General features: G+C 62.6%; 63 protein-coding genes and 3 pseudogenes (1 of these 66 cut by a window edge). 39 read left to right on the forward strand and 27 right to left on the reverse strand.

Going from position 1 to position 52,612, the window contains the following annotated elements; genetic code table 11:
• Positions 1-208 precede the first annotated feature (208 nt).
• The gene (locus NKK47_RS26075; protein ID WP_352450977.1) at positions 209-850 is read right to left on the reverse strand and encodes a peroxiredoxin-like family protein; all 642 of its coding nucleotides are present in this window, start codon (positions 848-850) and stop codon (positions 209-211) included.
• 414 nt (positions 851-1,264) lie between these two features.
• Between NKK47_RS26075 and NKK47_RS26080 the strand changes: the two genes are divergently transcribed.
• Complete coding sequence (locus NKK47_RS26080) at positions 1,265-1,867, forward strand: cupin domain-containing protein (protein WP_352578779.1); 603 nt, start codon at positions 1,265-1,267, stop codon at positions 1,865-1,867.
• Positions 1,868-1,939: 72 nt separating this feature from the next.
• On the opposite strand, the gene NKK47_RS26085 is transcribed toward NKK47_RS26080, so the two are convergent.
• On the reverse strand, positions 1,940-2,848 hold the full coding sequence (locus NKK47_RS26085) for a hydrogen peroxide-inducible genes activator (protein ID WP_352457578.1): 909 nt from the start codon (positions 2,846-2,848) through the stop codon (positions 1,940-1,942).
• 147 nt (positions 2,849-2,995) lie between these two features.
• Between NKK47_RS26085 and katG the strand changes: the two genes are divergently transcribed.
• Entirely contained in the window at positions 2,996-5,194 is a 2,199-nt protein-coding gene (gene katG / locus NKK47_RS26090; RefSeq protein ID WP_352571593.1) for a catalase/peroxidase HPI, read from the forward strand.
• A 79-nt stretch (positions 5,195-5,273) separates the two neighbouring features.
• On the opposite strand, the gene NKK47_RS26095 is transcribed toward katG, so the two are convergent.
• On the reverse strand, positions 5,274-5,951 hold the full coding sequence (locus NKK47_RS26095; protein ID WP_023677138.1) for an MIP/aquaporin family protein: 678 nt from the start codon (positions 5,949-5,951) through the stop codon (positions 5,274-5,276).
• A gap of 344 nt (positions 5,952-6,295) precedes the next feature.
• On the opposite strand from NKK47_RS26095, the gene NKK47_RS26100 reads away from it, so the two are divergent.
• The 3 genes from NKK47_RS26100 to NKK47_RS26110 all read left to right on the forward strand — a co-directional run bounded on the left by NKK47_RS26100 (position 6,296) and on the right by NKK47_RS26110 (position 8,871).
• Positions 6,296-7,585 carry an RsmB/NOP family class I SAM-dependent RNA methyltransferase gene (locus NKK47_RS26100; RefSeq protein WP_352578780.1) on the forward strand — a complete coding sequence of 430 codons (1,290 nt, stop codon included), beginning with the start codon at positions 6,296-6,298 and terminating at the stop codon, positions 7,583-7,585.
• A gap of 125 nt (positions 7,586-7,710) precedes the next feature.
• Positions 7,711-8,169 (forward strand): PaaI family thioesterase, encoded by a 459-nt coding sequence (locus NKK47_RS26105; RefSeq protein WP_126103611.1) that lies wholly within the window; start codon positions 7,711-7,713, stop codon positions 8,167-8,169.
• Positions 8,170-8,196: 27 nt separating this feature from the next.
• Positions 8,197-8,871: a 5'-methylthioadenosine/S-adenosylhomocysteine nucleosidase gene (locus tag NKK47_RS26110; protein ID WP_352578781.1), complete on the forward strand. Its 675-nt coding sequence runs from the start codon at positions 8,197-8,199 to the stop codon at positions 8,869-8,871.
• Here the strand turns inward: NKK47_RS26110 and NKK47_RS26115 are convergent.
• Positions 8,843-9,169 (reverse strand): hypothetical protein, encoded by a 327-nt coding sequence (locus tag NKK47_RS26115; RefSeq protein ID WP_352457583.1) that lies wholly within the window; start codon positions 9,167-9,169, stop codon positions 8,843-8,845. The genes NKK47_RS26110 and NKK47_RS26115 overlap by 29 nt on opposite strands.
• Before the next feature lie 70 nt (positions 9,170-9,239).
• Between NKK47_RS26115 and NKK47_RS26120 the strand changes: the two genes are divergently transcribed.
• On the forward strand, positions 9,240-9,773 hold the full coding sequence (locus NKK47_RS26120; protein WP_352578782.1) for a MarR family winged helix-turn-helix transcriptional regulator: 534 nt from the start codon (positions 9,240-9,242) through the stop codon (positions 9,771-9,773).
• A 55-nt stretch (positions 9,774-9,828) separates the two neighbouring features.
• Positions 9,829-11,391: a glutamine-hydrolyzing GMP synthase gene (gene guaA, locus NKK47_RS26125; RefSeq protein WP_352578783.1), complete on the forward strand. Its 1,563-nt coding sequence runs from the start codon at positions 9,829-9,831 to the stop codon at positions 11,389-11,391.
• 428 nt (positions 11,392-11,819) lie between these two features.
• On the opposite strand, the pseudogene NKK47_RS26130 reads toward guaA, so the two are convergent.
• Positions 11,820-12,046, reverse strand: a pseudogene (locus NKK47_RS26130) (hypothetical protein); the annotation flags it as partial.
• Entirely contained in the window at positions 12,042-12,689 is a 648-nt protein-coding gene (locus NKK47_RS26135; protein ID WP_352578784.1) for a TetR/AcrR family transcriptional regulator, read from the reverse strand. The pseudogene NKK47_RS26130 and the gene NKK47_RS26135, both read right to left, overlap by 5 nt.
• A 287-nt stretch (positions 12,690-12,976) precedes the next feature.
• Here NKK47_RS26135 and NKK47_RS26140 point away from each other — a divergent pair, with 287 nt between their 5' ends.
• Entirely contained in the window at positions 12,977-13,870 is an 894-nt protein-coding gene (locus tag NKK47_RS26140) for an NAD(P)/FAD-dependent oxidoreductase (RefSeq protein WP_352578814.1), read from the forward strand.
• Positions 13,871-14,003: 133 nt separating this feature from the next.
• Positions 14,004-14,867, forward strand: a complete 864-nt coding sequence (locus NKK47_RS26145; protein WP_352578785.1) for a class I SAM-dependent methyltransferase — start codon at positions 14,004-14,006, stop codon at positions 14,865-14,867.
• A gap of 906 nt (positions 14,868-15,773) precedes the next feature.
• On the opposite strand, the pseudogene NKK47_RS26150 reads toward NKK47_RS26145, so the two are convergent.
• From NKK47_RS26150 to NKK47_RS26170, 5 genes and pseudogenes are all read right to left on the reverse strand, one after another.
• Positions 15,774-15,886, reverse strand: a pseudogene (locus NKK47_RS26150) (alpha/beta fold hydrolase); the annotation flags it as partial.
• A 3-nt stretch (positions 15,887-15,889) separates the two neighbouring features.
• The gene (locus NKK47_RS26155; RefSeq protein ID WP_352578786.1) at positions 15,890-16,702 is read right to left on the reverse strand and encodes an SDR family NAD(P)-dependent oxidoreductase; all 813 of its coding nucleotides are present in this window, start codon (positions 16,700-16,702) and stop codon (positions 15,890-15,892) included.
• Between the two features lie 34 nt (positions 16,703-16,736).
• On the reverse strand, positions 16,737-17,243 hold the full coding sequence (locus tag NKK47_RS26160; RefSeq protein ID WP_352450990.1) for an SRPBCC domain-containing protein: 507 nt from the start codon (positions 17,241-17,243) through the stop codon (positions 16,737-16,739).
• 3 nt (positions 17,244-17,246) lie between these two features.
• Positions 17,247-17,846, reverse strand: coding sequence for an NADPH-dependent F420 reductase (locus NKK47_RS26165; RefSeq protein WP_352578787.1), 600 nt, complete (start codon positions 17,844-17,846; stop codon positions 17,247-17,249).
• Positions 17,847-17,996: 150 nt separating this feature from the next.
• Positions 17,997-18,731 carry an SDR family NAD(P)-dependent oxidoreductase gene (locus tag NKK47_RS26170; RefSeq protein WP_023676197.1) on the reverse strand — a complete coding sequence of 245 codons (735 nt, stop codon included), beginning with the start codon at positions 18,729-18,731 and terminating at the stop codon, positions 17,997-17,999.
• Positions 18,732-18,999: 268 nt separating this feature from the next.
• Here NKK47_RS26170 and NKK47_RS26175 point away from each other — a divergent pair, with 268 nt between their 5' ends.
• The 3 genes and pseudogenes from NKK47_RS26175 to NKK47_RS26185 all read left to right on the forward strand — a co-directional run.
• Positions 19,000-19,896: a LysR family transcriptional regulator gene (locus tag NKK47_RS26175; protein ID WP_352578788.1), complete on the forward strand. Its 897-nt coding sequence runs from the start codon at positions 19,000-19,002 to the stop codon at positions 19,894-19,896.
• Positions 19,897-20,104: 208 nt separating this feature from the next.
• Entirely contained in the window at positions 20,105-20,692 is a 588-nt protein-coding gene (locus tag NKK47_RS26180) for an NAD(P)H-dependent oxidoreductase (RefSeq protein WP_352451024.1), read from the forward strand.
• Between the two features lie 108 nt (positions 20,693-20,800).
• Positions 20,801-20,968, forward strand: a pseudogene (locus tag NKK47_RS26185) (GMP synthase (glutamine-hydrolyzing)); the annotation flags it as partial.
• Between the two features lie 45 nt (positions 20,969-21,013).
• Here NKK47_RS26185 and NKK47_RS26190 read toward each other — a convergent pair.
• The 3 genes from NKK47_RS26190 to NKK47_RS26200 form a co-directional block, all read right to left on the reverse strand.
• Positions 21,014-21,481 carry a dihydrofolate reductase family protein gene (locus tag NKK47_RS26190; RefSeq protein ID WP_502905047.1) on the reverse strand — a complete coding sequence of 156 codons (468 nt, stop codon included), beginning with the start codon at positions 21,479-21,481 and terminating at the stop codon, positions 21,014-21,016.
• A gap of 176 nt (positions 21,482-21,657) precedes the next feature.
• Positions 21,658-22,293, reverse strand: coding sequence for a dihydrofolate reductase family protein (locus NKK47_RS26195; RefSeq protein ID WP_352578789.1), 636 nt, complete (start codon positions 22,291-22,293; stop codon positions 21,658-21,660).
• A gap of 313 nt (positions 22,294-22,606) precedes the next feature.
• On the reverse strand, positions 22,607-24,673 hold the full coding sequence (locus NKK47_RS26200; protein ID WP_352578790.1) for a N,N-dimethylformamidase beta subunit family domain-containing protein: 2,067 nt from the start codon (positions 24,671-24,673) through the stop codon (positions 22,607-22,609).
• 198 nt (positions 24,674-24,871) lie between these two features.
• Here NKK47_RS26200 and NKK47_RS26205 point away from each other — a divergent pair, with 198 nt between their 5' ends.
• From NKK47_RS26205 to NKK47_RS26245, 9 genes are all read left to right on the forward strand, one after another.
• Positions 24,872-25,645 (forward strand): SDR family NAD(P)-dependent oxidoreductase, encoded by a 774-nt coding sequence (locus NKK47_RS26205; RefSeq protein ID WP_352578791.1) that lies wholly within the window; start codon positions 24,872-24,874, stop codon positions 25,643-25,645.
• Between the two features lie 80 nt (positions 25,646-25,725).
• Positions 25,726-27,048 carry a histidinol dehydrogenase gene (hisD, locus tag NKK47_RS26210; protein WP_352569218.1) on the forward strand — a complete coding sequence of 441 codons (1,323 nt, stop codon included), beginning with the start codon at positions 25,726-25,728 and terminating at the stop codon, positions 27,046-27,048.
• Positions 27,049-27,063: 15 nt separating this feature from the next.
• Positions 27,064-28,086, forward strand: coding sequence for a zinc-dependent alcohol dehydrogenase (locus NKK47_RS26215; RefSeq protein ID WP_352578792.1), 1,023 nt, complete (start codon positions 27,064-27,066; stop codon positions 28,084-28,086).
• Between the two features lie 31 nt (positions 28,087-28,117).
• Complete coding sequence (gene hutC, locus NKK47_RS26220) at positions 28,118-28,849, forward strand: histidine utilization transcriptional repressor HutC (RefSeq protein ID WP_023676188.1); 732 nt, start codon at positions 28,118-28,120, stop codon at positions 28,847-28,849.
• Positions 28,850-29,070: 221 nt separating this feature from the next.
• On the forward strand, positions 29,071-30,075 hold the full coding sequence (locus tag NKK47_RS26225) for an ABC transporter substrate-binding protein (RefSeq protein ID WP_502905048.1): 1,005 nt from the start codon (positions 29,071-29,073) through the stop codon (positions 30,073-30,075).
• 97 nt (positions 30,076-30,172) lie between these two features.
• Positions 30,173-30,970, forward strand: coding sequence for an ABC transporter permease (locus NKK47_RS26230; protein WP_352578815.1), 798 nt, complete (start codon positions 30,173-30,175; stop codon positions 30,968-30,970).
• 10 nt (positions 30,971-30,980) lie between these two features.
• Positions 30,981-31,763 (forward strand): ABC transporter ATP-binding protein, encoded by a 783-nt coding sequence (locus NKK47_RS26235; protein ID WP_352578794.1) that lies wholly within the window; start codon positions 30,981-30,983, stop codon positions 31,761-31,763.
• A 203-nt stretch (positions 31,764-31,966) separates the two neighbouring features.
• Complete coding sequence (locus tag NKK47_RS26240) at positions 31,967-32,368, forward strand: YciI family protein (RefSeq protein ID WP_352578795.1); 402 nt, start codon at positions 31,967-31,969, stop codon at positions 32,366-32,368.
• Positions 32,369-32,454: 86 nt separating this feature from the next.
• Positions 32,455-33,711: an RNA polymerase sigma factor gene (locus tag NKK47_RS26245; protein ID WP_352578796.1), complete on the forward strand. Its 1,257-nt coding sequence runs from the start codon at positions 32,455-32,457 to the stop codon at positions 33,709-33,711.
• A gap of 87 nt (positions 33,712-33,798) precedes the next feature.
• Here the strand turns inward: NKK47_RS26245 and NKK47_RS26250 are convergent, their stop codons facing one another.
• The 4 genes from NKK47_RS26250 to NKK47_RS26265 all read right to left on the reverse strand — a co-directional run bounded on the left by NKK47_RS26250 (position 33,799) and on the right by NKK47_RS26265 (position 35,201).
• Positions 33,799-34,206 (reverse strand): PIN domain-containing protein, encoded by a 408-nt coding sequence (locus NKK47_RS26250; RefSeq protein ID WP_352578797.1) that lies wholly within the window; start codon positions 34,204-34,206, stop codon positions 33,799-33,801.
• Positions 34,196-34,426, reverse strand: a complete 231-nt coding sequence (locus tag NKK47_RS26255) for an AbrB/MazE/SpoVT family DNA-binding domain-containing protein (RefSeq protein WP_023676182.1) — start codon at positions 34,424-34,426, stop codon at positions 34,196-34,198. Before NKK47_RS26255 ends, NKK47_RS26250 begins: the two co-directional genes overlap by 11 nt.
• A 107-nt stretch (positions 34,427-34,533) precedes the next feature.
• A complete protein-coding gene (locus NKK47_RS26260; protein WP_352578798.1) occupies positions 34,534-34,962 on the reverse strand; it encodes a type II toxin-antitoxin system VapC family toxin in 429 nt (142 codons plus the stop codon).
• The gene (locus NKK47_RS26265; protein WP_352468031.1) at positions 34,959-35,201 is read right to left on the reverse strand and encodes a type II toxin-antitoxin system Phd/YefM family antitoxin; all 243 of its coding nucleotides are present in this window, start codon (positions 35,199-35,201) and stop codon (positions 34,959-34,961) included. The genes NKK47_RS26260 and NKK47_RS26265 overlap by 4 nt, the downstream gene beginning before the upstream one ends.
• Before the next feature lie 194 nt (positions 35,202-35,395).
• Between NKK47_RS26265 and NKK47_RS26270 the strand changes: the two genes are divergently transcribed.
• From NKK47_RS26270 to NKK47_RS26295, 6 genes are all read left to right on the forward strand, one after another.
• Complete coding sequence (locus tag NKK47_RS26270) at positions 35,396-35,719, forward strand: ArsR/SmtB family transcription factor (RefSeq protein WP_023716560.1); 324 nt, start codon at positions 35,396-35,398, stop codon at positions 35,717-35,719.
• Positions 35,716-36,126 (forward strand): SRPBCC family protein, encoded by a 411-nt coding sequence (locus tag NKK47_RS26275; protein ID WP_352578799.1) that lies wholly within the window; start codon positions 35,716-35,718, stop codon positions 36,124-36,126. The genes NKK47_RS26270 and NKK47_RS26275 overlap by 4 nt, the downstream gene beginning before the upstream one ends.
• A gap of 71 nt (positions 36,127-36,197) precedes the next feature.
• Positions 36,198-36,590, forward strand: a complete 393-nt coding sequence (locus NKK47_RS26280; protein WP_352451012.1) for a VOC family protein — start codon at positions 36,198-36,200, stop codon at positions 36,588-36,590.
• Positions 36,591-36,672: 82 nt separating this feature from the next.
• Entirely contained in the window at positions 36,673-36,903 is a 231-nt protein-coding gene (locus NKK47_RS26285; RefSeq protein WP_352578800.1) for a hypothetical protein, read from the forward strand.
• A 4-nt stretch (positions 36,904-36,907) separates the two neighbouring features.
• Positions 36,908-37,378: a DUF1801 domain-containing protein gene (locus NKK47_RS26290; RefSeq protein ID WP_352578801.1), complete on the forward strand. Its 471-nt coding sequence runs from the start codon at positions 36,908-36,910 to the stop codon at positions 37,376-37,378.
• 91 nt (positions 37,379-37,469) lie between these two features.
• The gene (locus NKK47_RS26295; RefSeq protein ID WP_292654454.1) at positions 37,470-37,868 is read left to right on the forward strand and encodes a DUF1801 domain-containing protein; all 399 of its coding nucleotides are present in this window, start codon (positions 37,470-37,472) and stop codon (positions 37,866-37,868) included.
• On the opposite strand, the gene NKK47_RS26300 is transcribed toward NKK47_RS26295, so the two are convergent.
• Positions 37,869-38,777, reverse strand: a complete 909-nt coding sequence (locus NKK47_RS26300) for a dihydrodipicolinate synthase family protein (RefSeq protein ID WP_352578802.1) — start codon at positions 38,775-38,777, stop codon at positions 37,869-37,871. It lies immediately after the preceding gene.
• A 240-nt stretch (positions 38,778-39,017) separates the two neighbouring features.
• Between NKK47_RS26300 and NKK47_RS26305 the strand changes: the two genes are divergently transcribed.
• The 6 genes from NKK47_RS26305 (at position 39,018) to NKK47_RS26330 (ending at position 44,747) form a co-directional block, all read left to right on the forward strand.
• The gene (locus NKK47_RS26305; protein ID WP_352578803.1) at positions 39,018-40,115 is read left to right on the forward strand and encodes a Gfo/Idh/MocA family protein; all 1,098 of its coding nucleotides are present in this window, start codon (positions 39,018-39,020) and stop codon (positions 40,113-40,115) included.
• Between the two features lie 11 nt (positions 40,116-40,126).
• Complete coding sequence (locus NKK47_RS26310) at positions 40,127-40,786, forward strand: ThuA domain-containing protein (RefSeq protein WP_352578804.1); 660 nt, start codon at positions 40,127-40,129, stop codon at positions 40,784-40,786.
• Positions 40,787-40,923: 137 nt separating this feature from the next.
• Positions 40,924-42,123 carry a mannonate dehydratase gene (uxuA, locus tag NKK47_RS26315; RefSeq protein ID WP_352578805.1) on the forward strand — a complete coding sequence of 400 codons (1,200 nt, stop codon included), beginning with the start codon at positions 40,924-40,926 and terminating at the stop codon, positions 42,121-42,123.
• Positions 42,120-43,034 carry a PfkB family carbohydrate kinase gene (locus NKK47_RS26320; RefSeq protein WP_352468022.1) on the forward strand — a complete coding sequence of 305 codons (915 nt, stop codon included), beginning with the start codon at positions 42,120-42,122 and terminating at the stop codon, positions 43,032-43,034. Before uxuA ends, NKK47_RS26320 begins: the two co-directional genes overlap by 4 nt.
• A gap of 98 nt (positions 43,035-43,132) precedes the next feature.
• Positions 43,133-43,915, forward strand: coding sequence for an SDR family NAD(P)-dependent oxidoreductase (locus NKK47_RS26325; RefSeq protein WP_352578806.1), 783 nt, complete (start codon positions 43,133-43,135; stop codon positions 43,913-43,915).
• A gap of 70 nt (positions 43,916-43,985) precedes the next feature.
• Entirely contained in the window at positions 43,986-44,747 is a 762-nt protein-coding gene (locus NKK47_RS26330) for a GntR family transcriptional regulator (RefSeq protein WP_352578807.1), read from the forward strand.
• Here the strand turns inward: NKK47_RS26330 and NKK47_RS26335 are convergent.
• The 3 genes from NKK47_RS26335 to NKK47_RS26345 are packed head-to-tail and all read right to left on the reverse strand — an operon-like array spanning position 44,733 to position 45,279.
• On the reverse strand, positions 44,733-44,921 hold the full coding sequence (locus tag NKK47_RS26335; protein WP_352578808.1) for a hypothetical protein: 189 nt from the start codon (positions 44,919-44,921) through the stop codon (positions 44,733-44,735). The genes NKK47_RS26330 and NKK47_RS26335 overlap by 15 nt on opposite strands.
• Before the next feature lie 8 nt (positions 44,922-44,929).
• Positions 44,930-45,058, reverse strand: a complete 129-nt coding sequence (locus tag NKK47_RS26340) for a hypothetical protein (RefSeq protein WP_280952094.1) — start codon at positions 45,056-45,058, stop codon at positions 44,930-44,932.
• 5 nt (positions 45,059-45,063) lie between these two features.
• A complete protein-coding gene (locus NKK47_RS26345; protein ID WP_023676165.1) occupies positions 45,064-45,279 on the reverse strand; it encodes a DUF2934 domain-containing protein in 216 nt (71 codons plus the stop codon).
• A gap of 219 nt (positions 45,280-45,498) precedes the next feature.
• Here NKK47_RS26345 and NKK47_RS26350 point away from each other — a divergent pair, with 219 nt between their 5' ends.
• From NKK47_RS26350 to NKK47_RS26375, 6 genes are read left to right on the forward strand one after another with little or no spacing between them, the layout of a single operon-like run.
• On the forward strand, positions 45,499-45,897 hold the full coding sequence (locus tag NKK47_RS26350; RefSeq protein ID WP_352578809.1) for a hypothetical protein: 399 nt from the start codon (positions 45,499-45,501) through the stop codon (positions 45,895-45,897).
• Positions 45,894-47,114 (forward strand): NRAMP family divalent metal transporter, encoded by a 1,221-nt coding sequence (locus NKK47_RS26355; protein ID WP_352578810.1) that lies wholly within the window; start codon positions 45,894-45,896, stop codon positions 47,112-47,114. Before NKK47_RS26350 ends, NKK47_RS26355 begins: the two co-directional genes overlap by 4 nt.
• The gene (locus NKK47_RS26360) at positions 47,114-47,476 is read left to right on the forward strand and encodes a hypothetical protein (RefSeq protein WP_023676162.1); all 363 of its coding nucleotides are present in this window, start codon (positions 47,114-47,116) and stop codon (positions 47,474-47,476) included. Before NKK47_RS26355 ends, NKK47_RS26360 begins: the two co-directional genes overlap by 1 nt.
• Complete coding sequence (locus NKK47_RS26365) at positions 47,473-47,814, forward strand: hypothetical protein (RefSeq protein ID WP_352578811.1); 342 nt, start codon at positions 47,473-47,475, stop codon at positions 47,812-47,814. The genes NKK47_RS26360 and NKK47_RS26365 overlap by 4 nt, the downstream gene beginning before the upstream one ends.
• A 34-nt stretch (positions 47,815-47,848) precedes the next feature.
• The gene (locus tag NKK47_RS26370) at positions 47,849-49,135 is read left to right on the forward strand and encodes an SDR family oxidoreductase (protein WP_352578812.1); all 1,287 of its coding nucleotides are present in this window, start codon (positions 47,849-47,851) and stop codon (positions 49,133-49,135) included.
• Positions 49,135-49,608 (forward strand): DUF2269 family protein, encoded by a 474-nt coding sequence (locus tag NKK47_RS26375; RefSeq protein ID WP_352578813.1) that lies wholly within the window; start codon positions 49,135-49,137, stop codon positions 49,606-49,608. Before NKK47_RS26370 ends, NKK47_RS26375 begins: the two co-directional genes overlap by 1 nt.
• Positions 49,609-49,647: 39 nt before the next feature.
• Here NKK47_RS26375 and NKK47_RS26380 read toward each other — a convergent pair whose 3' ends face one another.
• The 5 genes in view from NKK47_RS26380 to ctaD are tightly spaced (at most 1 nt apart) and all read right to left on the reverse strand, a layout consistent with a single transcriptional unit that may run on beyond the window.
• Positions 49,648-50,217, reverse strand: coding sequence for a c-type cytochrome (locus NKK47_RS26380; RefSeq protein WP_023676158.1), 570 nt, complete (start codon positions 50,215-50,217; stop codon positions 49,648-49,650).
• Complete coding sequence (locus NKK47_RS26385; protein WP_023676157.1) at positions 50,198-51,082, reverse strand: cytochrome c oxidase assembly protein; 885 nt, start codon at positions 51,080-51,082, stop codon at positions 50,198-50,200. Before NKK47_RS26385 ends, NKK47_RS26380 begins: the two co-directional genes overlap by 20 nt.
• The gene (locus NKK47_RS26390; RefSeq protein WP_352569438.1) at positions 51,079-51,420 is read right to left on the reverse strand and encodes a hypothetical protein; all 342 of its coding nucleotides are present in this window, start codon (positions 51,418-51,420) and stop codon (positions 51,079-51,081) included. The genes NKK47_RS26385 and NKK47_RS26390 overlap by 4 nt, the downstream gene beginning before the upstream one ends.
• A gap of 1 nt (position 51,421) precedes the next feature.
• A complete protein-coding gene (locus NKK47_RS26395; RefSeq protein WP_352457412.1) occupies positions 51,422-52,027 on the reverse strand; it encodes a cytochrome c oxidase subunit 3 in 606 nt (201 codons plus the stop codon).
• On the reverse strand, positions 52,024-52,612 hold the end of the coding sequence (gene ctaD / locus NKK47_RS26400) for a cytochrome c oxidase subunit I (RefSeq protein WP_352569231.1). The gene runs 1,388 nt beyond the window's last position; 589 of the gene's 1,977 nt are visible here — the last part of the coding sequence; its start codon lies beyond the right edge, outside the window; its stop codon occupies positions 52,024-52,026. Before ctaD ends, NKK47_RS26395 begins: the two co-directional genes overlap by 4 nt.

Here is a 52,612-nt window from a genome sequence, read left to right on the forward strand (position 1 = left end):
TGGTCGGATCGCAGGCTTTACCTGCTCAAGGCCTATGAATACGCGTCATCTCAGAACCAGGCGACCCTCCCGCGAAGCGGGTCGTGCATTGGGCGCGAAGCGGTCATCCACGATCTTCAGGTTTTGACCCAGAACGGCCTTTCCCCGGTAGTGAGCGGGAAGGGCGCGGTCGTCGAGCGAGTTGTCAGCCGCCTATTTCCGCAGCCCATTAATGTGCAACTTGGGAAGCCGCTGACATCAATTCCTCCGGATTCGGCGCCTTGGGGGTATTGAGGCCAGCCTCCAGAACTTCAGTGAAGCTCCAGCGTACAATGCCCCCTCGGTCGATGAGAAACTGACCAACCAGCAGCTCCTTAGCGGAAGCCATCATCTGCTGATCGGCTTCCGTAATCTCATACCCCTCCTTCTTGTTGAGCAACTCGTTTATGGCGATGGGGTCCATAGGCTCGGGCAACTCACCCGGGAGATCGATACGGATCCCCATGACCTTGTCCATCCCGATCTCGCGCAAGCCGAAAGCACGGTGCGAGGCCCGCTCCGGGTCGGACGCGGCGAGAAGATCGGGTGTCGGATGGTAACGGAAATAGAGCCGTGCCCGCTCTACCGGCGTATTGACGACCGCCAGGCATTCGACGCCTTTCTCAGCCAGAGCCGGCTTGAGTTGCGCCATTGCCGCGACATTGCGCCGGCAGAACGCACAGTGCAGGCCTCGAAACAAGCCGATCAACAATGGGCTACGACCTCGAAAATCAGTGAGCGCGATTTTGCCTTCGCGGGAGATCGCATCGAGAATAATATTCGGCGCCCGGTCGCCCGGCTGCAGCGGGCGTTCGACATTACTCGCGGACATGGACAACCTCCTCGCCCGGGTAAGCACACCCAGTCATCAGGAGTTGAGTCCGTGCTGGGCGACGCCAGGGCAAAAATTGCTTTCGACCTTTGCCATATTGCCGAGGTCGAGATTACGCGCGTTGCAGGTGCATCATAACACGAAAAAGCCTCTGCGGGTCGCCCGTTTCGCGAGCCGTCGCGAGCGCTGTGGTAAACAGTGTATCGTCTCATCCGTGCCATGGGACGACACAGCGGCGGGACCGACTGGATCTTCACATGCTTGCGGTGTTCAAGCCTTGAAACTTGGGCGGCTTCGATGTGCCCGGACGTCAAATGCCGACCGCACAGATCGCAGATCTCTGCCCTCAGCGGAACCGAGCGCCGTGCAGCCGGTTAAGTCGGCATGAAGCCACCACCAACGCAAGGCCGCACCATGAGCATTCTGCAAACCACGAAGAAAGCCGTCGAGCAGGTCACCGGCGTCGCCAGGCCGGGCAGGCGAGAGGTCGCCGATCTAGTCAGGCCGAGTAAACCGAATACGTTTCGGTTTGGGGATGATGGCCTGGTGCCCAACCATCCGTTCTGGCCGCTTGTCGTCTATCGCGGCGCCGTGACGCTGCCCGAGGACTTCGATCCGGCGGCGGTCATGGAGGCGCTTTTCGGAGCAAATGGCTGGGGCGATAGCTGGCGCAACGGCATCTATGATTACGTCCACTACCATTCGCGGATCCACGAGGTGCTGGGCGTCGCGCGCGGCACGGCCAAGGTCCGGTTTGGCGGCAACAAGGGACGAACGCTGTCGCTGAAAGCCGGCGACGTCGCGGTGCTTCCGGCCGGCACCGGGCACCAACGCATTTCCGCGTCCGACGATTTTCTGGTCGTCGGCGCCTATCCTCCATCCGGCACCTATGACCTGTGTACGACCGCCGCCGACCATGCCAAGGCGGTCGTCACGATCCCCAGGGTCGGCCGTCCGCGCAAGGACCCTGTCTATGGAAGCAAAGGCCCGTTGCTCGCAGCCTGGGAAAAGGATTGAAGTCGTTCCTCTCGAAGGCGCTTGCGGGTTCGCTTCGGGGCTAAAACCGGATCCTTGACCAACCTCAGCCGCTCACGCCGCCAGCACTGCCGCGTCCAGCCCGCGGATGATCTTGGCCAGTTCGACGCATTCGTCGTGGCGAACCTTGTTGCGCCGCCAGGCGAGGCAGATCGTACGCTGCGGCATCGGTTCCTGGAACGGCACGATCTTCAAATCGGGGATAGTGCTGGCTGGCCCCGCCGCCATCTCGGGGATGAGCGTGACGCCGAGCCCATGTGCCACCATCTGTAAGAGCGTCGTCAGGCTGGTCGCGCCATAGCTTGCCATCGCCACCGGCCGCACGCTGCCGCAGACTGCGAGCGCCTGTTCGCGCAGGCAGTGGCCTTCCTCGAGCAGCATCAGCCGCTCCAGCGCCGGGCTCTCCGGCGGCACCGGCGGCGAGGCGAAGGCGGGATCGCCGGCCGGCACGGCCAGGAAGAACCGGTCGGAGAAAAGTTCCTCGGTAACCAGGCCCGGGTAATCGAGGGGCAGCGCCGCGACGAAGGCGTCGAGCTTTCCCGAACTGGTGTCCTCGACCAGCGAGGCGGTCACGGCTTCGCGCAGTTCCAGCTGCAAGGCCGGGAAATGCTGTTTCAGCTCCGGCAGCACATGCGGCAGGAGATAGGGCGCCACCGTCGGGATGATGCCGAGCCGGAAGCGGCCTTCCAGCGCCGGGCGGCCGCGCCGGGCCGTCGCCTCGACGTCGCGGACGTCGGCAAGAATGCGCTCGATGCGCGGCAGCAGGACCTGCGCCTCGTCGGTCATCCGCACCACCTTGCCGCCGCGCTCGAACAGACGGCAATTCAGCCGCAGCTCCATCTCGGCGATCTGCGAAGACAGCGCCGGCTGGCTGACGCCGGCGAGTTTTGCGGCACGGCCGAAATGCAGCGTCTGCGCCAGCGCCTCGAAATAATGCATCTGCCGGACGGTCAAACCGATCATAAGGAAAACCTATCAGAATAAACAGCAAAGGCAATTTGTCTTTATCGGCTGGGCGGGCTAGTCTGGAACCATTCCAAGATGGCGCGGCCGCTGGCCCTGCCCGGAAAATCAACAAAATCCCGGAAAATCAACAAATCGGAGGCAAAGATGGACGCGAAAACCGACGACAACAGCGCCGGCAAATGCCCGGTCCCACATGGATCGGCCAGCAGGACCAACCGCGACTGGTGGCCAAACCAGCTCGACCTTGGCGTCCTCCACCAGCAGTCCAGCCTCTCGGACCCGATGGACGAGGACTTCGACTACGCCAAGGAATTCAAGAGCCTCGATCTCGATGCGGTGATCAGGGATCTGCACCAGGTGATGACCGATTCGCAGGATTGGTGGCCGGCCGATTTCGGCCATTACGGCCCGCTCTTCATCCGCATGGCCTGGCACAGCGCCGGTACCTATCGCATCGGCGACGGCCGTGGCGGCGCCGGCGCCGGCCAGCAGCGTTTCGCGCCGCTCAACAGCTGGCCGGACAATGCCAATCTCGACAAGGCGCGCCGGCTGCTGTGGCCGGTCAAGCAGAAATACGGCAGGAAAATCTCCTGGGCCGACCTGTTGATCCTCACCGGCAACGTCGCGCTGGAATCGATGGGCTTCAAGACCTTCGGCTTCGCCGGCGGCCGCGCCGATGTCTGGGAGCCGGAGCAGGACGTCGACTGGGGATCGGAAACCAAATGGCTCGCCGACGAGCGCTATTCCGGCGACCGCGAACTTCACGGCCATCTCGGCGCCGTGCAGATGGGGCTGATCTACGTCAATCCGGAAGGGCCGAACGGCACGCCCGATCCATTGGCCGCGGCGCGCGACATTCGCGAGACCTTCGCTCGCATGGCCATGAACGACGAGGAAACCGTGGCGCTCATCGCCGGCGGTCACACCTTCGGCAAGACGCACGGCGCCGGTGATGCATCGCTGGTCGGGGCGGAGCCGGAAGGCGCCGGCATCGAGGCGCAGGGCCTCGGCTGGTCGAGCAAGCATGCCACCGGCATTGCCGGCGACGCCATCACCTCGGGCCTCGAGGTGACCTGGACCACGACGCCGACCAAATGGAGCAACAACTTCTTCGACAATCTGTTCAACTACGAATGGGAGCTGACCAAGAGCCCGGCCGGCGCCCATCAGTGGACGCCGAAGGGCGGCGCCGGTGCAGGCACCGTGCCGGACGCGCACGATCCCTCGAAGCGCCGCGCGCCGGCGATGCTGACCACCGACCTCGCGCTACGCGTCGACCCGGCCTACGAGAAGATCTCGCGGCGGTTCCATCAGAATCCTGATCAGTTCGCCGATGCCTTTGCCCGCGCCTGGTTCAAGCTGACCCATCGCGACATGGGTCCGGCCGTCCGCTATCTCGGGCCGCTCGTGCCGAAGGAAGAGCTGATCTGGCAGGACCCGATACCGGCAATCGACCACGAGCTGGTCAGCGAACAGGACATCGCCTCGCTGAAGGCGAAGATCCTGGCCTCCGGCCTGTCCGTTTCCGAACTGGTCTCGACCGCCTGGGCCTCGGCCTCGACTTTCCGCGGCTCCGACAAGCGCGGCGGCGCCAACGGCGCCCGCATCCGCCTGGCGCCGCAGAAGGATTGGGAGGTCAACCAGCCGGCGCAGCTGGCCAAGGTGCTCGAGACACTCGAAGGCATCCAGAAGGGCTTCAATAACTCGCAGTCCGGCGGCAAGAAGATCTCGCTTGCCGACCTGATCGTTCTCGGCGGCGTCGCCGCGGTCGAGAAGGCGGCCAAGGACGGCGGCCATGACGTGGGGGTGCCGTTCACGCCGGGCCGCATGGACGCTTCACAGGAACAGACCGACGTCCAGTCCTTCGCCGCGCTCGAGCCGAAAGTCGATGGCTTCCGCAATTATGTCAGGGGTAAGCCGCCGATGTCGGTCGAAGCGATGCTGGTCGACCGGGCGCAGCTGCTGACCTTGACGGCGCCGGAGATGACGGTGCTCGTCGGCGGGTTGCGGGTGCTCGGCGCCAACAGCGGTCAGTCGAAGCACGGGGTGTTCACCGACAGGCCGGGCACGTTGACCAACGATTTCTTCGTCAATCTGCTCTCCATGAACACGGTCTGGGATCCGGCCGCCGGGTCCGATGAAGTCTACGAAGCACGCGACCGCAAGACCAGGGCGGTCAAGTGGACCGGCACCCGCGCCGACCTGATCTTCGGCTCGCACGCGCAATTGCGTGCGCTTGCCGAGGTCTACGGATCGGCCGACGCCGGGCAGAAGTTCGTCAGGGATTTCGCCGCCGCCTGGACCAAGGTGATGAACGCCGACCGTTTTGACCTCGCGGCCTGATCCGGGCATACGAATTTCTCGACGCAACAAAAAGGGCGCGGGTCTCGACCCGCGCCTTTTTCGTTGGGCTTCCGAAAAGTCAGTCTTTCTCGAAGATACCGGCCTTGGCGACCACGCCGGCAATGGCGCCGCCGATCAGCGGCGCGACGATGAACAGCCAGAGCTGGCCGATCGCCGCAGTTCCCGAAAACAGCGCCGGTCCGATCGAACGGGCCGGGTTGAGCGATGTGCCGGTCACCGGAATGATGGCGAAGTGTAGTCCGGCCAGCGTCAGGCCGATGACCAGGCCGGCGAAGGCCGTGGTGTGCTTGGCGTTGGTGACGCCGAGGATCACCGTGACGAAGGTGAAGGTGCCGATCAGCTCCCACAGGAAGGCCGAGCTGACGCCCCATTTCGTCACATCCCAGCCATTGGCGCCGAAGCCGCCGGTGTGGCCGCCCACCTGTCCGGAGACGATGATCCACAGTGCCAGCGACGCGATGATGGCGCCGATGACCTGCGCGATCCAATAGGGAATGACATCCCTGGCCGGCATCCGCCCGGCGAGGAACACACCGAGCGTCACCGCCGGATTGAGATGCGCGCCCGAAATCGGGCCGATCGCGTAAGCGGCCGCTATCAGGCCGATGCCGAACGCCAGACCGATACCTTCCTGGCCGAGCGGCAGCGCGCCGCCGAAGCCGCCCGTCACCACCGAAGCCGTGCCGATGAACACCAATAGAAACGTGCCTAGAACTTCCGCCAGATAAGTTTTCATTGCCCTCTCCTCGTATCGACCCGCGGCTCCGCTTTTTCTGCGACGCGAATCACCGCGCAAAGAGTATTCGCAACCGGAAAACTTGCAAAGCAGAGCAGTTGCGCAAGCCGCTATGCTTGTGAGCACCAGACACGCACATTAGAAACATGTAATATATTGATCGAATTGTTTCGTACCGCATGCCGGCGCCCGCTTGGTGGCGGCGGCTCGCGATGCACCAACCCACATTCGTTACCCCTTGCATGGATCGTCTCGCCGTCGGCGAAACAGAACTGTTTCAATCAGGGCACGAAAAGCTCTAAGAGCAGGGCCGGAATTAATTTGCTGAGTAATGGAAGACGACAATGAGACTGGGCGGGCGGCTGGCGGCAGCCATCGAAGTGCTTGACGACATTGGCCGGCGTCACCGGCCGGTGGCCGATGCGCTGAAGGACTGGGGCCTGTCGCACCGCTTCGCCGGTGGCGGCGACCGCGCCGCGATCGGCAACATCGTCTATGACGCGCTGCGCCGCAAGCGCTCGGCCGGCTGGCTGTTGGGCGAGGACACGCCGCGCGCCATCGGCTTCGGCGCGCTGCTGCTCGAATGGGGCCAGACGGCGCAGTCGCTGAACGAGGCGCTCGAGGGCGACAAGTTCGCGCCGCCGCTGCTTACCGCCGACGAACTGACAACGCTTGCGGCTCGCCGGCTTGCCGATGCGCCGCCGGCTGTCAGGGCAGACATCCCCGACTGGTGCATGCCGCTGTTCGAACGGGCGTTCGGCACGGCCTGGGTGGAAGAGGGTGCCGCTCTTGGCACTCGCCCGCCGCTCGACCTCAGGGTCAACACGCTGAAGGCCGATCGCGGCAAGGTGCTGGCGGAACTGGCGGAGACCGGCGCCAAGCCTGCCCGTATCGCGCCGCACGGCATCCGCATCCCGCCGATCGAAGGCGACGGCAGGCACCCGAACGTGCAGGCCGAGCCGGCCTTCCAGAAAGGCTGGTTCGAGGTTCAGGACGAGGGTTCCCAGATTGCGGCCGAACTGGCCGGCGCCGAGCCTGGAATGCAGGTGCTCGACTTTTGCGCCGGCGCCGGCGGCAAGACGCTGGCGCTGTCCGCGGCGATGGACAATCGCGGCCAGATCTTCGCCCATGATGCGGAGAAGGCAAGACTGGCGCCGATCTTCGACCGCATCCGCCGCTCGGAAAACCGCAATGTGCAGATCGTCACCAAGCCGGCCGAGCTCGCGCCGCTCGGCAAGCATATGGATATCGTCCTGATCGATGCGCCCTGCACCGGCAGCGGCACCTGGCGGCGCCGGCCGGATGCCAAATGGCGGCTGACGCAGAGGCAGCTCGACGCCCGCAAGGGCGAGCAGGAGACGATCCTCGATGCCGCCAGAGACTTCGTCAAACCCGGCGGCCTGCTGGTCTACATCACCTGTTCGGTGTTCGACGAGGAAAATGGCGACCAGGTTTCGGCCTTCCGGGATCGCCATCCCGGCTTTGTCCCGCTCGATCACCGCCAGCTTTGGGACAGCCGTTTTGCGGGCCACGAAGCGGCAGTGCGCATAGGCGCTGCGGGCGGCATTTCGCTGTCGCCAATGCTGAGCGGCACCGACGGCTTTTGCTTCTGCGCGCTGCGGCGGGCCGGCTGAATCGTTGCCATCGATACAGGGCTAAGCCGAATGCTGCAGTGCAGCATTTGCGATTGCCTGCCGCCCACCCCTCTGCGATAAATGCCTTTGCAATAAGATTTGTCGAGAAACGAAGGGCGACGGCCATGGCAGCAAAGATCGTTCCTGCTCCCGATTATGAGGACCGCGTCAGGACGTCCTTTGCTCGCCAGAACGCGATGATGACCATTGGCGCCGAGCTGACGCTGGTGACGCCCGGCATCATCGAGATCGAAATGCCCTATTCGGCGGCTCTGACGCAGCAGCATGGCTTTCTCCATGCCGGCGTCATTTCGACGGCTCTCGACTCGGCCTGCGGTTATGCGGCATTCTCGCTGATGCCGGAAAATTCCGGCGTGCTGACCATCGAGTTCAAGGTCAATCTGCTGGCGCCCGGCAGGGGCGAGCGCTTCCTGTTCCGCGGCTCGGTGACCAAGCCTGGCCGCACCATCATCGTCGCCGACGGTCAGGCCTATGCGTTCGCCGTCGATGGCGAGGCCAAGCTGATCGCCACGATGACCGGAACGATGATGACGGTGGTCGGCCGCGACGGCATCGAGGGCTGAGGAGCGGGCAGGGGAGGATGGACGATCATGGCCGGCAAGACACCTGGTGAGCTCACCCTGATCTCCGGCAGATCCGTTCTCTTCGTCATGGCTGCCGAAGCCGAATACGGTCCACACCTGCAGCGGCTGTTCACGCCGCTGCTGACCGGCGTCGGGCCGGTCGAGGCCGGCGTCGGGCTTGGCGCCGAACTGTCGCGGCTGCACGCCGGGAAGGCGCTGCCGGATCTCGTCGTGTCGCTCGGGTCGGCGGGCAGCCGGACGCTGGAGCAGACGGAAATCTATCAGGCCGTTTCAGTCGCCTACCGCGACATGGATGCCTCGCCCCTGGGGTTCGAGAAGGGCGCCACGCCGTTCCTCGACCTGCCTGTCAGCGCGCCGCTGCCGTTCAGAGTTCCTGGCATCAGGCAAGCGACGCTGTCGACCGGTGCGGCAATCGTCACCGGCGCCGCCTACGACGCGATCGCCGCCGATATGGTCGATATGGAGACCTTCGCCTGCCTGCGCGCCTGCCAGCTGTTCGACGTGCCGCTTATCGGCCTGCGCGGCATTTCCGACGGCGCGGCCGATCTGAGACACGTTGGCGACTGGACCGAATATCTGCACGTCATCGACGAGAAGCTGGCCGCGGCGGTGCAACTGCTGGAACAGGCGATCGCCTCAGGCGCAATCGACTTCAAGCTTGTTGGGGCGGCAGGTTCTTAGCGTTGCCGAACAGCACGCCGATCATCCTGAAGCGAACGGCGTTGTCGCGATTGATGTAAGTGACTGACCCGGGCTCGTGATCGAGGGTCCAGCGTCCGGTCGCGCCGGTGTCCCAGTCGGCGACATAACCGTCATCGAGCATCCGCCAGCGCCCGCTTCGCGCCTCGCCATCGTCGAGCAGCATGTGCGCGGCACCCTCGCTTTCAAAATAGACGTAAGCCTCCTTGCCGTTTCGTTCCAACACGTGGGTCATGCCCGGAATGAGCATTGCAAGGGTTTCCTTCTGAAGTGCTGCCATGATTTCCTCCTGAATTGAAGTGCCGATTGCCTTGACCGGCATCGCCACTTAGAGTGAACTAGTAGTCAAGATGCTTGACTATGTATCGGGCGAGAAGAATTTGGTCAAGGGACTTGACGAAAAACCTGAAACGCTGCCGGATCACATAGGTTGGCGGCTGTGGCAGGCGAGCCGCGCCTGGCAGACCGAGTTCGCCGCTGCGATGCGCGCTGCCGGGCATCACTGGTTCACCGAAGCGCGTGCCGGCCTGCTTGGACACATCCCGCGCGGCGGCATGCGCCAGTCGGCGCTGATCGAGCGCTCGGCGATCTCAAAGCAGGCGATTCAGCAATTGCTCGATGGCCTGGAGACGGAAGGTGTGTTGCAGCGTCTGCCCGATCCGCAAGACGGTCGCGGCAAGCTTGTGCGCTACACCCGCAAGGGCCTGGACGCCCTGCGCGATGGCGACCGCATCAAGCTGCAGATCGAACGGAGCTATGTTGCCCGCCTTGGTCACGAGCGTTTCGCGGCGCTGATGGGCGCATTGCGGTCACTCGATACAACGCAAACTGATGCATTGGACAAAGCCTCTGGCGTTGAGGACGACACACCGGAATCGAAGTGAAAGCGCGACCTCACAACCCATTGCGCCGACTCGTTTCTTTCTCTAAACGCTCGCCATGAAAACAGCCAATCATCCCGACACCGTCCTGATTGTCGATTTCGGCAGCCAGTTCACCCAGCTGATCGCCCGCCGCATCCGCGAGGCCGGCGTCTTTTCCGAGATCGTGCCCTTCCAGTCGGCCGAGGCGGCGTTCAAGCGCATCGATCCGAAGGCGGTGATCCTGTCCGGCGGCCCGGCCTCGACCGGCGACATCGGCAGCCCGCGCGCGCCGCAGATCGTCTTCGATGCCGGCGTGCCGGTGCTCGGCATCTGCTATGGCCAGATGGCGATGTGCGTGCAGATGGGCGGCGTCGCCGAAAGCTCCGACCACCGCGAATTCGGCCGCGCCTTCGTCGAGATCGCCGAGGACAGCCCGTTGTTCGAGGGCCTGTGGGCGCCCGGCCAGCGCCATCAGGTGTGGATGAGCCATGGCGATCGCGTCATCTCCCTGCCGAAGGGGTTCGAGGTGCTCGGAAAATCGGAGGGCTCGCCCTTCGCCATCTTCGGCAATGTCGAGCGCAAAATGTACGGCCTCATGTTCCACCCCGAAGTGGTGCATACGCCGGACGGCGCCAGGCTGCTCCGCAACTTCGTCCACAACATCGCCGGCATCGAAGGCGACTGGACGATGCGCGCCTACCGCGAGCACGCGGTCGAGACGATCCGCAAACAGGTCGGCAAGGGCAAGGTGATCTGCGCGCTGTCGGGCGGCGTCGATTCCTCGGTCGCGGCCTTGCTGATCCATGAGGCGGTCGGCGACCAGCTCACCTGCATCCTTGTCGACCACGGTCTGATGCGCAAGGACGAGGCATCAGGCGTGGTGGAGATGTTTCGCCAGCATTACAATCTGCCGCTGATCCTGGTCGACGCTGCGGACCGTTTCATCGGCGCGCTCGAGGGCGAGTCGGACCCCGAGAAGAAGCGCAAGACTATCGGGCGGCTGTTCATCGAAGTGTTCGAGGAGGAGGCCGAGAAGCTCGGCGGCGCCGATTTCCTGGCACAAGGCACCCTCTATCCCGACGTCATCGAAAGCGTCTCTTTCAGCGGCGGCCCGTCGGTGACCATCAAGTCGCATCACAATGTCGGCGGCTTGCCCGAACGCATGAACATGCAGCTGGTCGAGCCGCTGCGCGAATTGTTCAAGGACGAGGTGAGGGCGCTCGGCAAGGAGCTCGGCCTGCCCGACAGCTTCATTGGCCGGCATCCGTTCCCCGGTCCCGGTCTCGCCATCCGCTGTCCGGGCGGCATCACCCGCGAAAAGCTGGAGATCCTGCGCGAGGCCGACGCCATCTATCTCGACGAGATCCGCAAGGCCGGACTCTACGACGCCATCTGGCAGGCCTTCGCCGTGCTGCTGCCGGTGCAGACCGTCGGCGTGATGGGCGACGGCCGCACCTACGAGTTCGTCTGCGCGCTGCGCGCCGTCACCTCGGTCGACGGCATGACGGCCGACTTCTACCATTACGACATGGCATTCCTGGGAGCAGCCGCCACCCGCATCATCAACGAGGTACGCGGCATCAACCGCGTGGTCTACGACGTGACGAGCAAGCCGCCAGGCACCATCGAGTGGGAGTGAGGGAAACGGCGATGATAGGCGGCTCTAGCGTAGTATTTCGCAGAAAATACAATGATTTGCGGGCAGGGCAGACTGCTAGCCAGGGTACATTATCAATGGAATTGACAAATCTATCAAGTCATTGAAATCGTTAAGTTTATCGGAGCGCCTGGCGCGGCTCGCAGCTTGTAGCAGATCACTCTGACGGTACTTTTGACGGTGTTTTTCGTATCCGACAGAGCATTCTAAAAAGTACCGTCATTCGTTTTTAGGGTTTGACGGTACTTTTCTGTGTGTCAACGCTTTGAAATATATAACGAAAATGCCCCGTAGCATGACATTTCCGCGCTGACGGTACTTTAGTTATCGACATACATAGTTTCAGCTTTGGCTGCGGTACCGATCGATGTTCCGGACCCGATCGCATATCGTCGGATGGCACCGTCGCATCACCTATCAAATGTTGTCCCGACTGCTGCCGGATCTGCGATGGAGAGAAGCGTCGACCGCATCCAGGCGGGAGCTTGGACCGCGGTAGATGCGAGCGTCTTTTTATCGTTGGGAGAAAGATGAGGTGCCGCGATCTGTGCAAGCTCGGCCGCGCGCGCCGGCCCAATATGACGAAGCGCCTGGACCACGGTCCCGGCCAGCTGCCCGGAGCAATCAAATGCTTATCCGCCCGCCTGGTCGTTGCCACCGTGCGCGGCGATGAACATGGCGACGGCCGACCGGCAATAGGATTCGATTTCGTTGTCGTCCTCTGCTCTCGCCTGATCGAAGCGTGCGATAATCAGGAGATCGGATCCTTTGAAAAGCGCGGCAAACAAGCGGGCAGACCGGAGAGGATCGGGCACATTCAGAACCGCCTTCGCGTGCAACTGGCGCAACAGGGCCTCGATTTGGGCGATGACATGGGCGGGGCCAGCTTCGTAATGGAGCTTGCTTAACGACTTTTGATTCGTCTTGTCGGCCATGACCATGGCTTCGACACTGCGGACGTCCGGGCTCAACAGCGTGCGAAGCAGGGATGATCCCACCGTCATGAGCTGATCTTCGGCCGAACCGTCGACGCCTTCAAAAAGGGCCTGTGGTGCAAACTGATGGCAGCGGGCCGCGATGGCCGCGCTGAACAGCGCCTCCTTGTTCTCGAAGTGCCGATAGATGCTGAGCTTGGATATCTTCGCCCGCTGGGCGACCTTGTCCAATGTCGTCGCTTGAAAACCCAATTCCACAAAGAGTTCGCACGCGGCGTCGACTATCGTTTGGCCAAGCGCCTCGTTGGCGGGCCGGCCGCGCCGGCCCTGGCTGTTTTCGGTCACGACAATTCCAGTACTTGACAGTATTATAATTCTTGCATTACGATACCATGCAGTATCTGAAATGTGCAAGCCAACGGGTAGGTTTCAACCTGTCCTCCAAATCAAGTTTCCCCGGGCCGCCCGGCGATATCGAATGCGGCATTGTCCGGCCGGTCAACACAGTGATGGGCGACATTCTCGTCGATGCCGAAGCCCTGCTCGCTGACCGTCTCGAGCGCGTATCGGTGGACGATATTTCGCGCCAGGCCCAGCCCAACCCCTCCATCCACAACACGGAGCTTATCACCATGGATGACGTCATCATCATCGGCGGCAGCTTTGCCGGTCTAGCCGGCGCCCTGCAGCTCGGCCGTGCCCGCCGCAAGGTCACCGTTCTCGATACCGGCCTGCCGCGCAACCGCTTCGCCGGCCACTCGCATGGTCTGCTCGGCCACGATCACAAGCCACCGCTGGACATCCTGGCCGAGGCGCGGCAGCAGCTGGCGCGTTATCCCACGATCAGGCTGGTCAATGCCCGGGCCGACAGCGTCTCCGGCGCCGTCGACGATTTCTCCGTCCTCACTGGCGATGGCGAAAGCCTTGGGGCGCGCCGCCTGATCCTGAGCTATGGCGTCGCCGACCAGATGCCTGATGTTCCGGGCTTTGCCGAAGGCTGGGGCACGTCCATCGTGCCCTGCCCCTATTGCGACGGTTTTGAAGTCGCCGGCCAGCATTGGGGCCTCGTCTGGTCCGGCCCGCAGTCGCACCAGTCTGTCAGGCTGTTCCACGATTGGACCGACAGGTTGACGCTCTTCGCCGATGGTCACGACATTCCGCCCGATATCCGGGCCGATCTCGCGCGTCGTAACATACCTGTCGTCGATGGCCGGATCACCGAGATCGCCCATCACGGGGGCCATCTCGCCACCGTCAATCTCGATACCGGCCCCAATGTCGCGGTCGACATCCTGTTCGCGCATCCGCGCAACAAGCCGTCCGCAATCCTGCATGAATCGCTGGGCCTCGCCACGGTCGATACGCCCCTCGGCATCGCCCTCAAGGTCGACGAGCGCCGCGAAACCAGCATGCCCGGCATCTACGCCGCCGGCGACCTTGCCAACCCCCTCATGCCCTCGGTCACCACGGCATCATCGCACGGCGCGATGGCGGGCATCTTCGCCCAGCAGTCGATGCTGGTTTGAGAGCACAGATTCCCTTCTCCGGTTGCCGCGGGCTATCAAATTCAGAAGGTTGCGGGCCGGTGTCACGGAACGCGGGCCCCCTCTCGCCTGAGGGGAGAGCCTAGCAAAGAAAGAATCAGAACAAGGATATGGCATGGCAGAGAAAAATGTTTATCAGGTAGCCGACTGGAATGGCCAAAGCGGGGAGCGCTGGGTCGCTTACCAGGCCCGGCTCGATGCCATGATGGCGGTGTTCGGCCAGGCCGCGATCGAAGCCGCCGCGCCCGCCACGGGCGAACGCGTGCTGGACGTCGGCTGCGGCGCGGGGGCGTCTAGTCTGGATCTGGCCGCCCGCGTCGGCGCGGGGGGCCATGTGCTAGGCGTGGACATATCCGAACCGCTGATCGGCAGAGCGCGCGCGCTAGCGCCGCAGGATACGCCGGCCCTGTTCCAGGTGGCCGACGCCAGCAGCACCGCGTTGCCCGAGGGCGCGTTCGACATCCTGTTCTCGCGCTTCGGAGTGATGTTCTTTGACGATCCTACGGCGGCGTTCGCTCATATGCGCCGTGCGCTCAAGCCGGGCGCGCGGGTCGCTTTCGTCTGCTGGCGCGGCATGGCCGAGAACGATTGGGTGCGCTTGCCGATGGGCGCGATCAAGGGCATCGTCCCGCCGACGGCGCCGCCCGATCCCGAAGCGCCCGGCCCGTTCTCGTTTGGCGACCAGGGGCGGGTGGCGCGTATTTTAACGGCGGCTGGCTTCACCGATGTCGCTATCGCGCCATTCGATGCCTCCATCCCGTTCGGCGAGGGGGGGACGCGGGACGCGGCGATCGACGACGCGGTGGAGATGACACTCGAGGTCGGCCCGCTGTCGCGCGCTCTCGCTGATCAGCCCGACGACATCCGCGCCCGCGCCTCGGCCGCGGTTCGTGCCGCCTTCGCGGGCCTCCCCGGCGAGCGGTCGGTGATGATCGACGGCGCGGCGTGGATCGTCATCGCACGCAATCCGGCAAGCTGACAGGGATTAACAGGGGAGACGCCCCCGCTCGGTGGAGCGGGGCGTCTTTGGCCGGTCAGATTGATGTCCCTTCTGGCTTGGAAGCCGCCATTAGCGAGCTAGAGGCTTTGATGGCGGGGTACAGCGTTTGCACGACACTCGAAAACGTTGGTGCACGTGCTTACGGAGCACGTAGCGGGTACGACGTCCGCACGCGATGTATTCGAGGCTGCACAGAACGCCGCCAAGGCGTAAGTCCGGGACGGATCAAGGCATGAGAGGAACTGCGTGTCGTTCAGGCTCTTGCGAGCCGTGACGGTCTTTTTGCCGACGGGATCGTGAAGGCACAGCTAAAGAATGTCGAAAATCGACCAATCGATGCCGATAGTCGCTGAAACCGAGCAGATTTTGAATCGCCGAAATTCTCCTTTGAATTCAAGAGCGCAAATTTCTGACGGATCGGGGAGACGGTTCTTCATTGCGTGCAGAAAGAATTTGTGCAGGGAATTCAATGCGTTACGATCACTTAAAACAATCGAGTGGGAATGATGGGGCGTACGGTAGAGTAGGTTGGAGTACTGTCGGATATATTCGGAAATTGTTGGTCAACGATAGGAAGCGATAGTTCGCGGGCGATTCTGCAAGAACAAGCAGCCGTTTTGCAGGTCGGCGATAGACCTTCGATTATGTGTAGAGAGGCTCAAAGGGATCGATACACCGCGCCGTCCACAGCACATGCTTTGGATTGGGATTGGAGCGCCGATCCAATTCCTCGGACAATAGACATCATGTTCCGTGGATTTGTATCATGGTCTAAGCCCCGGGGCGGGACCAACGAGACGAGCGCACGGCCGCCGAGCACAGCGGGGACGGCGCCGTAGCTGAATACGTTCTCGTGCCTCGCATAGTTTCAGAGTGCTCCCGCAATGCGTGGATCGTGCGCATGCCGTGCGGCAGATCCCTGTAGACTTAAGCGTGCCATGCTTCAGCAGCTTGGCCGACAGCGGACCCGAGTTGGCGAACGGAACAATTTGGTCGTCCTGCTACGCGACGAAGCGGACCACGCCACCATCCACCCGCAAAGCCGCGCCGGTGGTCGCCGAAGCCTGCTCCGAGCATGTGTAGATGATCATGTTGGCCACCTCATCGGTGGTCGCGAAGCGGTGGATGAGGCTCGTCGGACGCATCGCCTGCAGGAATCCCTGCTCGGCTTCGTGCTGCGTGATTCCATTTGCGTCAGCCTGTTTCGCCATGAAGTTGCCCAGGATCTCAGAGCGGGTAGGTCCCGGCAGGACGGCGTTGACGGTGACGCCCGTGCCCGCGACCGCCTCGGCAAGCCCGCGTGAGACCGCGAGTTGAGCGGTCTTGGTCATGCCATAGTCGAGCATTTCCTTAGGGATGTTGACTGCGGATTCGCTACTTATGAACACGACGCGGCCCCAGCCTTTCGCCACCATCCGCGGCAGGTAATGACGGCTCGCGCGCACGCCACTCATTACGTTCAACTGGAAGAGGTCAAGCCAGTCCTCATCGGGGATATTTGCGATATCCTCGACGCCGTTGTAGCTCCGGATGTGTGCTGTACCGACGTTGTTCACAAGGATATCGGCGTCCGGCGCATGCGCGATCAAGGCCTTTGCCCCCTCCGCTGTCGCAAGATCAGCGGCGATACCCGAGATGTCGCTGCCGGGGAAGGCCTGCCGCAGCTGCCGCACCGCCTCATCGACCCGAGCGTTTCCACGGCCGTTGACGACGACCGATGCACCGGCACGCGCCAACCCCTCCGCCGTCGCGCGGCCGATACCGGCGGTGGATCCGGTAACGATGGCCTTGCGGCCTTTGAGTTCGATATTCATCTCATTCATCTCCAAAATTAAATAGGAAGCGCAATCAATCCACTGTCGTCTTCGCTGTTTCCGCCTCCGCTGCGTGGGCGAGGCTTTCGACCCAGTCTTGGTGATACCGGTAGAGTGCGCCGGGATGTTTGCGCCCGAGCTCATCGAGGAAGAAGGGGCCCTGCTGCGTTTCCTCGGTCAGCACATGGCAGCCATGGTCTGTAGGCGTGATGACCCAGCCATGGTATGCGCTTGAGCCGGTCTCGTCGCCATCAACTGTCGTCGCCCATGCGAGCCTGCGAAGGGGCTCGCATTCCGTCACGACCAGACTCATCGGAAATCCAACCGTCACACGGCTGTATCGCGTTCCGAGCGCCAGTTCCGGCTCCCCCGTCAGAATCTTGACCTGATCCTCGGCGGGAAAGTAGCTCGACCAATTCTCGGCTTCGACGAGCAGCTTCCAGACCGCTTCAGGCGGCGCCTTCACGTCAATGTCGTTGAGTGCGTAGATGGCCGACGTTTTCGGATCATATCGCTCGGGCCAGGTCACATGGTCGTACATCGATTACTGCTCCTTCTTGAACAAATCCTGGAAGATGAGCTGGCCCCAAGTGCGGCCGCGTGGCTGCACCAGCGCGCCACCCTCGTTGAGCTTTCCCAGCTTGACGGGTGCGAACCCGAGTTGTTTGGCCAAGGCCGCCACGGGAGCGGTCGCGTCCTCGTCGTCGCTCGACAGAAAGACGACACGGTGCCCGCCCTCGACGATCGGATCGGCAGCCAGGGTGGCCGCAACCAGATGATTGAACCCTTTGACGAGCTTGGCGCCGGTGAACGCCTTCGCGACGAAGGCGGAGGACGGGAGGCCGTCCAGCTCTTCAGGGACTGGAAACGCGTTCATCGCGTCGATGACCGTCTTGCCTTTCCAACTCGGCAGGGCTTTCGCAACCTCGCGATGCTCCCCGAACGGGACCGCCAAGATAATTGTGTCGGCCTCGAGTGCATCCCGCAGCGACTTGGCGACGACCGTGGGTCCAATCGCCCGAGCCTGCGGCGCCAACGCCTCGGGCGGCCGGCGGCTCGCGACGGCCACGTCGATGTTTTTACGGGCGAAGGCGTGGGCGAGGGCCTGGCCTATCTTACCGAATCCTACAATTGCGTAGCTCATAATGCTTCTCCGATCCGTGTTGGTATTGATTCCCCGGCCTTCAACGGCGCTGGGTTATTCGTTCCGCTGTGTGGCGACCTTTGCGTGGTCGTTCCACCATGGACACGCTAGTTCCCGCCGGTCAGCCGCTTCCCGCGATCCGGCGCGATTTCAGATGGCCGAGAAGCCGCCATCGACGGACAACTCCACCCCATTCACGAAGCTCGAATCGTCGGAAGCAAGAAACAGCGCGGCCGTCGCAATTTCCTCAGGACGCCCCATCTTTCCCCGCGGGATCAGGGATTCGAACATCTGCTTCGCCTCCTCGGTGAGAACTTGGTCCTGCATCGGTGTGGCGATCGGCCCCGGGTGCAGCACGTTCACCCGGATATTCCTGCCCTTGAGTTCGTTGAGCCACCCGCGTGCGAATGCGTGCAGCGCCGCCTTGCTCGCCGCATACACGCTGTAACCAGGAAAACCTTTCACCGAAGCAACTGACCCGGTCATGAAGATCGATCCGCCATCGTTGAACAGCGGCAACGCCTTCTGAACCGTAAACAGCGTGCCGCGCGTATTCAGGCCGAAGGCCGCATCGAAGTGCTGCTCGGTAATCTCGCCCAGTGGGACGGCTTCGCCTGTGCCGGCGCTCGCGTACAGGACGTCGATCCTGCCCTTTTCCCGCTTGACTGTATCGAACAGGCGGTCGAGGTCGTCGAGATTGGCCGCGTCGCCGCGCACGCCGGTCACGTTCCGGCCGATCAGCTTGACGGCCTCGTCCAGCGCCTCCTGTCTCCGGCCCGTGATAAAAACATAGGCGCCTTCTTCAACGAACCGCTTGGCGCTCGCCAGCGCCATGCCGCTCGATCCACCCGTGATGACTGCAACCTTACCCTCAAGCTTTCCCATGACTTCTCCTTTCGTGGTGTCGGGACAGCATCTGCCTCCGAGAACCTCGAAATGGGTCCGCCGGCGTCAGTTGTTGAGTGCGGAAGCGCGCACATCGGTGGTGCGAAATCGATCCGGCTGGACGACTGACGCCAGCCGCGACGATCGGCGTCCGCCGTTCGGAATTGAGCCGCGCTCGTCGACATAGGCTATGATGACCGCCCGTACTGCTGTTCGATGTGTTAGATACGGGCTTTGGAAGGCGCACCGCGCGGTGCCGGATTGCACCATGATCGACTGGGATGACGTTCGCTATTTTCTTGCCGTCGCGCGCGGAGGCTCGGTGCGGGCCGCCGCCGAGCGCCTCGGTGTGAACCACTCGACCGTGCTGCGACGTGTCGCCCAACTCGAGGAACGCCTCGGGGTGCACATGTTCGAAAAGCTGCCTTCGGGCTACCGCCTGACGGCTGCGGGCGAGGAGGTCCTCGAGTTCGCGGACCAGATGGAGGTGTCGTCGCACCTGCTGGAGACGCGCGTCTTCGGGCGCGACCAGAGCGTGCGCGGGCTTCTGCGGGTGACGCTGGCACCGCCCCTCGCGACACACCTGCTCATGCCGGACTTCGCCGATTTCGCGCGTCTGCATCCGGACATCGAGATGGAAATCTTGTCGTCCGGCGAGCTGGCAAATCTGACCAACCGAGAGGCCGACGTCGCGATCCGCGTCGTCTACGACCGCAAAACCCTGCCGCTCAATCTTCATGGCCTGAAGGGACCGGAGGTGTTCGGCGGCGTCTATATGTCCTGTGATCGACTAGCCGCGTGGCGTGCGGGCGCGCCTGATCCCATCCGGTGGATCGTCATAAGCATTCATGGAATTCCGGAATGGGCCAGCGAGGGTGAGGTTCGCACCACGGGGGTTCCCTTCAGGACCACGGACGCCGAGGCGCAGATCGTTGCTGTACGGCAAGGGCTCGGGATCACGACACTGCCCTGCTTAGTCGGCGATGCCGACCCGCTACTGGTGAGGGTGCCGGGCACCGACCTGCACATGTACGGAACGCTCTGGCTTCTCACACAGGGGGAGACACGCAAGACGAAGCGCGTACGGCTCTTCACGGAGTTCGTATCCCACAGGCTCGCCGCGTACGCGCCGCTTCTCGCGGGGCTGTCCATATCGCGCGACTGACGCCTGGCAGGTCGCCGATGGCGCTGTCTCGAGCGTACCGCTGTAGAAGGGCCATTCTCGGCGTCGAAAAACAATTGCTCTTTGAAGACTGTGGCGCGTACAGCTATTTCGAAATCCATGATTGGTATGAGAAGCTTTGCCCGAGCACCGCGCCGCACGAATGATGACGCGCAGCGCAACCAAATTGGGGAGGATTCAAAATATTGGTATGCGATGTTTGATTGTCACGGCTCATCCACTCAATCCAAGCCTTTGCCAAACGCTTTCGAACGCAGCTATCGACACCCTGATGGATGCGAAGCACCAGTGCCGACATGTTGATCTGTATCGATCTGGCTTCTTCCCGGCTCTTACACCGGCGGAGCGCGCGAGCTACTATTCCGGATTCGAGACTACAGAGGTAGCTAAAGAGATTGAGGATCTTCTCTGGGCCGAGACTATCGTCTTGATTTTTCCCACGTGGTGGTTCGGACCTCCAGCTATATTGAAGGGCTGGTTCGACAGGGTATGGGTGCCTGGTATTGCATACGATCACGCAGCCGATCTTGGTGCCATACAACCGCGACTTCGCCAGTTAAGGAAGGTGGTTGCAATAACCACTTTGGGCTCACCTTGGTGGGTCGATTGGCTGATCCTCAGGCGGCCAGTGCGGCGTGTTCTCAAGACAGCTATTCTGAATACCTGTGCTCCTCAAGCCTCGCTTACGTTCCTTTCATTTTACAAGGTTGAAAGTCTGCCTAGGCAAGGTGTCGATGCTGCGATAAATCGCATTAGATCAATGCTACAGCATCTATAGCTAAGCCCCGTCACAATGCTCCTTTTCTTTGAAGGGCGCAGGTAGAGCAATGCCCGTGGGGACAGCGCGGCTCGTGACCGCTGCCCTTATCGGTATGTACGCGCATACGCGCCGAAAGCGTCACCATCGGTAGATGGCAGCACCGCGGATATCTACCGTCACGACATGGCATTCCTGGGCGCCGCCGCCACCGGCATCATCAACGAGGTACGCGGCATCAACCGCGTCGTCTATGACGTGACGAGCAAACCGCCAGGCACAATCGAGTGGGAATGAACTCAATTCGGTCCGACGGACGTTAGGGTGTCGGATGGGTTGTGATCAGGCGGGAACGTACGTCACTCTGATCGCGTCCTCGCCAACCCGGTCGCTGGCCACGAGACGCAGCGGCGGCCGCGGGCCGGCGAAGAATGGCTTGCCGCGACCAAGCACGATGGGACGCAAGTAGAGCCGGTACTCATCGATAAGGCCAAGCTCGGTCAGACTACCCGCAAGCTCCGGTCCGGCCACTTCGATCTCGCCCTCGTGTTCGGCTTTAAGCGCCCTAACGAACCCTTTGAGATCGTCGTCCACCAGCGTGGCGTTCGGCCCGACCGACTTCAGGGTGCGAGAGACGACCCATTTCGGCTGCGCCCGCCAGGCCGCCGCAAAGTCGCGCCCGACCTGGTCCTGTCCCGGCTGATCCTCGTCCCAATAGCGCATTACCTCGTACATGCGCCGGCCGTAGAGGCTGCCGGCGATCCCGCGCACATGGGCGTTGAAGTGGCGATGGAGCGCCTCGCCCGGCATCGGCAGCCCGGGCCCTCGGCGCCAGCGACATAGCCGTCGAGCGACTGCATCATTCCGAACACAAGCTTCGCCATGCACAGGCTCCTATCGATCGACGACGATCCGAAGGGATCGCATTCATTTATACCTCGCCCTTACTTCGTCGGTTCGTTGGCTGCACCCATTCTCTGACGTGTTCACATTGGCCGATAAATCTGCGCCACTGCGCCCCCCGGAAAGGCTTTCGAGCTCACCAGCTTGAGAGACATCGGCGCGGCGAGTTCGGAGAACAGCGGCAGGCCTTTGCCCAGCGCCACGGGGGCCACCATCAGGGCGAGCTGGTCGACCAGTCCTTGGGCGACGAGACTGCGGGCGAAGCTCACTCCGCCGTGGGCGATGATCGGCTTGCCCTCTTGGGCTTTCAACTTCGCGACTTCCTCCGCCAAGTCACCGCTCGCCACATAGGCCTCCGCCCAACTTTCACCACCGGGCTGCAACTTCGCCGGCTGTCCGGTTCCCGCGTTGACGGCGCGAGCCTCATCGAGCGCCGCCGACTTGCTCACCTCCCTCAGGATCTCCGGTCCCCGTCGTGAGAAGACGGCCTTGGGGATCTGGTTCATCGGCGCCGCGAACTGCTCGCAGGAGGTCGGCCACCAGGCGGCCATGTCACGGAAGCTGCGGCTGCCCATGATGTGCAGGCTCGAGTTCCATATGAACTCTACGCCCCAGGCCTTAGCCTCTTGATCGGCGCCGAACATCCATGTGTTTCGGCCATCCAGGTCACTCACGAAGCCGTCGATCGATATGGACATCTTCAAGATCAGGTCTCTCATCGCGTCTTCCTTGCGCTGGTGAGACCCAAGGACGGGCCAGATCGGTCAGTTCCGACAATTCGTTGCGGGATAGTCCGACAACGCTTGCACGCCGCCGAAGAAGGGATACCGAGCTCCTTGCCTGGTCGGCGAGGTGTCGTTGATTCCGCGCCAAATTCTGGTTCAGCGCCGTTTGTCAAAGCAGCGCACCTGAAGGTTGCGGCTGAGGCAACTGCCGTCCGCCAGGTGGCGAGAGGCATGTGAGACGAAGCCGGTGCACGCCGACTGATTTAATTCCCAAAACCGGATACGGGTCTTTCCGTAACGGCGCCAATCAGCTTATCGATTTTTCTCGGCCGGGTTCTCCTTTCGTGGCGCCGAGGCGGGTAAGCAGATTGAGCGTGATCCTGCCGACATCGTTCATGGCGCCTGCGGCTGGCAGCGCGCCGCACCAGGCAACCGAGCTTGCGGAAAAGATCAAGCCGCCTGCTGCGAGCTTTCGCAGGGTCATTTCGTCGCAGCGGCGGGCGATGCGTTGCCTATCCCCGCCCTCGTACCAGCGCGTCGGATCCTGAAAGAAGCTGTCGGGAAATCCCGTCGCACGCGCGATCACGTCGGTGTCAGCGGAAGTGCCGAGGGCTGGGTCCGTCGTATCCACTTCGTAGCCCGCGGCACCGCCCAGCACGATGCCGTCCGTGCCGAAGGTCGCATTTTCAACGCCTTCGAACAGCCATGCGCATCCTGCTTCACGGCTTTCGTCAGTGCGCGTGAAGGGGCGCGCGCCTTCGAACCCCATCAGTGAGATCGCGCCACCGATCAGCGTGAATTCGCCTCGGCCGCGGGAACGGAGATTGCCGCCTGGTTCGTTGGTGATCGACAGCGCCTGTTCGGCGACCGGGCCGTCCCAGGTGCGGCCAGCCTCCAGCGGCGAGCGCCGCAGCTCCATCAGGTCGTCCTTGAAAGCCACAGTGGCAGCGAAGCCGTTTCCGCCGAGATAGGCGATGCTGCCGCCTTCGGCCACAAACTGCCGCAGCGCCTGCTCCATCTCGATCGACATATATTCGGGGTGACTGCCGGTGACGACGGCTTGATGTCGACGCAGACCGTCTATGCCGCATTCGTGCAAATCGTGATCGGTCAGGACGTCAAACACGATTCCATTGTGGTGGCAGAATCGGAGGAAGTGCAGATCGACCGGCAAATTGTGTGGGCAGCCGCAGAGCGGATAATCGTAATCGTCCCTGAGCGTCACTTTCGGCTTTTTGTAGGAACAGATGGAAACACCGCTAAGGTCGGAATGGTAGTCGTAAAGAGATTTCAGATTGTTGGCGATCGCGAAGCGATGTCCCCGGTCGTCGCCTTTCCATTCATAAAGATGATCCGGGAGATATTCGTACGCATAAGCGAGATAGGTGGCCGTCGGCACGAGATACAACAGCGGCGACGAAACCTGTGAAGAGGTGACGAAGAACACCACGCGTTCGTAGCCACCCTCCCATTCGATCTGGAACGCGTAGACGCCTGGGTTTGCGTTTTCAGGGATCGTCGCGCGGTGCGATGCCGGCCATGCAAGCGGGCCGATGTCGTCGTCGTGGCAATGGATAGCGTCGTAGTGCGACGGCACTAAGCGAGGCTCGAAGCTCGATCCGTCCCAGCGTGCCGAAGTCACGCAGAAGGCTGGCTGATTGATCACGTCGAGGAGCAACGGATCTGGTCCGCCCGACGACAGGATCGGCTGCGTTGGTAACAGCGTCGGGAAATCCCAGGCAACAGTCCCCTGTGGGGTGTCGAGCCGGATCGCAGCAAATTTCGCGTTGAGGGTAGGTTCGTGGTTGGTGGCGCTTGCGCCGAAATGGATGTCGTGCGCCTGGAGGGTCCGCTCAGGGCCGGCAAAACCTTCATGGAGTTCGTAAGGCGCGAGACGGTCATGGGATTTGATGCGCAGGCGCAACTGCTCCTGCCGCAGGTCCAACTCGACAGTGAGCCACACACCAGTTGGCGCCTTCTTCTCGACAGGGGTTTCGCCGCCGATTTCCACGACAAATGCGCCGTCGCGGAGGCGCAGCCCGAGGGCGCCTGCCTCCAGGATCGTGCGCGCACCTTCGTTGCGCGTGAGGAACAGCTCAAAACGAATGCCGTGGACGGCTTGTACTTTGGCCAGTTCGCCGGCTCGCACGAACAGGAACGACCCTTGGTCGAAATGCCGACGCCGTGCTTCACCTACCGTTTCGATGGGCCAGGCGAGAAATTCCGGAGCCGGCTTGTCGAGCCGGCAAATTCGTGTGGCCTTTATCGGCCGATCGCATGACAGGCTGAGCTTGATCCGCTGGCCTGCTTTGGCACTCCAGGGGGTGGTGTAGCCAACCACGCTCATCGCGTCGTGGTCTACTGCGCGCTTCATCTATCCCTCCCGATGAACTCCAGATGGGCTGGGGCGAACCGCGTAGTCCGGTCCGATGTCGGCCAATGCGCTGCCGCTCTGACAAGCAAAGTTCCGCATGGCGCACTACAGCCATGATGTACATGCTTGTATAGATAAGCTGCATTCGGATAGTCTCGACGCGATCGGTCCAAGCGCGACATTACCAAGGAGGATGACATGCGCAACGCATCTCTCTTCGATCTGTCAGGCAGGAAGGCGCTTGTAACCGGCGCAAGCCGTGGCATCGGGCGCAGCATCGCCGAGGCGCTCAGCGCGGCCGGCGCCGACGTCGCGGTCACGGCGCGCAGCGTGGCCTCGCTCGAGAAGACGATGGCCGCCATCCGCACCGCCGGCGGGGTCGCGCACGCCATCGCCCTGGACGTCACCGATGTCGACCGCTGCCGGGCGGCGACAGCCGAGGCCGGCAGCCTGCTCGGAGGTCTCGATATTCTCGTCAACAATGCGGGGGTGGAAGAGGTCCGGCCTTCACTCGATGTCGACGAGGCCTTGTGGGACCGGATTATCGATACGAATCTCAAAGGCGCCTTCTTCTGCGCCCAAGCCGCCGCGCGGCAGATGAGAGACGCCGGACGGCCCGGCGTCATTATCAATCTCTGCTCGCTGACCTCCGAGGTCGGGATTCCCACGGCGGTGCCGTACGGCTCGTCGAAATCAGGCCTCCTCGGCATGACGCGGGCGCTTGCGGCGGAGTGGGCCGATCTTGGGATCCGGGTCAACGCCATTGCGCCTGGCTATTTCAGGACAGCGATGACAGACGTGTTCTACAGCAACGAGGCATGGCAGCAATCGATGCTCGCCAAGATTCCGCAGCGCCGTTTTGGTGATCTCTCGGACCTGCACGGAATCGCGGTGTTCCTCGCTTCGGATGCGGCAGCCTACATAACCGGCCAGTCCATTCCCGTGGATGGAGGCTTTCTCGCATCGATTTGAAGGCTTCAGGGGCTGGAGACGTGTCCCAGAAGTGATCGACAAGCGCTAATCGTAATTGCGTTCTAAGAAAAGGAGCCGCCATGTCTGACGTCAGCTTCCACCGCCTGTCATCCCTCAGTGTCGATCAGCGGGCCAGTTTACTGAAACGCGCCGAAGGAGATCTGTCTTCTTTCATCGAAAAGGTCCGTCCAATCATCCAGGCCGTCAAGGATGAAGGTGACGCGGCCTTGCTCCGGTTTGCACGCGAGCTCGACAAAGCCGATGTTGCCGACGGTGGACTGAAAGTTTCGGAAGCGGAGTTCGACGCGGCATTCGACAAGGTCGAGAAGGATGTCGTGGAGAGTATCCGGTTCGGCATTGAGAACATCCGGCATTTCCACGAGGAGCAGCGCCCGGAAACGATGTGGCTCAAGGAAGTTCGGCCGGGCGCCTATGCGGGTGACCGATACACACCGATTGCTTCGGTCGCGCTTTATGTTCCGCGCGGCAAAGGCGCCTTCCCCTCGGTGACGATGATGACCTCGGTTCCGGCGGTGATTGCCGGGGTTCCCCAGATCGCGATCGTGACGCCTGCGACTTCGGATGGTTCCGTCGACGCCGCGACGCTGGTTGCTGCCCGCCTCGCCGGCGTGGAGACCGTCTACAAGTGCGGCGGCGCCCATGCGGTCGCCGCCGTCGCCTATGGGACCGAGACCGTGAAGCCTGCCGTCAAGATCGTCGGGCCGGGGAGCCCGTGGGTGGTGGCGGCAAAGAGCGTGTTGTCCCCGATCATCAACACAGGTCTCCCCGCCGGTCCGTCCGAAGCGATCATTTTTGCCGATCACAGCGTCGACGGCGGCCTGGCTGCTCTTGACCTGTTGATCGAGGCCGAGCACGGGCCGGATTCCTCGGCCTACCTGGTGACGCACAGCCGCAAGGTCGCCGAAGCCGCGTTGATTGCGATACCGGAACACTGGTCCCGGATGAGCGAACAGCGTGTGGAGTTCTCACGCGCGGTGCTGACTGGGAAGCGCGGCGGCATCGTGCTGACCGAGTCGCTGGAGGACAGCTACCGCTTCATCAACGACTATGCGCCGGAGCACCTCGAGATTCTGTCAACGGAGCCATTTGCGCATCTCGGACGTATCACGGAAGCTGCCGAGATCCTCATGGGTCCGCATACGCCGGTGACCCTCGCCAACTTCGTCCTGGGACCCAATGCGGTGCTGCCGACCAGCCGGTGGGCGCGAACCTTTGGACCGCTTTCCGTGACGGATTTCGTCAAGAGATCGTCGGTCGGCTATGTGACCTCGGCGGCCTATCCGGAACTCGCCCTGCATGCCCGCAGGCTCGCCCGCTACGAAGGATTCAGCTCGCATGAGAACGCGGTTTCGGAGATCCGCGATCGCTATCTCGCCGGCTGAGCGGAAACGATGACGATGAGGGCGGCGCGACTCCATGGACCCGGCGACTTGCGCGTCGAGGATATCGCCGCGCCAGGCGCTCCCGAGCCAGGCTGGGTGAAGCTGAGGGTCGATGCCGCAGGCATTTGCGGTTCCGATCTCCACAACTTCCGCACGGGCCAATGGATAAGCCGATCGCCTTCGACGGCTGGCCATGAGCTGACAGGCACGGTGATCGCCATCGGCGAGGGCGTGGACACCGTCGCTGTTGGCGACCGCGTGGTCGCCGATTCCCGTTTCTGGTGTGGAGAATGCGCGCAATGCCATGCAGGCAGGCGGCATCTTTGCACGTCGCTGGGCTTTGTCGGCGAGATATGCGACGGCGGATTTGCCGAACAGGCGGTCCTGCCCGCACGCCTGCTGCACGTCGTCGATGCCGCGCTTGACGAACGGGTCGCGGCGATGGCCGAGCCGCTGGCTGTAGCGTTGCACGCAGTGCGGCGTCTGCCGAAAACGGCCGGCTCCGTTCTTGTCGTCGGCTGCGGGACTATCGGCGGGCTTGCCGCACTGCTGCTTTCCCGGACATTCGCAGGTACCGTGCTCGTCGCCGATCGCAACCCTGGCCGCTGCGCCCGCGTGGCGCGTGTGACCGGCGCCAGCATCGTCGATTTGAACCGGGACGCCATTGCCGCCGCCACCACGGATGCCCCCTTGCTCGCTGCCGTCGAAGCAACCGGCAGCATCGCAGCACTCGGCCAGTTGCTCGAGGTTCTCGATGCCGGCGGCACCGTTGCGATGGTCGGCATATTCCATGGGCGCCTCGATATCGATCCCGACATCCTGGTTGAACGCGAAATAGCATTGCTGGGATGCCACGCCTTTGCCGATGAGCTTCCCGACGCCATTCGGATGCTCGGCGAATTGACCGAGCCCATGGTCGAACTGATCGACCGCGAGATCGGCCTGGATGATGTTCCCGCAGCCTATGAGCGGCTGTTGGCGGGGCAGGGTGACGGCTTGAAAACAATCATCCGGATGCGGTGTGCCGGGCGCGTGTGATTTCCGAACCTTGCCGGAAAGGATTTTTGAAATGATAACTTTGCCCGACACCGCCAGCCCTCTTTACGAGAAGGTCAAGGACTACATCCTGACGAACATCGGAACGGGGCGATGGAGCAAGGACCGCAAGCTGCCGTCCGAAAATGAATTCGTGGCGACACTCGGCGTGTCTCGGATGACGGTCCATCGTGCCTTGCGGGAGTTGACCTCTGCGGGTTTTCTGATCCGGCTCCAGGGCGTCGGCACATTCATCGCGCCACCTCGACCGCAATCCGCACTGATCGAGATCAACAACATCGCGGCGGAAATTGTCGCGCGGGGAAACAGGCATCGCTCCGAGGTTATCGTCCTCGAAAAGATCATGCCGACAAAGGAGCTCGCGCTTTCGTTCGAGTTTGCAAAGCGCGTGTCGGTCTATCATTCCATCGTCGTCAACTTCGAGAACGACCTGCCTGTGCAACTGGAAGAGCGCTTCGTCAACCCGGGCCTGATACCCGACTATGACAAGCAGGATTTTTCCAGGACAGCGACTTACGACTACCTCATGCAGAAAACCCCGGTGACGGAGGTCGAGCACATCATCTCGGCGACCCCTGCCGATGCCGAGACGGCGCGGTATCTGGGCATCGACGTCGGCAGCTGCTGCCTGTTTCTGCATCGCCGGACATGGACGGGCGCCGTCGTTGCCACGATCAGCAAGCTGACTTACGTTGGCAGCCGCTACTCGCTTGGCAGTCGATATTCTCCATCCAAAAAAACCTGATCGCAGTGAAGCGAATCAGAGTCGGAAGGAGGGGCTAACTTGTATATGCATGTATGTATTTAGCCTTGACATCCGCTGTTGCTGACGTTGAAGTGTCGTCGCACTTTCGTTGAACGAACAGCTAAGATGCCGAGGCACGGTGCCGCAAGAGCAGAAGCCCGCATTCTCACCAGGCCGGATGTTTGGTTCAAAAAAGCGGCCTGATCATCAAGGGGAACAAGATGATACGTAACCTAGCAGGACAATTTCGGGCACTCGTTATGGCTGCTGCCGTCGGGTTTGCCCCGGCGGTCTACGCGGCCGACACGACAATTCCGGCGACGCCTGAGGCAGGAACATTCAAGATCGGCATCGAGCCATGGCTTGGCTACGGCCAGTGGCACGTCGCAGAAGCCAAGGGTCTGTTCAAGGCAAACGGGCTGTCCGACGTGCAGATCGTGAACTTCGCCGAGGACAAGGACATCAACGCCGCCCTGGCGAGCGGCCAGCTCGATGCCGCCAACATCGCGACCCACACGGCTATGGGAATGGTTGCGGCCGGCCTGCCGGTGAAGATCGTGCTTCTGCTCGACGTCAGCATGACGGCGGACGCCATGATCGCCGGCAAGGACATCGCCTCCGTCGCCGACCTCAAGGGCAAACAGGTGGCTTTTGAGGAAGGCACGACGAGCGACATCCTCCTCAAATACGCGCTCGCCAAGAACGGCATGTCCATCGCCGATGTCCAGCCGGTTCCCATGCCGGCGGCGGATGCCGGCAGCGCGTTGATCGCTGGCCAGGTTCCGGTCGCGGTTACCTATGAGCCTTATCTCACCGCGGCCAGGGCACAGAACAAGGACGTCAAGCTGCTCTTCACCGCAGGCGAAGATCCCGGCCTGATCAGCGACGTGTTCGTGGTGCGGGATGAGGTGATCAAGTCGCGTCCCGGCCAGGTGCTTGCCATGATCAAGACCTGGGATGCGGCCCTGAAGGCTTACAATGCCGACACGCCCGACGGCCGGGCGATCATCTCCAAGGCAGTCGGTTCGAGCGTCGAAGACCTCAACACCGCCTTTGATGGCGTGCGTTACTATACTCTCGCCGAAAACAAGGATGCGCTGACGGGCGAATTTTCCACCAAGACATTCGCCGATGTCGAGGCAGCCGCCAAGAACGCCGGGCTGCTTCAGGCGGACGTGACGCCGGAGCAGATGATCGACCCGTCATTCGTCAAGGCCGCGAAATGACGAGGGCCGGCTCGCGGTGGTGACGCAAATGTCCGAGCAGCGTGCGACCAAGCCAAGCCCGTCTCACGCAGCGCCGGAGCCGGTGATCAAACAGCCGATGCGCCGTCGCCCCACCGCCCGGCTAGGGGCGGCCCAAACCCCCGCCGGGGTTCATGAGATATCAGTGGCGGGTTTTGCCGGCCTCGGTCTTGCTTGGTGGGCGGCAACAGGGCTGGGGCTGGTAAAGCCGATTTTCCTGCCCTCGCCGGGGAGCGTGGTGACCCAGCTCGGCAAGCTCTCGGGTGACGGCACGCTGTGGCTGGATCTCAGGACCTCGATATACCGTATTTCTGTTGGCTTCCTCATCGCCTCGGCATTGGCGATTCCGATTGGCGTGCTGATCGGCAGCTTCAGGACTTGGGAAGCGGCGATCGAGCCGCTTGTGGATTTCATCCGCTACATGCCGGTGGTCGCTTTCGTGCCCCTCTCCATCCTGTGGTCGGGGACGGGCGATGCCCAGAAGTTCCTGATCATCTTCATCGGCACCTTCTTTCAGCAGGTGCTGATGATCATGGACAATGTGAAGCGGGTTCCCGCTGATTTCATTGGCCTTGGCAGGACACTCGGCCTGCCGGATCGCAGGATCTTGACCCGCATCGTGGTTCCCAGCGCCTTGCCAGGCATCTGGGACACGTTGCGCATCAGTCTCGGCTGGGCATGGACCTGGCTGGTGTTGGCGGAACTTGTCGCGGCGACATCAGGGCTCGGCTACCGCATCACCGTGTCCCAGCGTTATTTCCAGACAAACACCATCATCGGCTACATCCTGCTGCTGGGTGTGCTTGGCCTCATTACCGACCAGGTCATGAAGGCTCTGGGAAAAGTGCTGTTCCGGCAGGAGGGCCACGTGCAATGAGGCCGGGCCGATGAGTTTGCCCAAATTGGGGATCAAAGGTCTCCACAAGAGCTTCGGCACGGGCGCGCGGCGCACGGAAGTGCTGCGCGATATCAATCTCGATCTTGCCGACAACGAGTTCGTCTCGCTGGTGGGCACGTCGGGTTGCGGCAAGAGCACGCTGCTGTCGATCGTTGCCGGACTGCAGGATTTCGACGCGGGAGATCTTGCCATCGATGGCGCGCCGATCCTGCAGCCGGGCCTCGACCGCGGCGTCGTCTTCCAGTCCTACACCCTGCTTCCCTGGCTGACGGCGCAGCAGAACATCGAGTTCGCGCTCAAGGCCGCGGGTCATGATCGCGCGACCTGCCGCAGGATAGCACGCGAGCATCTCGATCTGGTCAAGCTCCCGCACAGCGCCAATCGCTATCCGTCTGAGCTTTCTGGCGGCATGAAGCAACGGGTGGCCATAGCGCGTGCCCTTTCCTATCGACCCAAAATGCTTCTGATGGACGAGCCCTTTGGCGCGCTCGATGCCCTGACTAGGCATCAGATGCAGGAACTCCTGACGCAGATCTGGGAGGAGCACAGGCTCACCGTGCTCTTCGTCACCCATGATGTGGAAGAAGCCGTCTACCTGTCGGACCGCATCGTCGTGATGGGGATCGGCCCGGGACGCATCATGCAGACCTTCAATGTCGACATCGAGCGCCCGCGCCGGGAAGAGGTCATGGAAACCCCGGCCTTCATGGATTTGCAGCGCAGCGTGCACAAGGCGATCCGCGAGGCCTCAAAACGTCCCGAAATGGCTTAGGCGAGCCACTCAATTACTTACAATCGGCGACCAGCGTTGCGCCCAATCTCGATATCGCGCCATCGCGATTCCTGACCAGGGGAGCCGCGATCGGCGGCTTTCTCCCAACCTCGAAAAAAATTTGCAGGACAATGTCGATTTCCTAAACTCCATTCGTCGTTTCGATGCCGGCCGGTGAGTCCGGCTCAACAAGGAGACAGACGATGCGTGTGATGGTGCTCGTGAAGGCTACCGAAGACAGCGAAAAGGGCTTTGTCCCCACGCCCGAGGCGAAGGAGGCGATGGAGGCGATGGGCAGGTTCAACGACGAGCTGCGCAATGCCGGCATCTTGCTCGACGCCGATGGCCTCAAGCCCTCCTCGCAGGGCAAGCGCGTTGCGTTCGATGGTCCCCGCCGGACGGTCATCGACGGGCCTTTCGCCGAGACCCGAGAACTGGTCGCCGGTTTTTGGCTCTGGGAAGTCAAGGACATGGACGAGGCGGTCGCCTGGGTGAAGCGCTGCCCCAATCCCATGCCGGGACCGAGCGAGATTGAAATCCGGCCGCTGTACGAGATGGCTGATTGGCAATGGGAATCTGACGCCGGAGGTCACGCAAATCCATGACCGGACGCGCGAGAAGCTCAGCGGCAACTGAACCTGTTGGCCGCAACCTGTTTTGCCTTCGTTATGGCTTTGGCCGATAAGGCAGCATGACGGCAGGCGAGACGCAGCAGGCGATCGAGGCGATTTTTCGCATTGAACGTGCCCGGCTCATCGCGGGCCTGGCCCGCCTCGTGCGCAATGTCGATCTTGCAGAGGAACTGGTGCAGGACGCCCTCGTCATAGCCCTATCCGAATGGTCCAGGACCGGCGTTCCGGCCAATCCCGGCGCTTGGCTGATGACGGTCGCCAAACGCCGCGCCATCGACGCGATCCGTCACGACAAGATGCGCGAGCGCAAGCATGAGGAGATCGCGCGGGAGCTGGACGGCGAGTGCGATGGTACGGCCAAGGGAAACGAAATGGCCATGAACGACGATCTTGGCGACGAGCTGCTGGGCCTCATCTTCACAGCCTGCCACCCCATACTTTCGGCCGACGCCCGCGCGGCCCTCACGCTGCGTGTCATCGGCGGCCTGACCACGGACGAGATCGCCCGTGCTTTCCTGTCGAGCGAGGTGACGATCGCCCAGCGCATCGTCCGCGCAAAGAGGACGATCGGAAAGGCCGGGCTCAGCTTCGAGGTGCCGCGCGGCGCCGAGCGTGCGGCGCGTCTGTCCTCGGTGCTGGAGGTCATCTACCTCATCTTCAATGAAGGCTATGCTGCCACGGCAGGCGACGACCTTGTCCGGCCGAGCCTGTGCCTGGAGGCACAACGGCTCGGCCGCATGCTGGCGGGGTTGATGGCCGAGGATGCCGAGGTGTTCGGCCTGCTGGCTCTGATGGAAATCGAGGCATCGCGCCTGCCGGCACGCATCGGGCCGGACGGCGCCCTCTTGACCCTGACCGAGCAAAACCGCGCGCGCTGGGACCAGCTGCTGATCCGCCGAGGCCTTGACGCGCTGGCCCGTGCCGAAGCCCTCGGGGGCGATGGCCCCTATGTGTTGCAGGCCGCGCTTGCAGCCTGTCACGCGCGGGCGCGCAGTCCGGCCGATACCGACTGGCCCCGTATCGCAGCGCTCTACGACCGGCTGCGTGCAGTGATGCCCTCGCCGGTGGTCGATCTCAATCGAGCGGTCGCGCACAGCATGGCCTTCGGGCCCGAAGCGGGCCTGCGGCTGGTAGACGAGATTGCCGACGCCGCCGCCTTGCGCAATTATGCGCCATTGCCGGCGGCGAGGGGCGATTTTCTGTTTCGGGCCGGCCGGCTGGCCGAGGCCCGCGCCGAATTCGAGGCTGCGGCCAAGCTCACCCGCAACGTGCGCGAAGCGGCCTTTCTCCTCGCCCGCGCAGACGCTTGTGGTTGACAGCATCGCTCTCCGTGCCCGACGCGCCGCTCGGCAACATCGAAAGCCGCCAGTTCGCTCCCGGCCAGCTCCCTTCAATGAGCGTGATCAGCTCGCAACGCGAAAGGGATTAACGATGCGCAAGCCTTCGTCGAGCGCCATTCCGTGCTGCATGTCCTCCGACCAAAGTGTATCACAGCCAGCGTGAACCGCCGCGGAGGCGATCATCGCGTCATAGGTGGAAAGGCCGTACCGCTCGGCGAGCCTCAATCCTGTTTCGTGGGTCTCGAGCGTGAGCGGATGAACCGTCAACAGGCCGCGCAGCGTGGTCAGCAGCGCATGCGTGTCGTCCCATGACATTTGCATCTTCCGACGCGCGACATTGGTGAGTTCATTGAGAACCTGCACGCTGATCGCCCCGCCATCGGCGATGACCGCCTCGGCCCGATCCGCCTTCGCCGTGTCGCCTGACGCGATATAAAGAAGGACATTGGTATCGAAAAAACTAACGGGCATTTGCCTCGTCCCGATCGAATTTGAAGTCAGCGGGAAGCCGACCGCGGAAGGCGCGGAGACGCTTCAGCAACTCCTCACGCCCGGGCTTCCGCGCGACGCCAAGCTGGCGGGCGTCAGCGACATGGATTTCGATCTCATCGCCTTCCCTGAGTTCAAGCGCTTCGACCACAGCGGCGGGAAGGCGGACCGCAAGACTGTTTCCCCATTTGGCGACCTGCATGCCACTTCCTCTCTTAGATATACGCTGGAAGAAATGTATATCCACAGGTCGTCAAGGTCAAGAATTGCAGCCAATCGGTTTATTCATTTTGGAGGAGAGGGCCTCGATCATGCCAGCAACTGCGTCGGCACGCCGAGAATCGGTCCTGCCTCGGCGAGCCGCTGGTCGAGGGTCCACACCGTGGCGCCATGCTCCGATGCCGTCGCGAGGTGCAGGGCGTCGCCAGCACGAAGCCCGAGGATATGCTGATCGGCGAATTTCGCGGCGACCCGAAAATGCCCGCCCGTCACCGGCAGCACGGTGAAGCTCTCAGCGACAAGCCTATTGAACATCGCGAGCGCTGCCGCGCGTTGCTCCAGGTCGATCTGTCCGGTCCGAAGCTTGATCGCCATGGCGGAGGACATCTCGGTGATGGTCCAGTCGCTGATCACAAGTTGCGCTGGGTCCTGCTCCGCCAGCCAGCCCTGAACGCGCGCGGTCATGGCTTCGTTGGATAGCGCCGCGATGATCAGCGAAGTATCGAGATAGGACGTCAATAGCGATCGCCATCTCGCATCGATCGCACCAGATCGGCGGCAGCCTGAGCCTGCAGAGGCATGGTTGCGGTCAGGGATTGGAGCAGGACGGCGTCGATCCGTTTGCGAGGGCGGGCCACGGCCGTGAGCCTGGCGACCGGCTTGCCACGCCGGGTTATGTCGATCGAGTCTCCAGCTTCAACCCGGTCGACGAGCTCACTCAGATGTGCCTTGGCGTCCGCCAGATTGACCGCGTCCATGTCACGCTCCTGACCATGTAGATGGTCATGTAGCGTATAACGCGTGACAATTCCAGTGCAGAGCACGGCGAATAAGCAACTGGCTGCGTGAGCGAAGCAGGTGACCTGCAACGAGAAACATGCCGCTTCCCACTTGACTCATACATATCCCGGTGGTTATACATCGACCAATAGCCGAAGGGTTATCGATCCCAATGCCAAACGCTCACGATGTGCTCTTCAGAACGCTTGCCGATCCGACTCGGCGCGCTATTTTTGAGCGGCTGTGTCGCGAAGGAGAGCAGACGGTCGGGGCTCTGACGGCTCAGGCCGGGATCTCGCAACCGGCCGTGTCAAAACATCTCGGCGTTTTGAGGCAGGCCGGGCTCGTGCGCGACCGCCATGCAGGGCGACAGACCCATTATAGCGCGCAGCTTGCTGCGCTTGCCCCCCTGATTGACTGGACAAGCCAGATGACCGGGTTCTGGCAGAGCCGGTTCGACGACCTCGAAGACCTGCTCAAAAGGATGGACCAGTGAACGAAATGGCGACCGAAACGCTCTCCGTCGTTGTCGAACGGGAAATCGCTTATCCGCCCGAGAAGATCTGGCGCGCGCTCACGCAACCACACTTGATCGAGGAGTGGCTCATGAAAAATGACTTCAAACCTGTCGCGGACCACCGTTTCAATTTTCACGCAGACTGGGGCGCTGTCGAATGTCAGGTGCAGACGGTCGAGCCGAACAGAACACTGACTTACACGTGGGATACCAAGGATCTCAAGAGTGTCGTCTCCTGGACCCTCACCCCCACGAGCACCGGAGCCCGCTTGCGCATGGAACAGTCGGGCTTCCGGCCGGATCAGCAGCCTTACTTCCGGGGTGCCAAAGTCGGCTGGCCGAGGTTCTTTGACGATCTGGAGCAGGTTCTGGCGCGGACGGACTGAGATCCGCTGGGCTATCCAAGCAAGGGCTCTGTTACAGAGCGACATCACGAGGCGATAATGGAGGCAAGCCAATGAAGATCAAGTTGGCCAAAGTATACGTGGACGACCAGGAAAAGGCACTGGGCTTTTACACCGAAACGCTCGGCTTTACCAAGAAGGCCGATTTCAGCAATGGGCCGTTTCGCTGGCTGACCGTCGCATCACCCGACGAGCCGGACGGTGCCGAGCTGCAACTCGCGCTCAATGACAACCCGGCGGCCAAGGCCTACCAGCAAGCCATTTTCCAGCAGGGCCAGCCCGCGGTCATGTTCTTCACCGATAACGTCAAGGGCGACTACGAGCGCATAAAAGCGCGCGGCGCCGAGTTCACGATGCCGCCGACCGAAGTAACCGGCTCGACCATCGCCCAGCTGAACGACAACTGCGGCAACCTCGTTCAAATCACCCAACTGGCGCGCTGGTAAAGCATGCGCTCAGTGGCGTGGCTGCCCGGCGGGAGTCGCCAAACGGGCCGCCCGATCCGCTTCGTCTTCAGAGGAGGTCTCAATGGATTGGAACAAATGGGTTCGGCAGATCCACCGCTGGCTGTCGATTATCTTTGCGGCGGTCGTCGCCGCCATCTTCATCAGCCTGGGAGTAGGCAAGGAGCCCGCCTACTGGGTATACCTCTTGCCGCTGTTTCCACTCGGCTTGCTCCTGCTTACCGGTCTGTACATGTTCGTGCTGCCTTACGCTCCCAAGTGGCGCAACGCAGGGGGCGCCGGCGCATTGGAGTGAACGCATGGCCAACAAGACGTCCATCAAGTCAGCGGCGGTCGCGAAGAAGCCCGCCGCCAAGCTTGCAGCCGCCAAGCCGGTCCTCCTCGCAGGCGGCAACCCGCAGATCCCGAAGGGTGATGGTGACGCTCCTGTGCAGGCCTACATCGCGGCCATGCCGGGCTGGAAACGCGACGTCGGCCGCCGCCTCGACGCACTCATTGAGCGCAACGTTCCCAACCTGCGCAAGGCCGTCAAATGGAACTCGCCCTTCTATGGCGTAGAGGGTCAAGGCTGGTTCCTCAACTTCCATTGCTTCACAAAGTACATCAAGCTGGCTTTCTTCCGCGGCACGTCGCTGCATCCTGTCCCTCCAGGCGAGTCCAAGCACAAGGACGTGCGCTACTTCGACATCCGCGAGGACGACCAGCTCGACGAAGCTCAACTCACCGACTGGGTAAAGCAAGCCAGCCAGTTGCCTGGCGAGCGAATGTGAGTGGAATGCGAGTCATTCCCGCAAACCCGGTGCCGACTAGCGGTATTCATGTGACGGGCGAGCGGCAACAACCCTAGGGAAAGCGACAATGATGATGAAGAGTGGCTCTATGGAAGGAAATGCAGAGAGCTCTCCCTCTCAGCTGATAGATGCGAGGATCAGTGAGCTGGGCGATTGGCGAGGCAAGACGCTTTCCCATGTCCGCGCTCTCGTCAAGCAGGCTGACCCGGAAGTGGTCGAGGAGTGGAAGTGGCGAGGCGTTCCGGTGTGGTCGCACGCCGGAATAATCTGCACCGGCGAGACCTACAAGAACGTCGTGAAGGTGACCTTCGCAAAGGGCGCCTCCCTGCCGGATCCTTCAGGCCTGTTCAACTCCAGTCTCGAAGGCAACACCAGGCGCGCCATCGATATCCGTGAGGGCGAAGATATAGATGAGAATGCGTTCAAGGCGCTGATACGCGCTGCTGCCGCCCTGAACACGGCCCGATAGTCAGCTCCGGCCGATATGGTCGGCTAGCGGGCCGAGAGCGGCGAGCAAAGCTTCGCCGGTGGCTTGCGTCGCGTTCTCATGCGGCGCGCGCAGGTTCAGCCAGCGTCTGTCGCCGGACCGTACCGCCAGCACTGCCTTCATCGCGGAGATGAGGCCGGCGTCCTGGATGATTTTGCGGAACGCCTTGATGGCGGCATCCGCGTCAGTAATGTCCTCTCCCGCCAGTGCTGCGTCGTAGAGGGCCCGGATCGCTGGGGCATTCAGATTGACCGTCGCCGAGATGCACCCCGCAGCACCGTTGGCGAGGCCTTTCGTCAGCTGTGCTTCCGAGCTCGGGAACACCGCGACCCTTGGGGCTGCCGCAATGACCGCCGCGGTGTTGTTCCAATCGCCGGCGCTGTCCTTGTAAGCCACCACGACATCCGGAAACGCTTGGCTCAAGCGGGCGGTCAGCGCCGGGCTCACCGGTACGCCGGAATTCTGCGGGATGTGGTAGAGGATCATCCTCATCGCCGGGTTCGCCACCCGTTCGATCAGCTCGCCATAGTAGCGGGCCTGTCCGTTGTCGCCGGCGGCCGTATAGAAGAACGACGGCAGCACCATCACCCCGGCACAGCCGAGCCCGACGGCATGCGCCGTCAGCTCGACGGTTTCGGCAAGTGCTGTGACACCGGTGCCGGGCATCAGACGGCCTGGCGAAATGCCGGCCTCGACCAGCCACTCCAGCGCTTGCATGCGCTCGCGCAACGAGACGGACAAGGCCTCGCCCGTGGTGCCGAACGGCGACAGGAAGTGCGCTCCCTGATCCAGCACCCATTTGGCGTGTGACATCCAGAGGTCGCGGGCAATGCGGCCGTCGTTTTCGAACGGGGTCAGGATCGGTGCGATGGTTCCTTGTGGGCGGATCATGTGCGTCCTTCTAAAGCCGGCATCAAAAATGTCGAGCAAGCTACATGAAGCAATGTTGCTGAGTACCGGCCGTTCGACCTCGAAAGCAAGCGGCTCGCGCATAGGCGCGCGATTGTGATCGGGCGGCGGTTCTGAGGCTCTCGAAGTATATCCTTGTCACGGGATAACGTCGTCTGGCCGAAAGGGGGGTGACAAACGAGTTCTGCTGTTTCATCAATGCCGCCTTTTGAGGAGAAGCCCATGCGGAGGATCGGTGTCGGCATTATCGGCTGCGGCAACATTTCGGATGCCTATCTGAAGGCATCGCCACAATTCCCGGTGCTCGACATTGTCGGCGTCGCCGACATCAACCGGACGGCGGCCGAGGCCAAGGCAGCGGCCTACGGCCTGGCTGCCATGCCGGTTGACGCGCTGTTGGCCGATCCGCGCGTCGAGATCGTGCTCAATCTGACGACGCCGCAGCATCATGTGCCGGTCGGCCTGCAGGCTGTCGGGCAAGGCAAGCACGTCTATTCCGAGAAGCCGCTGGCAACGACGCTCAGCGACGCCGAGCGGCTGGTCGCGGCCGCGCGCGAAAAGGGCGTGCGCGTCGGCTGCGCACCCGACACCTTTCTTGGCGGCTCCCACCAGACGGCGCGGCGGCTGGTCGATAAGGATACGGTCGGGACCATTGTCGCCGGCTCTGCCTTCATGCAGGTGCCCGGCCACGAACTCTGGCATCCCAATCCGGATTTTTACTATCAGCCCGGCGGTGGGCCGATGCTCGACATGGGACCGTACTATCTGACCTGCCTGGTCAATCTCCTTGGTCCGGTAAAATCCGTGACCGGGCAGGCGAAGTCATCCTACGCCACCCGCACCATCGATTCTGGACCGCGCCAGGGCGAAACCATCCGGGTCGAGGTGCCGACCCATATTTCCGGCCTGCTCGCATTCGAGAATGGCGCCGCGGTCTCGATCACCACCAGCTTCGACGTCTGGAAGCATGAACACAATCACATCGAACTTTACGGAACCACGGGCTCGATGATCGTCTCCGATCCCAACCAGTTCCAGGGCGACATCAGGACCAACCAGCGCAAGGGCGACTGGACGGTGGCCGATCAGATCCATTCCTATGGCGACGGCAATTACCGGGGCCTCGGCCTTGCCGACATGGCGCAGGCGGTCGTCTCGGGCAGACAACACCGCGCCAGTCTCGATCTTTCCCTCCATGTCCTGGAAATCATGGAATCGATCATCTCTTCAGCAGAGATAGGGCAGTGTATCGATCTCAGATATGGCTGCGCCCGGCCGGCGCCGATGCGCGCCGACCTGCCTTTCGGAATTCTGGAATAGGGAATAATGCGATGAGCAAGACGGCACTGATTTTCTGGGGCGGCTGGGAAGATCACACCCCGGCCCGAAGCGCCGAAATCGTCAAGGAGATGCTGGCCGGCAACGGCTTCGACGTGCAGCTGGAGCAGGGGACTTCGGCGCTTGCCGATCCGCAGCTGGGCAAGCTCGATCTCATTGTCCCGGTGATCACCATGTCGACGATCGAAAAGCCGGAGCTGCAAAACCTGACCAGCGCCGTCGGGGCCGGCACCGGCCTTGCGGGCTTTCACGGCACCATGTGCGACAGCTTCCGCAACGAGCCGGAATACCAGTTCATGACCGGCGGCCAGTGGGTCGCCCATCCCGGCAACATCATCGACTATCACGTCGACATCACCAGGCCAGGCGATCCGGTCATGCAGGGCATCGACGGCTTCGCCTACCGTTCAGAGCAGTATTACATGCATGTCGATCCGACCAACGAGGTGCTGGCGACGACTACTTTCACCGGCGAGCATCTCGATTTCATCGCCGGCGTCGTCATGCCGGTTGTCTGGAAGCGCCGCTACGGCAAGGGCCGCGTCTTCTACAGCGCGCTCGGGCACACCGCCGACGAGTTCGCCGTGCCGCAAATGCGCACGATGTTCGAACGCGGCGCGATTTGGGCCAGCCGAAACTCGGACCTTGGATAGCCGTTCAATCTGAACGCCACGTATCGTTGTAATCTCTCATAGGGCGGCCGCCCGAACGCTGGCACAGGCACAATTGACTGCCATGGTAGCATCCAATACACCAGCGGTCATCGGGAAATTCCGTAGCTGGAGGTCGAATGGAGCAGACGTGGCGATGGTTTGGTCCGAGCGACGCGGCAACGCTTGCCCACGCGAGGCAGGCCGGCGCAACCGGCATCGTGACGGCATTGCACGACATCCCTTACGGCGAAGTCTGGCCGATCGACGCCATCAGGCAGCGCCAGGGGCTTATCGAGGCGGATCCGGCGATGGGCCTCAAATGGAGCGTCGTCGAGAGTGTGCCCGTGCACGAGGACATCAAGCTCGGCCGCGGCGATCTCGACCGGCTCTACGACAATTTCAGGCAGACCTTACGGAATCTCGGCGCCTGCGGTGTGCGCACGGTCTGCTACAACTTCATGCTGATCCTCGACTGGACCCGGACCGACTTGGCTGCGCCGCTGCCGGGCGGCGGACGGGCGCTCCGCATGAACATGCACGAGCTTGCCGCGTTCGATTGCTACATGCTGCAGCGCAAGGGATCGGAGCGCGACTATGCGTCCGATGTTCTCCAGCGGGCGAGCGAATGGTTCGAGACGACGCCGGATACGTCAAAAGAGCGTCTGCTCGCCAACATCATGGCCGGCCTGCCGGGCGCCTTCAAGCGCTACGACATAGCAGAATTGCGCGAAGTGGTGGCCGAGCAGTCGGGCCTGTCGCACGACCGGCTGCGCGAGAACCTCGTCCGTTTTCTCGAAAACGTGCTGCCGGCGGCCGAAGAGGCGGGCGTCACGTTGGCGATCCACCCGGACGATCCGCCGCGCGATCTCGTCGGCCTGTGCCGGATCGTCAAGAACGCCGACGACATCGCCCTTATCTTGGACGCCGTGCCATCGGCCCATAGCGGCCTCACCTTGTGCACGGGGTCGCTGGGCGCCAACCCGGCCAATGACGTGCCCGCCATCGCCAGGCGCTTTGCGCACAAGATCAACTTCGTGCATCTGCGCAACGTCAGCAAGGACCCGGACGGCTCGTTCATGGAATCCGAGCATCTGAGCGGCGATGTCGACATGGTCTCGGTGGTCTCGATCTTGCTCGACGAGCAGCAACGCCGCCGCGACGCCGGCGAACCGGCGGCGCTGCTGCCGTTTCGCCCGGATCATGGCCACGAGCTGATCGATGACGCCGCGCGGCACACCCATCCCGGCTACCCCGTGATCGGCCGTCTTCGCGGCCTTGCCGAATTGAGAGGCGTGATGACGGCGATTGCCCATCAGCGCGGCTACCGGCTGCAATGACGGCGCCCCGCCTGCTCTGCGTCGGCGCGCTCACCTACGACACGATCTTGCGCCTCGATGTCCTGCCCTCCGGCGCCGGCAAGTTCCTGCCAAGCGAGGCCGTGCAGATCGCGGCCGGCATGGCAGCAAGCGCGGCCGCGTCGGCCAGCCGCCAGGGCGGGCAGGTCTGGCTATGGGCAAGCGTCGGCAACGATGCTGTCGGCCGCGATGTCATCGGCCAGATGGAGGCGGAGCGGGTCGACTGTTCGTTGGTGCGCAGGGTTGAAGGTGGCCGCTCGGCCATTGCCACCATCCTGGTCGATGCCGCCGGCGAGCGTATGATTGTGCCCTTCTACGATGCAGTCACGCAAGCTGATCCTGACCGTCTTCCGCCCGCGGATTTTTCCCACTTCGACGCCGTGCTGGTTGATGTCCGCTGGCCCGGAGCCGCGGCCCTGGCGCTGGCGAAGGCTCGCGAGTGCGGCATCCCGGCGATCCTTGACGCCGATGTCGCGTCGCGACCGGTGCTCGACCGGCTGCTGCCGCTCGCCTCGCACGTCGTTGCTTCGCTGCCGGCGGCACGCATCCTTTGCGGTCCGGAGATATCCGCCGGTTCTGCCGTCGCCATTCTCGGCGAACGGACCGGCGCCTTCGTGGCGGTCACCGATGGCGCGAACGGCACCGTGTTCCGCTACTCGGGCAGCAATGACGTCCGTCATCTGCCGTCGCCGCGGGTCGAAGCCGTCGACACTCTGGCGGCAGGCGACGTGTTCCACGGCACCTTCGCTCTCGGCCTGGCCGAAGGTTGGGACGAAGAGCGGGCGATAGCAGTGGCCAGCGCCGCCGCCGCCCTGAAATGCCTGCGCTTTGGTGGACGTCTTGGCGCACCGACGCGCGCGGAAACGCTGGCTTTCATGCAAGGATCGACATGATGCCGAACACGCTTGGGCCGGCTCGGTGGAAAGAGCACGTCAAGTGGCGCCCGTCGACTACCATGGCAATCGCTGCGCAACTGTTCGAGGGAGGATAAATGGCTGAGTTCAAAAAACGCGCACTGGTCACGGGGGCGGCCATGGGCATCGGCCGTGCTGTCGCCGAAAGACTGGCCGAGCAAGGCGTCGACCTGATCCTGTTCGACCGGGCGGGCGATCAGCTGGATGAGGTCGCGGCGCAGCTTTCGGCGCGCGGCGTGACCGTGCACGCCGTGCTTGGCTCGACCGCCGACACTGAAGCCTGTGGCCGCGCCGTCGAGCTTGCCCGGTCCGCGTTCGGCGGGCTCGACATGCTCTCCCACAATGCCGGCATCCAGCGTTACGGAACGGTGGAGACCACGGACGAGGCGCTTTGGGACGAGGTGATGAACGTCAACCTCAAGGCTGCCTACCTGCTCTCCCGCGCGGCGATGCCGCTGCTGCGGCAAAGCCGCGGCGCCATCGTCCATATGAGCTCGGTGCAGGGTCTGGCCAGCCAGGAAGGGGTTCTGGCCTACAGCACGGCCAAGCACGGCCTGATCGGCCTGGTCAAATCGATGGCCGTCGACTATGCGCCGCTCGGCGTGCGCGTCAATGCCGTCGCTCCGGGTGCGGTCGACACGCCGATGCTGCGGGATGCGGTCAAGCTCAACGATAAGCCCGACGAGATCCTGCGCATCCTCGACAATATGCATCCGCTCGGCCGTACCGCCCGGCCGCAAGAGATTGCCGCAGTCGTCGCCTTCCTGCTGTCCGACGATGCCTCCTTCGTCACCGGCGAGGTCGTACGCGTCGATGGCGGCCTGCTGGCGCGCATCGGCGGTTCTCCGCGCAAGGAATAACGTCGGCGCTGCTGCTTGCGCAGGCATTTCATGAACGGCTTGAAGCTGCAGAGCCTATAAGGGGTCGCCGATGGCAGGGCTTTTGGGGATGCGGACCATCACCGAGGGGCGGCTCGGCGAAACCGCCCCTGGCGCTTCAGTTGCGGCTAGGACGTTCGAGGTTTTGCTCGACCAGATCCTGACCTTCCGCCTGAAGCCGCACGAGCTGATTTCTGAAAAGGCGATGTCGGAAGCCCTCGGCGTGAGCCGCACGCCGGTCAGGGAGGCGCTCGCCCGGCTGGCCGGTCTTGGCTTGATCGACATTTATCCGCAGCGCGGCAGCATGGTGGCGCCGCTCCGGATTGCCGATCTCGAGAAATCGCAGTTCCTGCGCGAAGCGCTCGAAGTCGGCCTGATCAAGCGCGCGGTCGAGAGCCCGCGCCGTGCTGACCTGCTTGCCGTGCTAAAAGGCGAACTGGCCGTCCAGGAGACGTTCGCCTCCATCGCGGACGACAGGCGCTTCTTCAAGTCGGACGAGCTGTTCCACCAGCATATCGCCAGTCATGCCGGGTTTCCCGGAATCTGGGCCGACATCAGCGCGGCGAAGCTGCACATGGACCGCTTCCGCTTCCTGTCTTTTCCGCGCCTCGACAGCATGTCGGTGGTCCTCGGCCAGCATCGGCGGATTGTCGATGCGCTTGAGCAGGCCGACGCGTTTGCGGCGGAAGAGGCGATGCGAACGCATCTTCGCCGCATCTTCGAGGTGCTCGAAATCGTCCAGGAGCGCTATCCCTATTATTTCGCGGCAAACGGCAGTGTGAGCCTGCTTTCGGCCGGCTCAATCCAAGCCTGAGCCTTTCTTGCGCGCTTCCGAAGGCGTCTTGGTCTTGCTGCCGGATTTGTCGGAAGCTGGCTCGGCTTTGCGATCTTGACCCTCGCCGCCTTGCTCCTTGCGGAGCTGCTTTTCCACTACCGATCGCGATCCTTCCGCCGGGTCTTGTTCAGGATGAGTATCGGTTCCCGTCATGTCGGCTCCTATCCATTTTGATCAATTGCGTGCGGCGTGGGCTGACCTCCGCCGCCGGTTCTGTCGCGCCCGATCATCAGCCAGGCGGCGAACAGCACGACCAGTACGACCACGATCCAGGCGACGAAACGAGGCATCGGCCTCATGTCCCTCGCCGCCGCTTGCTGCCGCGTGCCTCCGGATCGGAGCCGGCCTCGACCGTTGGATCGGGCACGACCGGGCCGCGTTCGGCCTCGGAACCCTCAGCTTCGATCTCCTGCACGGCCTGATCCCAGTGCTCGCGCTCGCGTCCTTGCGGACGGCCTTCGCGCTCCCAGATCTCATGGGCTCGCTGCCTGATACGCTCTTCCCTGTCCATGGCCTTTGCCTCCTCATCCCCTAATCCGGCGATCGCTGGTTTGTTCCGCGGTGCCAGCGCCGTTCATCGCGGTTCAGTTGACCTGATCATCCAGCGCTCTAGATCAAACTTCGCGCCGAAGTCGCCTGGTGCGGGGAGAACAATCGTGTGGCAGCAACGCTACAAGCACGTATTGTAAATGCCGTTACAGCCATCGGTCTTCGACCAGACCGCCTGTGCTTGCTGCTGATAATATTTGTACTGACGGCATGCTCGCCTTCCGGCCAGGTCGAGCAGCAGTCGAAAACCGCGGCTTCCGCCACACAGACCGCATCGCTGGTCCTGGAGAGCTGGATCGCTGGGGAAGCCCCGTCGAGATACACGTCGCGCACTTTGCAATCGGTCGGCAAGGCGCTCGCCGATGCCGGTGCGCAAATCCAGTCCGCCAAGTCGCCTGAGCCCAGCGGGCAAGCCGGTCTGACGATGGTGGTTGGACGGCTTTCGGCAACGGTAATGCGCGCGGCGACGGCCGTGCAGAACGGCAACCGCTCGGAAGTGGAACAGGCGCAGCAGGATCTGCGGGCCGCCGCCGCCGACCTGAGCACGTCCTACGCGAAATATTTCGCGCCGAAATCATGAAGAAGCTGCTCGAAATATCGCTCGGCGTCGTCACCAGCGTTGGCGGCTTTCTTGAGGTCGGATCAATGGCGACCGCCGCTCAGGCCGGCGCGGCGTTCAGGTTTCAGCTGATATGGGCCGTCGTCCTGGGCACGATCTGCATCATCTTCCTGGTCGAAATGGCCGGACGCTTCGCCGCAGTTAGCCATCACACCATCGCCGACGGGATCCGGGAACGGTTTGGCTTCAACGCCTTTCTGTGGCCGTTGCTTGCGACCTTGCTGGTCAACTTCCTGGTCATGGCAGCCGAAATCGGCGGTGTTGCCATTGCGCTCGAGCTCGCCACCGGCATCGGCTTTCAGTGGTGGGCGCTGCCGGTCGCTTTTCTGGCATGGCTGTTCCTTTGGAAAGGCACGTTCGGATTCATCGAAAAAGGCGTCGCGATCCTCGGGCTGGTCACGCTGTGCTTCGTGGTTGGCGCCGTCATGCTGAAGCCCGATTGGGGGCAGGTCGCGGCCGGGGCCGTGCCAACACTGCCGAATCACGACGCGGCCAACTACTGGTTCATGGCGGTCAGCATTCTTGGTGCGTCGATCTCGCCCTATCTGTTCATGTTCTATTCGTCGGGAGCGATCGAGGACGAGTGGGACAAGAGCTATCTCGGAGCAAATCGGGCGATTGCCGGCCTGGGCATGAGTTTTGGCGGCACAATCGCTATGGGTGTGCTGATTGTGGCGGCGCTCGTTCTGGTAGCACACGGCATAGAGCGGGTCGACGACTACCACCAACTGCCGCTGATGCTGATCCAGATCTTCGGTTTCTGGGGGTTCGTCCTGTTCGTCGCTTCACTTGGCATTGCCTGTTTCGGTGCCGTGCTCGAAATCGGCCTGCAGCAAGCCTACCTTGTGGCGCAGGGTTTCGGCTGGACCTGGGGCGAGAACCTGAAACCGCGCGACGACCCGGGTTTCAGCACCGTCTATACAATCTTGTTGGTTCTCGCCGCCATTCCGATCGCACTGGGCCTCGATCCGCTGAAGCTCACCATCTTTTCCATGGCGCTGACGGCCGCCAGCCTGCCGCTGACCGTGGTGCCGTTCCTCTTCCTGCTGAATGACGAGCGTTATGTCGGCGAGCACCGCAATGGCATGATAGCGAATGCCGCGGTCATCTTCATCATCGCGCTCGGTTTCGTGCTCGCGATCGTGACCATTCCTTTGCAGATATTCGGAGGCACGTGATGAAGTTGCTGCGCGACATCCTGGACAAGCAAGTGGTCGACCGCGAGCAGGTCAAGATCGGCAAGGTCGACGGGCTGGTGGCCGAGCTCAGGCCAGGCGAGCCGCCTAAAATCGTTGCGGTCGAGCTCGGCTCGATCACGCTGGGGCGTCGGCTTGGCGAGCGACCCGGGCGCTGGATGGCGCGGGTTGCGGCAAGGCTCGGCGGCAAGCGCCATGCCGAGCCGCACCGCATCGCCTGGAACAAGGTGCGCGACATCGGCGTCGACATCGAGTTCGATATCGACGTCCGCGAAACGGCGATTTTCGACTGGCAGGACTGGCTGCGCGATCATGTCATTGGGCGTATTCCGGGAGCTGGATGATGGCCACCGTCAATCTTGAGCAATTGGCTGGCAGGAATGTGCTTTCGCAGCGCGGCAAAAGCATCGGCCGTATCGAGGAGATACGCGCCGAACCGGATGGCGACGACCTGGTAGTTGCCGAGTACCATGTCGGCATCTACGCGGCCTTCGAGCGTCTGTCCGCTTCGGCCATCGGCATTTCGGTCCTCGACGCCTTTCGATTGCGCAGTCGCGACAGCGTGTACCGCATTCCCTGGGACAAGCTCGACATCTCCGACCCGGCGCGGCCGCGGTTGTTATGCACGACAGAAGAACTTTCCGGTATGAAGGGGAGTATCGAGGGCGATAAACCGGAATGAACGATACTTTCCCGCCGTCGGAGAATGGGGTCCAGTGAAAGTCCTGGTTACCGGCGCCACCGGCCTGATCGGTGCCTCGGTCGTCGCACGCCTTCTTTCCGAAGGGCATGAGGTGATCGGATTGGTCCGCAACCCCGGCGCAAACCGGGCCGGCAATTATCAGTTGCTGGTGCTGGACATGGCGGTGGCGCTGCAGCCCGAAGACTGGCTACCGCATCTCAGGGGTGTCGACGCCGTCGTGAATTGTGCCGGCGTCCTGCAGGACAGCCCTCGCGAAAAGACGCGCGAAGTCCATCGCGATGCGGCGGCAGCACTCTTCCTCGCCTGTGCGCGGGCAGGGGTTGCCCGGGTAATCCACTTCTCGGCGATAGGCGTCGATCGGGCGCAGCCTTCGGCATTCTCGGCGACGAAACTGGCCGGCGACCAAGCGCTTATGGCGCTTGATCTGGATTGGGTGATCCTGCGCCCGTCCGTGGTGCTCGGCCGGCCGGTGTTTGGGGCCAGCGCATTGTTTAGGGGTCTCGCCTCGCTGCCGGTGCTGCCGTCCATGCCCGGCACCGGCCGGCTCCAGGTGGTACTACTCGACGATGTGGTCTCAACAGTCGTCTTCCTTCTCGATCCCGACAGTCCGTCTCGCGTCGTGTTGGAACTTGTCGGTCCCGAACAGCTGAGCATGGACGAGGTCGTCGGCAGCTATCGCCGATGGCTCGGCTGGGCTTCTGCAGCCAGGTTTGTCTTGCCGGCGGCTGTTGCAAGGCTTCTCTACCGCCTCGGCGACCTTGCCGCGATGTTCGGCTGGCGTCCACCGATGCGCACCAACGCGGCCAGAGAGATCGCCCGAGGAGCGGTTGGAGATCCCTCGGACTGGACCGCAGCGACCGGCATACGCCCGCAAACCCTGGCGGGCTTCCTCGCGCTCAATCCGGCAACGGTGCAGGAAAAATGGTTTGCCCGGCTGTATTTCATCAAGCCTGCGATCTTCCTCGTCCTGCCCTTCTTCTGGATCGTGACGGGTATTGTGTCGTTGACCACCGGCTATAACGGTGGCATCGAGCTGATGCAAAGCACGGGGGCTGGCATCTTGTCGGCGCCGACCGTGATAGCCGGTGCCCTTGCCGACATCGCCGTCGGCGCGCTCCTAGCCTGGCGGCCAGCGACGCGAAAAGGCCTCTATGGCGGCATCGCGCTCTCGCTCTTCTACCTGGTCGTCGGAAGCTTCCTGAGCCCCGATCTGTGGAACGACCCGCTTGGGCCGTTCCTCAAGGTGTTGCCGATCCTGGTGCTGCACTTTGTGGCCTTGGCAGTGCTGGAGGAGCGTTGATGCTCTATTTCCTGCTGAAATTGCTGCATGTCATCGGCGCATCCGTGCTGCTTGGTACCGGCGCCGGTATCGCTTTCTTCATGCTGCTCGCCCACAGGACCGGCAATGCCACGACGGTTGCGGCGGTGGCGCGTATCGTCGTCGTCGCCGACTTCCTTTTCACCGCGACGGCCGTGGTCGCGCAGCCTTTGACCGGAGCCGCGCTCGCCTGGCAGGCAGGCTACTCGCTGTCGGAGGGCTGGATCGTACTTTCGATCGCGCTCTATATCTTCACCGGAATGTTCTGGCTCCCGGTCGTCTGGATGCAAATGGAGTTGCGCAAGCTGGCATCGCAAGCCGCCGCTGATAGCGCGCCGTTGCCGCCGCGCTATCATCGGCTCTTCTGGCTGTGGTTCGCCTTCGGCTTCCCCGCCTTCGCTGCGGTACTCGGGATTTTCTGGCTGATGATCACTCGGCCTGCGATCGACTGGTGAAGACAGGCCGCGTGCAGCTGCCGGGATGAGCGATGACTTTCATTTCAGCGAATAGAGATAGGCCGCGATATCCCGCGCCTCCTGCTCGGAAATTCTGGTCGAAGGCATTGCCGTGTGCGGATTGATCTCTCTTGCGGCGCGTATCCAACGGACCATGTTTCGCGGGTTGTTGGACAATACGCCGCCGATATAGACCCGGGTGGCCAAGCTGGCGTCGAGGCGTGGACCGACCAGTCCCTGCGCGCCGGGCACGCCGGTGATCGTGTGGCATCCGGCACAGCCATTGGCCATGATGATTGGTATGGCGCGGGCGCCAACACCGCCGGTTGCATTGTCGGCCTTCTGCTCCACTCGACGGCTTTGCTCGAAGTACAACGCGATCCCGGCCAGGGCTGCAACAAGCACGACAATTGCCGCGGCGCCGAGGATGGGTCCGGACGGAGTGAAGCGCGATGTTGCGCGCACGCCGATGCTGCCAGGGGCATTGTCCGTCTTATGCGCGACCCTGACGAGCCGCTCCGGCCACAACGTCAGCGCCGCCCAAGCTGCGGCCAGCACGGCAATTGCCGTCCCGGCACCAATGACCAGCTTAGACAGCCTGGAGCGCATGCGACGCCTCCCATCTTCTCTGTCCACTTGAGCGAATCCACAGACCGGCCAGCAGCAACGCGGCTCCGCCATAAATCAGGCCGGCCGGAACCCACATCACCAAGCCGGCGAGCTGCTGGTCCTCGAGCGGGCTAAGGCTCCACAATTCCGCGCCGGCTGCGTTTACCGGGTACCACAGCCTTGGCGAGACCAGCAGCAGCACCCCGAGCAGGCCGGTGTGCAGCGAGGTGAAAAAGAGGTGCATGACTGCGCTGCCGTAGGCTTGTTCGCGGCCTGAACGCGGCAGCAGCACCCACCAGAACAGCAGCCCCGTACCAAAGAAGCTGGCATGTTGCGCATAATGCAGGACACCCTGTGCAAGCGCCGCCTCGAACAGCGCCGGAACGTGCCACGCCCAAATCGCGACGCCGTGCAGGAAGGTCGCGGCTAGAGGGCGGCTGACGGCGGCCCAAACGGTTCGAAGCACCTTCGCCTGCCCGGCTGCGCCAAATGCCAGCCGCAGCTTGGTCGGCAATGCCCACATCATCGCCGCCGCCGGACGGGAGGCGACCAGCAGGGGTGCCGCCACCGCCATCAACAGCTCGTGCTCGATCATGTGGGCGGTGAAAACGCGCTCACCCAATGCATGGAGCGGACTGACCAGTGCTGCCGCCAAAATGGCCCAGCCGGTCGCAAACAGCAGGGCTTGCCGCAACCGCAACGGGCGGCTGCGGGCACTCCGCCGCCACAGCCGAAAGGCGCCTGCCGCGTAAAGCAGTGCGACCATGGTTAGCGGCAGCGTGATCGGCAACGCCAGCGTCCAGCCGGCCTGCGGGGCGCCGGCACCGTAGCAGATCGAGGTCGAGAAGAGCGCGTCGAAGCTCATCGTAGGCAGCCGTCAACAATGAGCGAAGCCGCGCCTTGCATGACGATTACCAGCGCAAACAGCACCGCGCTGAGAATGCCGATCTTGGCGACGAAATGCTCGGTGCCGCGCGTACGATCCGGTTTAAAGGCGGCGCCACCTTGCTGTCGCGCCCGCCACGAAAGCCCGCCGCCGAGCAACGCCAGCACTGTCAGCACCAGCGCAATGACCGGTATGACGGGAATACCGTGGGCGCACTGCCACTCCACGAACGCATAATTCAGCTGCGTCGACACCGCCCAAGCCAAAGGCCCGGACAACAGCCCGCCCCATGATGTGCCCAAGCGAAGCGCACGCATCTCAGTCAAGCCTCGGCATCCAGTAGATCAACAGATAGATTGGGATCCAGGTCGCGACCACGAAATCCCAGTAGAAGACGTTGTCGCCAACGTCCCCGAAACGCCGGCCGCTATAGCCATGGCGCGTGAACATCAGGACCGTCAGCACCAGCGTGTCGCCGACGTCGGTAATCAGGTGCGTTGTGTGAAGGCCGAGCAGGACCCACAGCATCGAGCCGTACGCATTGGTATCCCAATAAATGTTGAGGGCCGGAAATTCGAACCACCGCACGACAAGCGGTGCGATACCGAGCAGCGACATGACGATCAGGCCGATGCGCACGGGCACCATGGCACAGGCTTCGGCGTAGCGGTTCAGTATGTGATTGGGCACCACGCTGGCGAGCAGCAACAGCGTGACGATGGTGCCCGGCCAATGGTTGGGCGGCGGCACGCCCAATGGCCATTTGGGCGACAGATAGGCGAGGTAAAGATAGGTGCCTGCGGCGAGCGCGAAGCCGGTGCCTTCCAGCGCCATGAAGGCGAGAGTGCCCCACCAGGTCGGGCTGCGCGGTCCGATCCCGAAGGTCGGGAGTTTGGAAAGATCGGCGGCAGGACGCTGTTTCATTCCTCATCCTCCGGATCGCCTTTCGGCCAGAACCAAGCGATCAAAGTGATGGCGATCGGTCCGGCTCCCCAGACCACCGCCCACGGGCTGAAGATCGAATAGAGAAAGGTGGCGCCGACGGTGAGCGCGGCGAACAATGGCCAGATCGACGGCGTCGCCGATTTCTCGCGCACATCTGGATGCGCCTCTGCCACGGTCGAAATGACAAGTTCGCGCGCGTCGACGCGAAGCCCGGTCGCGACAGGCAGCGTGTCACGTTCGGCCCAGAGCGGCTCGGCGTGGGTAACCACCGGGATCCGAGCGAAATTATAGCTCGGCGGTGGAGATCTCGTCGCCCATTCCAGCGTGCCGGCATTCCAGGGATTGTCCCCGGCCGGGGCGCCCCTCGAGGCGCTGTACACCAGGTTTATAGTGAACAGAACGAAGCTTAGGAACAGGATGACCGCGCCGGCTGTGATGAACAGGTTGATGTTGCCCCAGCCGAGTTCCACCGGATAGGTGTAGACCCGCCGCGGCATGCCCCACAGGCCGACAATGTGCATCGGAAAGAACGCCGCATTGAAGCCTAGGAAGGCAAGCCAGAAG

The sequence above is a fragment of the Mesorhizobium sp. M0019 genome (assembly GCF_040323975.1).
GTDB lineage: Bacteria > Pseudomonadota > Alphaproteobacteria > Rhizobiales > Rhizobiaceae > Mesorhizobium.

What these genes read in the sequence shown, in the direction of transcription:
- NKK47_RS26075 (WP_352450977.1), bottom strand. Translation starts at nt 850, where the DNA reads ATGTCCGCGAGTAATGTCGAACGCCCGCTGCAGCCGGGCGACCGGGCG.
- NKK47_RS26080 (WP_352578779.1), top strand. Translation starts at nt 1,265, where the DNA reads ATGAGCATTCTGCAAACCACGAAGAAAGCCGTCGAGCAGGTCACCGGC.
- NKK47_RS26085 (WP_352457578.1), bottom strand. Translation starts at nt 2,848, where the DNA reads ATGATCGGTTTGACCGTCCGGCAGATGCATTATTTCGAGGCGCTGGCG.
- katG (WP_352571593.1), top strand. Translation starts at nt 2,996, where the DNA reads ATGGACGCGAAAACCGACGACAACAGCGCCGGCAAATGCCCGGTCCCA.
- NKK47_RS26095 (WP_023677138.1), bottom strand. Translation starts at nt 5,951, where the DNA reads ATGAAAACTTATCTGGCGGAAGTTCTAGGCACGTTTCTATTGGTGTTC.
- NKK47_RS26100 (WP_352578780.1), top strand. Translation starts at nt 6,296, where the DNA reads ATGAGACTGGGCGGGCGGCTGGCGGCAGCCATCGAAGTGCTTGACGAC.
- NKK47_RS26105 (WP_126103611.1), top strand. Translation starts at nt 7,711, where the DNA reads ATGGCAGCAAAGATCGTTCCTGCTCCCGATTATGAGGACCGCGTCAGG.
- NKK47_RS26110 (WP_352578781.1), top strand. Translation starts at nt 8,197, where the DNA reads ATGGCCGGCAAGACACCTGGTGAGCTCACCCTGATCTCCGGCAGATCC.
- NKK47_RS26115 (WP_352457583.1), bottom strand. Translation starts at nt 9,169, where the DNA reads ATGGCAGCACTTCAGAAGGAAACCCTTGCAATGCTCATTCCGGGCATG.
- NKK47_RS26120 (WP_352578782.1), top strand. Translation starts at nt 9,240, where the DNA reads ATGCTTGACTATGTATCGGGCGAGAAGAATTTGGTCAAGGGACTTGAC.
- guaA (WP_352578783.1), top strand. Translation starts at nt 9,829, where the DNA reads ATGAAAACAGCCAATCATCCCGACACCGTCCTGATTGTCGATTTCGGC.
- NKK47_RS26140 (WP_352578814.1), top strand. Translation starts at nt 12,977, where the DNA reads ATGGATGACGTCATCATCATCGGCGGCAGCTTTGCCGGTCTAGCCGGC.
- NKK47_RS26145 (WP_352578785.1), top strand. Translation starts at nt 14,004, where the DNA reads ATGGCAGAGAAAAATGTTTATCAGGTAGCCGACTGGAATGGCCAAAGC.
- NKK47_RS26155 (WP_352578786.1), bottom strand. Translation starts at nt 16,702, where the DNA reads ATGAATATCGAACTCAAAGGCCGCAAGGCCATCGTTACCGGATCCACC.
- NKK47_RS26160 (WP_352450990.1), bottom strand. Translation starts at nt 17,243, where the DNA reads ATGTACGACCATGTGACCTGGCCCGAGCGATATGATCCGAAAACGTCG.
- NKK47_RS26165 (WP_352578787.1), bottom strand. Translation starts at nt 17,846, where the DNA reads ATGAGCTACGCAATTGTAGGATTCGGTAAGATAGGCCAGGCCCTCGCC.
- NKK47_RS26170 (WP_023676197.1), bottom strand. Translation starts at nt 18,731, where the DNA reads ATGGGAAAGCTTGAGGGTAAGGTTGCAGTCATCACGGGTGGATCGAGC.
- NKK47_RS26175 (WP_352578788.1), top strand. Translation starts at nt 19,000, where the DNA reads ATGATCGACTGGGATGACGTTCGCTATTTTCTTGCCGTCGCGCGCGGA.
- NKK47_RS26180 (WP_352451024.1), top strand. Translation starts at nt 20,105, where the DNA reads ATGCGATGTTTGATTGTCACGGCTCATCCACTCAATCCAAGCCTTTGC.
- NKK47_RS26190 (WP_502905047.1), bottom strand. Translation starts at nt 21,481, where the DNA reads ATGCCGGGCGAGGCGCTCCATCGCCACTTCAACGCCCATGTGCGCGGG.
- NKK47_RS26195 (WP_352578789.1), bottom strand. Translation starts at nt 22,293, where the DNA reads ATGAGAGACCTGATCTTGAAGATGTCCATATCGATCGACGGCTTCGTG.
- NKK47_RS26200 (WP_352578790.1), bottom strand. Translation starts at nt 24,673, where the DNA reads ATGAAGCGCGCAGTAGACCACGACGCGATGAGCGTGGTTGGCTACACC.
- NKK47_RS26205 (WP_352578791.1), top strand. Translation starts at nt 24,872, where the DNA reads ATGCGCAACGCATCTCTCTTCGATCTGTCAGGCAGGAAGGCGCTTGTA.
- hisD (WP_352569218.1), top strand. Translation starts at nt 25,726, where the DNA reads ATGTCTGACGTCAGCTTCCACCGCCTGTCATCCCTCAGTGTCGATCAG.
- NKK47_RS26215 (WP_352578792.1), top strand. Translation starts at nt 27,064, where the DNA reads ATGAGGGCGGCGCGACTCCATGGACCCGGCGACTTGCGCGTCGAGGAT.
- hutC (WP_023676188.1), top strand. Translation starts at nt 28,118, where the DNA reads ATGATAACTTTGCCCGACACCGCCAGCCCTCTTTACGAGAAGGTCAAG.
- NKK47_RS26225 (WP_502905048.1), top strand. Translation starts at nt 29,071, where the DNA reads ATGATACGTAACCTAGCAGGACAATTTCGGGCACTCGTTATGGCTGCT.
- NKK47_RS26230 (WP_352578815.1), top strand. Translation starts at nt 30,173, where the DNA reads ATGCGCCGTCGCCCCACCGCCCGGCTAGGGGCGGCCCAAACCCCCGCC.
- NKK47_RS26235 (WP_352578794.1), top strand. Translation starts at nt 30,981, where the DNA reads ATGAGTTTGCCCAAATTGGGGATCAAAGGTCTCCACAAGAGCTTCGGC.
- NKK47_RS26240 (WP_352578795.1), top strand. Translation starts at nt 31,967, where the DNA reads ATGCGTGTGATGGTGCTCGTGAAGGCTACCGAAGACAGCGAAAAGGGC.
- NKK47_RS26245 (WP_352578796.1), top strand. Translation starts at nt 32,455, where the DNA reads ATGACGGCAGGCGAGACGCAGCAGGCGATCGAGGCGATTTTTCGCATT.
- NKK47_RS26250 (WP_352578797.1), bottom strand. Translation starts at nt 34,206, where the DNA reads ATGCCCGTTAGTTTTTTCGATACCAATGTCCTTCTTTATATCGCGTCA.
- NKK47_RS26255 (WP_023676182.1), bottom strand. Translation starts at nt 34,426, where the DNA reads ATGCAGGTCGCCAAATGGGGAAACAGTCTTGCGGTCCGCCTTCCCGCC.
- NKK47_RS26265 (WP_352468031.1), bottom strand. Translation starts at nt 35,201, where the DNA reads ATGGACGCGGTCAATCTGGCGGACGCCAAGGCACATCTGAGTGAGCTC.
- NKK47_RS26270 (WP_023716560.1), top strand. Translation starts at nt 35,396, where the DNA reads ATGCCAAACGCTCACGATGTGCTCTTCAGAACGCTTGCCGATCCGACT.
- NKK47_RS26280 (WP_352451012.1), top strand. Translation starts at nt 36,198, where the DNA reads ATGAAGATCAAGTTGGCCAAAGTATACGTGGACGACCAGGAAAAGGCA.
- NKK47_RS26285 (WP_352578800.1), top strand. Translation starts at nt 36,673, where the DNA reads ATGGATTGGAACAAATGGGTTCGGCAGATCCACCGCTGGCTGTCGATT.
- NKK47_RS26290 (WP_352578801.1), top strand. Translation starts at nt 36,908, where the DNA reads ATGGCCAACAAGACGTCCATCAAGTCAGCGGCGGTCGCGAAGAAGCCC.
- NKK47_RS26295 (WP_292654454.1), top strand. Translation starts at nt 37,470, where the DNA reads ATGATGAAGAGTGGCTCTATGGAAGGAAATGCAGAGAGCTCTCCCTCT.
- NKK47_RS26300 (WP_352578802.1), bottom strand. Translation starts at nt 38,777, where the DNA reads ATGATCCGCCCACAAGGAACCATCGCACCGATCCTGACCCCGTTCGAA.
- NKK47_RS26305 (WP_352578803.1), top strand. Translation starts at nt 39,018, where the DNA reads ATGCGGAGGATCGGTGTCGGCATTATCGGCTGCGGCAACATTTCGGAT.
- NKK47_RS26310 (WP_352578804.1), top strand. Translation starts at nt 40,127, where the DNA reads ATGAGCAAGACGGCACTGATTTTCTGGGGCGGCTGGGAAGATCACACC.
- uxuA (WP_352578805.1), top strand. Translation starts at nt 40,924, where the DNA reads ATGGAGCAGACGTGGCGATGGTTTGGTCCGAGCGACGCGGCAACGCTT.
- NKK47_RS26320 (WP_352468022.1), top strand. Translation starts at nt 42,120, where the DNA reads ATGACGGCGCCCCGCCTGCTCTGCGTCGGCGCGCTCACCTACGACACG.
- NKK47_RS26325 (WP_352578806.1), top strand. Translation starts at nt 43,133, where the DNA reads ATGGCTGAGTTCAAAAAACGCGCACTGGTCACGGGGGCGGCCATGGGC.
- NKK47_RS26330 (WP_352578807.1), top strand. Translation starts at nt 43,986, where the DNA reads ATGGCAGGGCTTTTGGGGATGCGGACCATCACCGAGGGGCGGCTCGGC.
- NKK47_RS26335 (WP_352578808.1), bottom strand. Translation starts at nt 44,921, where the DNA reads ATGACGGGAACCGATACTCATCCTGAACAAGACCCGGCGGAAGGATCG.
- NKK47_RS26340 (WP_280952094.1), bottom strand. Translation starts at nt 45,058, where the DNA reads ATGCCTCGTTTCGTCGCCTGGATCGTGGTCGTACTGGTCGTGCTGTTC.
- NKK47_RS26345 (WP_023676165.1), bottom strand. Translation starts at nt 45,279, where the DNA reads ATGGACAGGGAAGAGCGTATCAGGCAGCGAGCCCATGAGATCTGGGAG.
- NKK47_RS26355 (WP_352578810.1), top strand. Translation starts at nt 45,894, where the DNA reads ATGAAGAAGCTGCTCGAAATATCGCTCGGCGTCGTCACCAGCGTTGGC.
- NKK47_RS26360 (WP_023676162.1), top strand. Translation starts at nt 47,114, where the DNA reads ATGAAGTTGCTGCGCGACATCCTGGACAAGCAAGTGGTCGACCGCGAG.
- NKK47_RS26365 (WP_352578811.1), top strand. Translation starts at nt 47,473, where the DNA reads ATGATGGCCACCGTCAATCTTGAGCAATTGGCTGGCAGGAATGTGCTT.
- NKK47_RS26375 (WP_352578813.1), top strand. Translation starts at nt 49,135, where the DNA reads ATGCTCTATTTCCTGCTGAAATTGCTGCATGTCATCGGCGCATCCGTG.
- NKK47_RS26380 (WP_023676158.1), bottom strand. Translation starts at nt 50,217, where the DNA reads ATGCGCTCCAGGCTGTCTAAGCTGGTCATTGGTGCCGGGACGGCAATT.
- NKK47_RS26385 (WP_023676157.1), bottom strand. Translation starts at nt 51,082, where the DNA reads ATGAGCTTCGACGCGCTCTTCTCGACCTCGATCTGCTACGGTGCCGGC.
- NKK47_RS26390 (WP_352569438.1), bottom strand. Translation starts at nt 51,420, where the DNA reads ATGCGTGCGCTTCGCTTGGGCACATCATGGGGCGGGCTGTTGTCCGGG.
- NKK47_RS26395 (WP_352457412.1), bottom strand. Translation starts at nt 52,027, where the DNA reads ATGAAACAGCGTCCTGCCGCCGATCTTTCCAAACTCCCGACCTTCGGG.